45 protein-coding genes and 1 tRNA gene (1 of these 46 running past the window's edge) are annotated in these 57,671 nt (G+C 41.8%); 37 read left to right on the top strand and 9 right to left on the bottom strand.

Annotation, left to right across the window (positions count from 1 at the left end; genetic code table 11):
- The 3 genes in view from C4S38_RS07800 to C4S38_RS07790 are tightly spaced (at most 15 nt apart) and all read left to right on the top strand, a layout consistent with a single transcriptional unit that may run on beyond the window.
- Positions 1–764 carry the 3' portion of a murein hydrolase activator EnvC family protein gene (locus C4S38_RS07800; protein ID WP_103983255.1) on the top strand. 541 nt of this gene lie to the left of the window's left edge, so 764 of the gene's 1,305 nt are visible here — the last part of the coding sequence; the start codon falls outside the window, past its left edge; the stop codon is at positions 762–764.
- A 15-nt stretch (positions 765–779) separates the two neighbouring features.
- On the top strand, positions 780–2,063 hold the full coding sequence (locus tag C4S38_RS07795; RefSeq protein ID WP_103983254.1) for a lipopolysaccharide biosynthesis protein: 1,284 nt from the start codon (positions 780–782) through the stop codon (positions 2,061–2,063).
- On the top strand, positions 2,060–2,638 hold the full coding sequence (locus C4S38_RS07790; RefSeq protein WP_103983253.1) for an acyltransferase: 579 nt from the start codon (positions 2,060–2,062) through the stop codon (positions 2,636–2,638). Before C4S38_RS07795 ends, C4S38_RS07790 begins: the two co-directional genes overlap by 4 nt.
- A gap of 1 nt (position 2,639) precedes the next feature.
- Here the strand turns inward: C4S38_RS07790 and C4S38_RS07785 are convergent, their stop codons facing one another.
- Both C4S38_RS07785 and ribF read right to left on the bottom strand, forming a co-directional pair.
- Positions 2,640–3,689 (bottom strand): M20 family metallo-hydrolase, encoded by a 1,050-nt coding sequence (locus C4S38_RS07785; RefSeq protein WP_103983358.1) that lies wholly within the window; start codon positions 3,687–3,689, stop codon positions 2,640–2,642.
- A 4-nt stretch (positions 3,690–3,693) separates the two neighbouring features.
- The gene (ribF, locus tag C4S38_RS07780) at positions 3,694–4,629 is read right to left on the bottom strand and encodes a riboflavin biosynthesis protein RibF (protein WP_103983252.1); all 936 of its coding nucleotides are present in this window, start codon (positions 4,627–4,629) and stop codon (positions 3,694–3,696) included.
- Positions 4,630–4,764: 135 nt separating this feature from the next.
- Here ribF and C4S38_RS07775 point away from each other — a divergent pair, with 135 nt between their 5' ends.
- The 13 genes from C4S38_RS07775 (at position 4,765) to C4S38_RS07715 (ending at position 25,849) form a co-directional block, all read left to right on the top strand.
- Positions 4,765–5,034 (top strand): hypothetical protein, encoded by a 270-nt coding sequence (locus C4S38_RS07775; protein ID WP_103983251.1) that lies wholly within the window; start codon positions 4,765–4,767, stop codon positions 5,032–5,034.
- A gap of 342 nt (positions 5,035–5,376) precedes the next feature.
- Entirely contained in the window at positions 5,377–6,600 is a 1,224-nt protein-coding gene (gene aroA, locus C4S38_RS07770; protein WP_103983250.1) for a 3-phosphoshikimate 1-carboxyvinyltransferase, read from the top strand.
- Between the two features lie 13 nt (positions 6,601–6,613).
- Entirely contained in the window at positions 6,614–7,039 is a 426-nt protein-coding gene (locus C4S38_RS07765; RefSeq protein WP_103983249.1) for a phospholipase, read from the top strand.
- Between the two features lie 14 nt (positions 7,040–7,053).
- Positions 7,054–7,860: a metal ABC transporter permease gene (locus tag C4S38_RS07760; protein ID WP_103983248.1), complete on the top strand. Its 807-nt coding sequence runs from the start codon at positions 7,054–7,056 to the stop codon at positions 7,858–7,860.
- A 49-nt stretch (positions 7,861–7,909) separates the two neighbouring features.
- Positions 7,910–11,419 (top strand): type IX secretion system periplasmic lipoprotein PorW/SprE, encoded by a 3,510-nt coding sequence (gene porW, locus C4S38_RS07755; RefSeq protein ID WP_103983247.1) that lies wholly within the window; start codon positions 7,910–7,912, stop codon positions 11,417–11,419.
- A 79-nt stretch (positions 11,420–11,498) separates the two neighbouring features.
- Positions 11,499–12,104: an RNA polymerase sigma factor gene (locus C4S38_RS07750; protein ID WP_103983246.1), complete on the top strand. Its 606-nt coding sequence runs from the start codon at positions 11,499–11,501 to the stop codon at positions 12,102–12,104.
- Positions 12,105–12,174: 70 nt separating this feature from the next.
- The gene (locus C4S38_RS07745; RefSeq protein ID WP_103983245.1) at positions 12,175–13,143 is read left to right on the top strand and encodes a FecR family protein; all 969 of its coding nucleotides are present in this window, start codon (positions 12,175–12,177) and stop codon (positions 13,141–13,143) included.
- Between the two features lie 587 nt (positions 13,144–13,730).
- Complete coding sequence (locus C4S38_RS07740; RefSeq protein WP_234999321.1) at positions 13,731–17,210, top strand: TonB-dependent receptor; 3,480 nt, start codon at positions 13,731–13,733, stop codon at positions 17,208–17,210.
- A 43-nt stretch (positions 17,211–17,253) separates the two neighbouring features.
- A complete protein-coding gene (locus tag C4S38_RS07735) occupies positions 17,254–18,885 on the top strand; it encodes a RagB/SusD family nutrient uptake outer membrane protein (protein ID WP_103983244.1) in 1,632 nt (543 codons plus the stop codon).
- Positions 18,886–19,061: 176 nt separating this feature from the next.
- Positions 19,062–21,929 (top strand): GH92 family glycosyl hydrolase, encoded by a 2,868-nt coding sequence (locus tag C4S38_RS07730; protein WP_200817952.1) that lies wholly within the window; start codon positions 19,062–19,064, stop codon positions 21,927–21,929.
- A 116-nt stretch (positions 21,930–22,045) separates the two neighbouring features.
- On the top strand, positions 22,046–23,191 hold the full coding sequence (locus C4S38_RS07725; RefSeq protein WP_103983356.1) for an alkaline phosphatase: 1,146 nt from the start codon (positions 22,046–22,048) through the stop codon (positions 23,189–23,191).
- Between the two features lie 49 nt (positions 23,192–23,240).
- A complete protein-coding gene (locus tag C4S38_RS07720; RefSeq protein WP_103983242.1) occupies positions 23,241–24,869 on the top strand; it encodes an MGH1-like glycoside hydrolase domain-containing protein in 1,629 nt (542 codons plus the stop codon).
- Between the two features lie 2 nt (positions 24,870–24,871).
- Positions 24,872–25,849: a metallophosphoesterase gene (locus C4S38_RS07715; protein WP_160034668.1), complete on the top strand. Its 978-nt coding sequence runs from the start codon at positions 24,872–24,874 to the stop codon at positions 25,847–25,849.
- Between the two features lie 241 nt (positions 25,850–26,090).
- Here the strand turns inward: C4S38_RS07715 and dusB are convergent, their stop codons facing one another.
- Complete coding sequence (gene dusB / locus C4S38_RS07710) at positions 26,091–27,080, bottom strand: tRNA dihydrouridine synthase DusB (RefSeq protein WP_103983240.1); 990 nt, start codon at positions 27,078–27,080, stop codon at positions 26,091–26,093.
- A gap of 95 nt (positions 27,081–27,175) precedes the next feature.
- Here dusB and C4S38_RS07705 point away from each other — a divergent pair, with 95 nt between their 5' ends.
- From C4S38_RS07705 to C4S38_RS07685, 5 genes are all read left to right on the top strand, one after another.
- Positions 27,176–28,285: an SGNH/GDSL hydrolase family protein gene (locus C4S38_RS07705; RefSeq protein ID WP_103983239.1), complete on the top strand. Its 1,110-nt coding sequence runs from the start codon at positions 27,176–27,178 to the stop codon at positions 28,283–28,285.
- 57 nt (positions 28,286–28,342) lie between these two features.
- Positions 28,343–29,602 carry a peptidase U32 family protein gene (locus tag C4S38_RS07700; protein ID WP_103983238.1) on the top strand — a complete coding sequence of 420 codons (1,260 nt, stop codon included), beginning with the start codon at positions 28,343–28,345 and terminating at the stop codon, positions 29,600–29,602.
- Position 29,603: 1 nt separating this feature from the next.
- Positions 29,604–30,008, top strand: coding sequence for an acyl-CoA thioesterase (locus C4S38_RS07695; protein WP_103983237.1), 405 nt, complete (start codon positions 29,604–29,606; stop codon positions 30,006–30,008).
- A gap of 3 nt (positions 30,009–30,011) precedes the next feature.
- A complete protein-coding gene (gene dprA / locus C4S38_RS07690) occupies positions 30,012–31,127 on the top strand; it encodes a DNA-processing protein DprA (protein WP_103983236.1) in 1,116 nt (371 codons plus the stop codon).
- Positions 31,128–31,512: 385 nt separating this feature from the next.
- On the top strand, positions 31,513–31,887 hold the full coding sequence (locus C4S38_RS07685; protein WP_146059461.1) for a nucleotidyl transferase AbiEii/AbiGii toxin family protein: 375 nt from the start codon (positions 31,513–31,515) through the stop codon (positions 31,885–31,887).
- A gap of 342 nt (positions 31,888–32,229) precedes the next feature.
- Here the strand turns inward: C4S38_RS07685 and C4S38_RS07680 are convergent.
- The 5 genes from C4S38_RS07680 to C4S38_RS07660 form a co-directional block, all read right to left on the bottom strand.
- Positions 32,230–32,311: transfer RNA gene (locus C4S38_RS07680), tRNA-Leu, on the bottom strand.
- A 97-nt stretch (positions 32,312–32,408) separates the two neighbouring features.
- Complete coding sequence (locus C4S38_RS07675; protein ID WP_103983234.1) at positions 32,409–33,434, bottom strand: S41 family peptidase; 1,026 nt, start codon at positions 33,432–33,434, stop codon at positions 32,409–32,411.
- A gap of 1 nt (position 33,435) precedes the next feature.
- Complete coding sequence (locus C4S38_RS07670) at positions 33,436–34,308, bottom strand: DUF3316 domain-containing protein (protein WP_103983233.1); 873 nt, start codon at positions 34,306–34,308, stop codon at positions 33,436–33,438.
- Between the two features lie 3 nt (positions 34,309–34,311).
- Positions 34,312–37,044, bottom strand: coding sequence for a DNA gyrase/topoisomerase IV subunit A (locus tag C4S38_RS07665; RefSeq protein ID WP_103983232.1), 2,733 nt, complete (start codon positions 37,042–37,044; stop codon positions 34,312–34,314).
- A gap of 440 nt (positions 37,045–37,484) precedes the next feature.
- Positions 37,485–38,291, bottom strand: coding sequence for a KilA-N domain-containing protein (locus C4S38_RS07660; RefSeq protein WP_103983231.1), 807 nt, complete (start codon positions 38,289–38,291; stop codon positions 37,485–37,487).
- 269 nt (positions 38,292–38,560) lie between these two features.
- On the opposite strand from C4S38_RS07660, the gene C4S38_RS07650 reads away from it, so the two are divergent.
- The 3 genes from C4S38_RS07650 (at position 38,561) to C4S38_RS07640 (ending at position 40,690) form a co-directional block, all read left to right on the top strand.
- The gene (locus C4S38_RS07650; protein WP_103983230.1) at positions 38,561–39,658 is read left to right on the top strand and encodes a BF3164 family lipoprotein; all 1,098 of its coding nucleotides are present in this window, start codon (positions 38,561–38,563) and stop codon (positions 39,656–39,658) included.
- A 196-nt stretch (positions 39,659–39,854) separates the two neighbouring features.
- Positions 39,855–40,298 carry a cold-shock protein gene (locus C4S38_RS07645; protein ID WP_099463954.1) on the top strand — a complete coding sequence of 148 codons (444 nt, stop codon included), beginning with the start codon at positions 39,855–39,857 and terminating at the stop codon, positions 40,296–40,298.
- A 26-nt stretch (positions 40,299–40,324) separates the two neighbouring features.
- Positions 40,325–40,690 carry an RNA recognition motif domain-containing protein gene (locus tag C4S38_RS07640; protein WP_103983229.1) on the top strand — a complete coding sequence of 122 codons (366 nt, stop codon included), beginning with the start codon at positions 40,325–40,327 and terminating at the stop codon, positions 40,688–40,690.
- A gap of 56 nt (positions 40,691–40,746) precedes the next feature.
- On the opposite strand, the gene C4S38_RS07635 is transcribed toward C4S38_RS07640, so the two are convergent.
- On the bottom strand, positions 40,747–42,294 hold the full coding sequence (locus C4S38_RS07635; protein ID WP_200817950.1) for an ADP-ribosylglycohydrolase family protein: 1,548 nt from the start codon (positions 42,292–42,294) through the stop codon (positions 40,747–40,749).
- A gap of 206 nt (positions 42,295–42,500) precedes the next feature.
- On the opposite strand from C4S38_RS07635, the gene C4S38_RS07630 reads away from it, so the two are divergent.
- From C4S38_RS07630 to C4S38_RS07565, 13 genes are all read left to right on the top strand, one after another.
- Positions 42,501–43,601 (top strand): efflux RND transporter periplasmic adaptor subunit, encoded by a 1,101-nt coding sequence (locus tag C4S38_RS07630; protein WP_103983227.1) that lies wholly within the window; start codon positions 42,501–42,503, stop codon positions 43,599–43,601.
- 18 nt (positions 43,602–43,619) lie between these two features.
- Positions 43,620–46,682, top strand: coding sequence for an efflux RND transporter permease subunit (locus C4S38_RS07625; RefSeq protein ID WP_103983226.1), 3,063 nt, complete (start codon positions 43,620–43,622; stop codon positions 46,680–46,682).
- Positions 46,679–48,019, top strand: a complete 1,341-nt coding sequence (locus tag C4S38_RS07620; protein ID WP_099463959.1) for a TolC family protein — start codon at positions 46,679–46,681, stop codon at positions 48,017–48,019. Before C4S38_RS07625 ends, C4S38_RS07620 begins: the two co-directional genes overlap by 4 nt.
- Positions 48,020–48,137: 118 nt before the next feature.
- Positions 48,138–48,929, top strand: coding sequence for an O-methyltransferase (locus C4S38_RS07615; RefSeq protein ID WP_103983225.1), 792 nt, complete (start codon positions 48,138–48,140; stop codon positions 48,927–48,929).
- A gap of 11 nt (positions 48,930–48,940) precedes the next feature.
- Complete coding sequence (locus tag C4S38_RS07610; RefSeq protein ID WP_103983224.1) at positions 48,941–49,504, top strand: cob(I)yrinic acid a,c-diamide adenosyltransferase; 564 nt, start codon at positions 48,941–48,943, stop codon at positions 49,502–49,504.
- Between the two features lie 71 nt (positions 49,505–49,575).
- Positions 49,576–49,797, top strand: a complete 222-nt coding sequence (locus C4S38_RS07605; RefSeq protein ID WP_005633363.1) for a DUF2795 domain-containing protein — start codon at positions 49,576–49,578, stop codon at positions 49,795–49,797.
- 153 nt (positions 49,798–49,950) lie between these two features.
- Entirely contained in the window at positions 49,951–50,895 is a 945-nt protein-coding gene (locus C4S38_RS07600; RefSeq protein WP_103983223.1) for a PorP/SprF family type IX secretion system membrane protein, read from the top strand.
- Positions 50,896–50,898: 3 nt separating this feature from the next.
- The gene (porK, locus tag C4S38_RS07595) at positions 50,899–52,323 is read left to right on the top strand and encodes a T9SS ring complex lipoprotein PorK/GldK (protein ID WP_103983222.1); all 1,425 of its coding nucleotides are present in this window, start codon (positions 50,899–50,901) and stop codon (positions 52,321–52,323) included.
- A gap of 41 nt (positions 52,324–52,364) precedes the next feature.
- Positions 52,365–53,408 (top strand): type IX secretion system motor protein PorL/GldL, encoded by a 1,044-nt coding sequence (porL, locus tag C4S38_RS07590; RefSeq protein WP_234999320.1) that lies wholly within the window; start codon positions 52,365–52,367, stop codon positions 53,406–53,408.
- Positions 53,409–53,437: 29 nt separating this feature from the next.
- Positions 53,438–55,006, top strand: coding sequence for a type IX secretion system motor protein PorM/GldM (porM, locus tag C4S38_RS07585; RefSeq protein WP_103983221.1), 1,569 nt, complete (start codon positions 53,438–53,440; stop codon positions 55,004–55,006).
- 4 nt (positions 55,007–55,010) lie between these two features.
- Positions 55,011–56,099, top strand: a complete 1,089-nt coding sequence (porN, locus tag C4S38_RS07580; protein ID WP_103983220.1) for a type IX secretion system ring subunit PorN/GldN — start codon at positions 55,011–55,013, stop codon at positions 56,097–56,099.
- A gap of 616 nt (positions 56,100–56,715) precedes the next feature.
- Positions 56,716–57,327 (top strand): DUF6261 family protein, encoded by a 612-nt coding sequence (locus C4S38_RS07570; RefSeq protein WP_146059460.1) that lies wholly within the window; start codon positions 56,716–56,718, stop codon positions 57,325–57,327.
- Positions 57,328–57,348: 21 nt separating this feature from the next.
- The coding region (locus C4S38_RS07565; RefSeq protein ID WP_146059459.1) for a hypothetical protein at positions 57,349–57,671 on the top strand (323 nt) is incomplete at its 3' end.

Below are 57,671 nucleotides of genomic sequence, written 5' to 3'. Positions count from 1 at the left end.
CCCTTCTAGGCACCCGCGAAGATGAGAACAAGAAGCTGGTATCGGAAGAATCGAGTCAGAAAGAAGAAATACAGCAACTAAATAAAAAACAAAAGAAGCTACAGGCAGAATTACGTAAAAAACAACGTCAGGCACAAGCTTTAAACCGTCAGATAGAACGACAAATTGCCGCCGAGATTGCGCGTGCAGAAGCTGAAGCCAAAGCGGCCCGTGAAAAAGCCGAACGCGAACGTCGTGCCCGTGAGAAAGCCGCCCCTGGCTCAAAATCTTCTTCAGAACCAATTCGCGAAGAACGTGTTGCCGATACAAAAGGTGGCTATGCCATGACGAAAGCGGAAAAGCAACTATCCGATAATTTTGCCAATAATCGCGGCAGACTGCCTTATCCGGTAACTGGTTCACATACAATTGTTGCTTCATTCGGCGAACAACAACATCAGGAACTGAAATATGTCCGTACAAGCAATAGCGGAATAGATATCCAGACCTCTCCGGGATCAGATGCCCGTGCGGTCTTCAACGGTGAAGTAACCCGCGTATTTGTAGTACCGGGATATAACAATTCCATTATCATACGCCACGGTAACTACCTGACTGTCTACAGTAACCTTAGTGAAGTATATGTGAAAGCCGGAGACCGAGTCTCTACCCGCCAGGCCATCGGGCGTATTTTCACCGATACGGAAGATGGAAACACAACAATCCTTCATTTCCAGCTTTGGAAAGAAAAGACAAAACTCAATCCGGCTCCGTGGTTGGATTAACAAACAGCCCGGCTTATGAATCCGCTCCCGAAAAATATCCAACGATGGACAGAAAACCCCGTCTTCCGTAATATATTACTCTTGTTCTCCGGTACAGGTCTGGCTCAGCTCATTCCCGTTATCATCCAATTATTTTTAGCACGTATTTATTCCAAAACGGAATTCGGAGAACTATCCGTATTTATGTCTGTCATTGGTATAGGAGGAGTGATTGCCACACTCAACTACGATTATGTTGTTGTCATCTCGCGCAAACAGGGAGAAGCACGTACAATGCTCTTCCTCTCTCTGCTTTCATCCATACTGATAAGCATATTCAGTTGCCTGATATTATATGTATTCAAGCCCTATTTCTCAGAGATATTGAATGTCTCGGACTATAGCATTTTATGGATGGCACCGCCTGTAATCCTTATCATGGGATGGATAAACGGCTTCACGAGTTGGTACAACCGGCTGGGAGCTTATAAAAAGATGGTAACCGGACAACTCACCCAAGGACTATCCATACCGATACTAAAGCTTCTGTTTGGTTATGTAGGTATATCTGCAGGATTGATCTGGGGAACATTCACCGGGTATATCTTTGCCGTTGCCTATTTTATTTACCTTTATCTCGCAGACGAAAACAAGCAAGGTCTATTCCGCTCCCTTTCATGGATCAAGATGAAGCTATATGCCTGGGAATACCGGGACTTTGCCATTTATGCCAGCATCGGAAATTTATTCAATGCATTTGCTTTACTGGGACTTCCGTTATTAATTACATTTTTCTATCCGCTTGAAGTAGCCGGACTATACTTTTTTGCCAATTCTATCATACGGCTGCCAATAAACCTGCTATCCCTCGCCATTGGCAAAGTATACAAAAAAGAGGCCAGCGAAATGTACCAGAGGCGTCCGCACGAATTATACTCATTTACAATTCGTATTCAAAAGATGATATTATGTTTCGTACTTCCCCTGTTGGCATTCTTCTTCCTGTTCGGACCTCAACTGTTTTCATTCCTATTTGGAGCCAAGTGGATAGAATCCGGAGAGATGATCCGTTATTTTGCTATCTTTGTTCTGTTTAATGCGCTTTATTCACCCATAAGCTCAATAGCAGATATATTACGGCATCAAAAACTGCTTTTGTTCTTTAATGTTTCTCTTGTGATATGCCAGATAGCTATATTCGCAATAGGAGCAGGTCTGGAATTTAAGTATGTATTACTGGCAACTTCCGTCATCGGTGCATTGCATTATATCCTGATTGACATATACATGAAAAAGCAGATAAAAAAATACAGATTATGAAACAACTTCTCAAAAATATTTCCGAACCGGTTCTGCGTATTCTTATCCATTGGGCATATCCGCGTTTCGAACGCCAGGAAGGTTATACGTCTTATGCCCACATCTTCATACACTTCTTCCTGATGCAGAAAATAGTAGGTATCAACAGAAGTGTTCCCTGGCCTGTGCATTTCACCAGCCAGGTCATTGAATGGCAAAAAATAGAAAAAGGAATCTGCTGCGATCCGGGAGACTGCAAAGGTGTATATATTAATGCGCACGGTGGACTTAAGATCGGGAACAATGTAGAAATTGCACCTAACACGGTTATTTCTACCGTAAACCATCACAAGCGTGATTTCCGGAAGATCGGATATAAGAAAGGGATTACCATTGGCAACAACGTATGGATAGGTGCCAACTGCTCAATCCTGGCAGGTGTTACGATTGGCGACAATGTGGTTATAGGGGCCGGTTGTACAATAAGAGAAGATGTTCCATCTGACACCGTTGTTTCACAAACTGCGGAATCGCTGGTATATAAACCCCAGTCGGGCCCGCATGAATGGGATTATACAACAGCCAGACTTATGTAACCTATAAAGCCAGACCATCCAAAAGTCGGACGTAAGTATCTATTGCTTCCCGTATCTCCATCAATTCAATATACTCGTTTGCGGCATGCGAACGGGCAGAATTGCCCGGCCCTATCTTAACGGAAAGAAATGGCATCAACGCCTGGTCGCTCAGTGTGGGAGAGCCAAACGGTTCTTTTCCCATCATAACCGCCCGTTGTACAAACGGATGATCTAAAGGCGTACATGTAGAGTTCAAACGGAAACTACGGGCGTTTACCGTGCACGACACTTGCTCTTTTATTAACTCATAAGCTTTTTCATTCGGATAAAACTCGTTTGTCCGTACATCTACCGTAAACTCACAACGGTCGGGCACTACATTATGTTGCGTACCGGCATGAATGATAGTCACGCTCATCTTTACCGGACCCAGGAAATCGCTCTTTTCGGGAAACTGATATGTATTGAACCATCCAATATCTTTCATGGCAAGCGTAATGGCATTAACACCTTCATTACGTGCCGCATGTCCCGCCTTACCTGTACTAACACAGTCCAGTACCATCAACCCCTTTTCGGCTACCGCCGGTTGCATACCTGTAGGTTCGCCAACAATAGCAAAAGCTACGGGAGGAAGTTCTGCCAATACGCTTTCCAATCCGTTTTTCCCGGAAACTTCTTCTTCACAAGATGCAAGAAAGATCAGATTATACGGTTGCTCTTTACAGCACAACGTACGGAAAGCGGCATACAAAGACACCACACTTGCCCCGGCATCGTTGCTGCCTAAACCATACAGTTTATCTTCGTCGTCCACCTCGGGAACGAACGGATCTTTTGTCCAGCCCGAAGCCGGCTTTACCGTATCTATATGGGAATTCAACAATACAGTAGGGTTACCCGGATCGAAATTATTACCGATGATCCATAAATTATTACCCTTACGGCAGACTTTATCGCCATCTTTCGCCCATTTCTGTTGCAGAAAATCGGCAACCTCTGTTTCTTCCCGGCTGAAAGACGGACGGGAAATCATTCCTTTTAACGTATCTATTGCATCGTAAAACATGCCGCTACTCATTTTCATCCATTAATAACTGCTTTACCGTTACCCGGTCTACATCCAATTGCTCCTTTAAGGCTTCCAAAGATTCGAATTTCTCATCACCGCGTACAAACCGGATAAAAGAAACAATTATCTCATCGTTATATATATCGCCTGAGAAGTCGAAAATGTTTACTTCAAGAGTTATGTTCGTCCCATTATTCAAGGTAGGACGGCTACCGATATACAGCATACCTTCATAACGGAAACCTTTCAGATAAACATAAACAGCATATACGCCAATGCCAGGCAGTACCTTAAACGGTTCGTCCGACTCTATATTGGCTGTGGGAAACCCTAAAGTACGGCCTACCTTATAGCCACTCACAATATGCCCTTTTATCTGATAGGGATAAGTGAGCAAATAAGCTGCATCTTCTACATTGCCCTGTTCTATCAAATGCCGTATTTCCGACGAACTAACCGCCGTACGGCCGGCATCGTAAACCGTAGCCTGAATAACTTCTATACCGCATTCCTTACCATAAATAACATATTGTCCGAATCCATCCGTACGATCGTGTCCGAAACGATGATCGTAACCTATCAACAATGTATTGACATGCAATCGGCGGGCAAGTACTTTGTGAATAAATTCGGAAGCCGACAGGCGCGAAAGTTCAACTGTAAAGTCTAACACAATGCAATAATCAACTCCGGTAGTCTCCAACTGCTCCAGTTTTTCTTCGAAAGAATTCAGAAGCTTCGGCTGGTAATCTGAATGAAGCACAGCTCTCGGATGATCGGCAAAAGTAACTACGGCAGAAGGCAAGCCTTTCAACCGTGCCACTTGTTTCATTTCTTCTATCAGGAAACGATGTCCACGGTGAACCCCGTCAAAAAAACCGATTGTGGCAACCAAAGCCTGTCCCTTCAGTATTTCAAAATCTTTAACAACAACCATTCATCTATTACATTATCGTTACAACCAAGGGACAAACTTACATAAAATGTAAATATTAACAGGAAGCTTTAAAAGAAAAGTTTATCAAAACTCTTTGTTATGCCCGATGTTATATGATAAAAGGAGTAAATTACTATGAACGTTTGCAGAGTTGAAGATTATAAACAATTAATATTGTCGTACGATTCCTGTTTCAGTACATTTTATCCGGATCTGAACTTCTATTGTGATGATGAAATCTTCACCGTAAAAGGAATTATCAGGAAATATACAGACATTTCCGGCGTAGATTTAAACATGGACTATTTCATTATTGCTATGAAAAAAGAGTATCTCATCTGCTTACCCATATCGGAAACAGCAAAATATCAAATCAAAAACAACAACAGTCAGTTTAAAAACTAATTTACTGTATTCCTTACTATGGCATTGACTAAATTTCACCTCATGGCTTTTTATATCAAAGATACTATACTTTTATTCTTTTGACCCAGGTCAAAATTAATTTTGCCCAAGGTAAAAATCAATTATCAGCCAGGTAGAAATTAATTTTCAGCAATGACAAAAGAATAAATCCACCTGTACTTTTTACTAAATTATACCTTCTTTCATACCAGAGAAAGCTGAGCTCGCTGACAGACATCAGAAGTAGTTGTATAACAACGAATAAGCTAAATACTATACGGCCGGCAAATCATATATCAATTTAATTCCGTATTTTTGTATCTTGATTAATGAGGAAATAAAATGAATTACCAGATTAAAGCACCGGAGGTCAGACTTCAATCCTCCATACAGCTTCCCGCTTCTAAAAGCATCAGCAACAGAGCTTTGATTCTGAATGCTTTAAGCTATAGCCCATACGATATACAAAATCTTTCCGACTGCGATGATACGGAAGTGATGATAAAGGCGCTTAACTCCAATGAGAGCAACTTTGACATCAAAGCTGCCGGGACAGCTATGCGCTTCCTCACGGCTTTTCTCTCAAAGGTTGTTGGCGAGTGGACAATCACAGGGACGGAACGGATGAAAAACCGCCCCATTAAAATACTGGTGGACGCACTAAATTCTTTAGGGGCAAGGATAGAATATATGGAAAAAGAGGGATACCCACCCTTGCGGATATTCGGAAGTGCACTGCAAGGCGGCGAAATCTCATTAGCCGGCGGAGTAAGTTCGCAATATATATCGGCCTTGCTGATGATAGCACCTTTGATGGAAAACGGTTTGGTATTGCATCTGGAAGGTAATATCATTTCGCGTCCCTATATAAACCTTACCCTTAAATTAATGGAACAATTCGGTGTAAAAGCCGATTGGAACGGGCAGACAATAAAAGTACTTCCGCAAGAATACAAACCGGTACACTTTACTGTCGAATCCGATTGGAGCGCTGCTTCATACTGGTACGAGATCATGGCACTCTGTCCGAATGCGGAAATAGAACTGCTGGGATTATTCAAAAACAGCCTGCAAGGCGATTCAGCCGTAGCCAAACTGTTTGCACAACTGGGAGTAGGAACTACTTTTATGAACAAAGGCATTCTTTTACGCCACAACGGAAACGTTTGTAAGAAACTGGTACATGATTTCATAAATGAACCCGATCTGGCACAAACTTTTGTAGTAACCTGTGTGTTCCTTAATATACCTTTCCGTTTCACCGGATTGCAATCTCTGAAAATAAAAGAGACAGACCGGATAGAAGCCCTGAAGGTGGAATTAAAAAAACTAGGCTACGTACTTACGGACAGCAATAACAGTATACTTGAATGGAACGGAGAAAGATGCGAACCCGAAAGTAACCCGGTCATAGCAACATACGAAGATCACCGTATGGCGATGGCTTTTGCACCGGTAGCGCTGCTTCGACCTGTTTGTATAGCTAATCCGGAGGTAGTAAGCAAGAGTTATCCTTTGTACTGGAAAGATTTGGAACAGGCAGGATTTAGAATTACCGAAGATTAAGATTGAACGAAACATGTGGTACTTAATTATATTCATCAGCGTAGTATTTCTTGGAACCATAGCGGCCATTGCCAGCTATTTCAGGAATAAGAAACTACAAAGAATGCTCGAACGGGGTGAAATTACCGAAATACCGGAGCCCCAGGAAATACCGGAAGTATGTTGCGGGCAACATGAAACATGCGAACGCGACAGTCTGTTGGCGGCGGTAAGCAAAAAAATAGATTATTACGACGACGAAGAATTGGATCAATATATCGGAACAGAACCGGATGAATACAGTGATGAAGCAGTTAATGAATTCCGGGAAATACTATACACCCTGCAGGAGATTGAAGTGGCAGGCTGGCTACGGAGCTTGCAATTGAGAGGCGTCCAACTGCCGGATGCTTTGAAAGACGAAGCATTCTTAATTGTGGGAGAAAGAAGAACCCACTAACCGGAGGACTGACAATGGAATTATTTCAATACACCTTTTTTCAAAACGCTCTTACAGGCAGTTTACTGACAGCTATAGTTTGCGGCATTGTAGGCACTTATATCGTATCACGCCGTCTGGTATTTATAAGCGGAGGTATTACGCATGCCTCATTCGGAGGACTCGGACTAGGTTTTTACCTGGGTATGAATCCGATCCTTATGGCAATGGTATTTTCCATACTTTCAGCATTTGGTGTAGAATGGGTGAGCAAAACACAAAACGTACGCGAAGATTCGGCCATTGCCGGCATATGGTCTTTAGGAATGGCACTAGGGGTTATCTTCATTTTCCTTACACCGGGATATGCTCCCAACCTGTCGGCCTATCTTTTTGGAAACATACTAACGATTTCGATGACCGACATCATTTTAATAACTATCCTGGCAGTTATGCTGGTGATTGTGTTCCTGCTATTTTTCCATGAGATCATGTATGTGGCATTTGACAACGACTTTGCCATAACGCAGCGTCTGCCGGTAAAAACAATAGAATATACCATGATGTTTTTTATCGCCGTAACGATTGTCCTCTCCATCCGTCTGGTTGGAATCATGTTATTAATGAGCCTGCTTACTTTGCCTCAGATAACAGTAAATCTGATAACTTCGGATTTTAAAAAGATAATTTGGGGAAGTATTCTGGTAGGCTTTACGGGATGTGTGGCAGGCCTGATATTATCTTATTTCCTGAATGTTCCGTCGGGCGCATTCATTATCCTGGTATTGGTTGTATTGTTTTTAATTACAAAAGGCATTTTATTCTTCCTGCACAGACAATAAATAAAGAATAACAGAGTTTAATAATAGAATAAGAAGCGCAGGCTGATACGTGAAGAAAGGTTTCTACTATATAATAATACCGTTGCTTATATCCATACTCTGGTCTTGCAGTACAAAAAAGAATACCAGAGCAAACCGTTTTTACCATTCCCTCAACACACGATACAACATCTACTTTAACGGCAAAACCTCCTTCGACGAAGCCTTAAAAGCCCTGCAAGATGGTTACAAGGAGAATTATTCGGAGATGATTCTTATGTACCCTATCAGCGCCCAACCCAAAGATAAACAAACAACAGGAGGCCCTTTCGACCGGGCTATCGAAAAGAGTAACAAGGGCATAAAGCTTCATTCTATCAAAGCCAAACCGCCCAAGAAACCGGGATGGAGAAACAACCCTAAACAAAGGGCATGGCAAGAGCAAGAAGAATATAATCCGTTCCTCAAGAAATGTTGGCTGATGATGGGACAAGCCCAATTCTATAATGCAGACTTTTTGCAGGCGTCCGCCACTTTCTCATACATTGTCCGTCATTACGCTCAGGACGAAGAGGTTGTTGCCGAAGCACGCCTATGGCAGGCACGTTGCTATTCGGAAATGGGTTGGTTTTACGAATCGGAAGATATTTTGGGAAAACTGAATGCAAACGGTATTCCCAAGAAAGAACTAAACAGATACGCTGCTGTTTATGCAGACTATCTCATCAAGAATAATCAGTATGAAGATGCCATTCCTTACCTTAAAACAGCAATAAAAGCCGAAAAGAACCGCCGGCAAAAGACACGTATGAAATATCTGCTGGGACAATTATATGCCAACCAGTCCCTGGATGGCCTTGCCTACAATGCCTTCGGCAGTGTAATTAAGGCCAATCCTCCGTATGAATTGGAGTTTGCAGCACGTATCCGGCAGACAGAAGTTTTTACAGGCAACAATTACCTGAAGGTGATAAAGATGCTGCAACGCATGGCAAAAAGCCAGAAAAACAAAGACTATCTGGATCAGGTTTATTATGCACTTGGCAATGTATATCTAAGCCGTGAAGACACAACTAACGCTATCATCAATTATCAACAAGGTATTGACAAAAGTACCCTGAACGGTATTGACAAGGCTATTTGCCAGATAAAACTGGGAGATATCTACTTTAAACAACAAGATTACGTTAAAGCCCAGCCTTGTTTTAGCGGTGCCATGGCCGGTATACAGAAAGAATACAAAGATTATCCCCGTGTAGCCAAACTATCGGCAGTATTAGACGAACTGGTTGTACATATAGAAGCCGTACATTTACAGGACAGTCTGCAAGCACTAGCCAAAATGCCGGAGACAGAACGTTTCGCTGTTATCGATAAAATAATAGAAAAGGTCAAAAAAGAGGAAGAGGAGGCAAAAGCTCTTGCAGAAAAAGAAGCTTATCTGGCAGAACAACAATCAAAAGGCACAGGCATAGACCGGCCGGGAACAGAAACCGGAGGGATTGTTTTACCTACAACAGCAGGTGGTTCGGCATTTTATTTCTATAATCCTCAAACGGTTGCCCAGGGAAAGACCCAATTCCAGAGAAAATGGGGACGAAGAACATTGGAAGATGACTGGAGAAGACGAAAAAAGGCTCTTTCCACTTTCAATGAAAACATGAATGAAGAAAATACAACCAATCCAAACGATTCTACCCAATTGACAGGGCCTGACGGTACGCCGCTTAATCCGGAAGAAGCCGGGGAACCGGTTGTTGCATCGGATGACCCGAAAACGCGGGAATTTTATCTTCAACAGCTCCCGTTTACACAAGAAGACGTAGATGCTTCTAATCTGATTATTGCAGACGGCTTATACAATATGGCTATGATCTATAAAGATAAATTGGAAAATATACCTCTATCGGTAAAAGCCTTTGAAGAATTAGAACGCCGTTTCCCCCAAAACGACCATAGCCTGGAAAGTTATTATCAAATTTACCTGATGGCTCTCCGGGCAAACAACAGCACTTTAGCGGCAGAATATAAATCGAAATTGATTGCAAAGTTCCCGAAAAGCGACTATGCCATAGCTATTGCCGATCCTAACTACGAATACAACATTCGCATGATGGATACGGTACAAGATTCTATTTATCAGTACACATACAACAGGTATCTGGCCGAAGACACTATAACCGTGCGTAAAAATTATGAGAAAATGTCTCAGAAATATCCTTTGGCAAACCTGATGCCTAAATTCATGTTCTTAGACGCTTTATCATACGTACAGGCCGGTGATGCGGAAGGATTTAAACATGCGTTAAGGGCTTTAGTAGAAAAATACCCGGATGCAGACGTTACGGAGCTGGCAGGAGAAATGCTGAAAGGCGTATTGCGTGGCCGTACTATGGTTCAAGGCGGAATAAAAGGTATGACGTGGAACTTACGTTTCGGCGTTGGCGACGACGGAACATTATCTGCAACAGATTCCGCACGTACTTTCACTAACGAAACAATGACTCCATACCGGATGCTGTTAGTGTATCCTACAGGATCATTGGATAAGAATCAATTATTATTTGCCGTTGCAGCCTACAACTTTGCCAACTTCATGGTAAAAGAATTTGACTTGAATATAGAAGAAACTGGCCCTATCAGCATGTTAATGATTCGCGGCTTCATCAATTTCGATGAAATTCTTCAGTATTATAAAATGATATACGGCAAAGACGGTTATGGCAACGCCCTGAATAAGGAAGTAGCCATATTGCCTATCTCGGACGACAATTACGAAACATTAATGCGTGGTAAAACACTGGACGAATATGTCTCTTTCTTTGAAGAAAACTTTGGAGATAAAGCTCCGGAATTAGTAGCCCGCTGGAAAGCCCGCATCGAGGCTGCCGAAGAAGAACAAAGCAAGCCTGAGGAAGAAAAAGAAGAACCTATAACAAACGAACAACCTGTAGAAACAATACAGCCGGCCGATACAGCAAAGCAATACATACAAACAGAAAAACAACCGGTGTTGCAACAACCTGTAACGGAAGTAAAAGATACGGTTATGCCTGTGACAGAAGTTACTGTTTCGGATGACAAAGAGCAAAAAGACTCTGTTTCCATTATACAAGCACCTGCCGAAGATCATGGATTGACATTGAAAGATATAGAAGAAATACGTAAGCGCGAGGCTGCCGAAGAAGAACAGCGGAAAGAAGAAGCACGCAAAGCTTTTGAAGAAGAGCAAAAGGCTCAGAAAGAACTTCAGGCCCAAAAAGAAAAGGAACGTGAAGAACTTCTGAAAAAACAAAAGGCCGAAGAAGAAGCTTTACTGAAAGCAAAAGCCGAGCAAGAAAAACAGTTGGAACGTGACCGGAAAGAAAAGGCGAAACAAGCCGAAGCGGACAAAAAAGCGAAACTGAAAGCACGTGAAGAATTGCGCAAAGAAAAAGAACGCGCATACAAAGAGCGTCTGAAACAGAAAGAGAAAGAACGCAAAGAAAAAGAACGTGAATATAAGAAGAAATTAAAAGCGAAAGAAAAAGCACGTAAAGAAGCTTTAAAAGCAAAAGAAGCCGCAGCACGTAAACGTTAAGCCATTCATTAAATGCAAAATATTGGTTTGTCCGCCCCAAAATAATATATTTGCAAAATAATGAATCGTACGAACGAAGATGACGGATGTATTATCATTAGTTGAAAGAATCAAAAATAGCGACCAACAAGCTTTTAATGAACTATACAAGTTGCATTATGTTTCTCTACGTTCTTACGCAATTCTATTAGTAGGTGAAGACGAAGCCGAAGATTTAGTACAGGATGTGTTCATCAACATTTGGTTACATAAAGACGGACTTGATAATACATTGTCCATCCGTGGTTATTTACTACGTTCTGTCTACAATTCCGCATTAAATATATTAAAGAAGAAAAGCCGCTCCGGTAATTATTGCTCTATCCATGAAAAAGAAATCGAAATGATAGGATATAACTATTATGATCCGGACGCTAATGATGTGATACGGAAATTATATAATAAAGAACTACATTCAGATATCCATACTGCAATAGAAAGTTTACCTAGCAAATGTAAGGAAGTATTTTCTTTAAGTTATCTGCAAGATATGCCCAGTAAAGAAATCAGTCAGATGCTCGGCATTTCCTTAAGCACGGTTGAAAACCATATATATTCGGCACTCAAGCAGTTACGGGAAAAGCTTATACAATATAAAATAAGCCAAATCCTTCTACTGCTACTTTATATTGTATCAAAAAAATAAAAAAATAATTTTCTAATAGGTGTTTTTACTATGACAATTGTATTTATTATGAATTGGATTTAGAATCGGAATGGACGAAACAACTATATATAGGTATTTATCTGGTTTAGCTACGGATAACGAGCAAAAAGCAATCCTGGAATGGATAAAAACTTCACCAGAAAACCAAGCTGCATTTTTTGATATAAAAGCAGTTTGGAATTCAAAGCATGTATTAAACAAAACAGAATATAACACAGATTATTCTTTAAAGCTATTAAACCAACGTATTAATAAAATTGCATCCTCAACCAAAGAAAAAAAGCTTTTTACTATTTTAAAATACTCTACCGGGGTTGCCGCTGCAATTTTATTATTAGCAGTTTCACTTCCTTTTCTGATTAAAAACCCTTCAGCAAAAAGAACCAGTCTGGTTCGTGTCTACACGAACCATTCAAACGATAACTCCATAAAAACCTTTTTTCTGGCTGATGGAACCGTCGTTTGGTTAGGAAGCAATTCTACCTTAACATGTCCTACCACTTTTGAAGGATCAACCAGAGAAGTACATCTTACAGGTGAAGCGTTCTTTGAAGTAACAAAAGATCCGGATCATCCGTTTATCGTCAAAGCAGGAGAAAACGAAATAAAAGTTTTAGGAACATCGTTCAGCGTATTCTCCCGCGAAGAGGATAATACTTTTGAGACCATTCTAATGAATGGCTCCATCCAGTTAGACAACAGAGATGGAGAAAAGTTAGCAATACTTCGCCCGGGACAGCAGGCACTATACTCAAAAACGAACAAATCCGTAGAAATAAATGAAGTAGATGCGAATGCTTTAACTTCGTGGAGATTTGGCCTGATCTCATTAACAAATGTCAGTATTTCCGAGATTCTTCGTTGTATTGAAAAAACATATAATGTAAATATAAAAATGGATATACGTTTTCTGGAAAATCGCATATACAACTTTTCTTTTAAACGTTCCAAAGGAGCACAAGAAGCATTGGATCAACTATCATATATTACTAAAATAAAAGCGGAAATCCTTCCTTAACCGATCTGCCAAATATAAATATTATATAATTCCAAAAAAAAAGAGTTTTCACTAGGTAGTTTTTCCCTGCTAATTGTATATATAAGTATCAGATAGAAAAACCATGTGACCATAAAACACACAAGCATTCCGTCTGAAATAGTTTTGTAACATTTTATTCATGTTTAGTTAATCCTCTTTCATGCTGAAAGAATTAAAAAAATAACGAAATTTGCGGCGATATTAACAAATACATATAGATTCGCAAAAGTTCATAAAGAACTGTGCATTTCATTGATTAGTCTATCGCTAAAAGGAGTTTGATATTTAAAATTAAGGACCTTTCAGAATAAAGGAAGAGCCGGACATGAGGAATTATTGTCACCTATTAACAATTAAGAAAGTAGATGAAGAGTTCAAAGTGTTAAAAACAAAAGAAAAAAAACGGAGTTCTTTATGAACTAAGGTTTAAAAATTTCTATAAATGCAAGCTAAACTAATTAATATAATGATAGCCTATGTGATGTAAATCTATGCTTACTTAAATGCAACTATGAATATTTTGTAAGAAAGTATGTATGTTAATCTTAAAAAAAACAGCAAAAAGTATGAAGAAAAGATTTTATGATTTTATCTCTATGAAACGGTTATGCGTAGGGATTTCATTGTGCTGTGCTGTTGCAGGTGCCCAGGCAACTCCAACATCCAGTGCATTTGAGCAACGGTTCAACGTTGAGATTTCACTCAACAACGCCACTCTAAAGAACGTAGTAAACGCTTTAAAAAAACAAACAGACGTTGTCTTCTCTTATGACACATCTCTAGAGTCTTTACATGTTAACAATGTATCTTTAAAAGCAGAAAACGAAGCCATTGAAGCGATTCTGGACCAAGCATTCCGTGGAACAGGAGTCAAGTACAAAATTGAAGATCGTATTGTAACTCTCTATTCCGGATCAGAGAAATCCTCTGTAAAAACAAATTCTACACAGCAAAAAACAAAAAAAGTTTCCGGTATCATAAAAGATGCAACTGGCGAACCCATCATCGGCGCTAACATTGTTGTAAAAGGTACTACAACCGGAGTCATTACCGGGCTTGATGGAGATTTCACTTTGGAAGTTCCTGAAAACGCCATATTAGAGATTAGCTATATCGGTTATTTAACACAGAATATTCCGGTAAGCGGTAAAAATTCATTCAACATCATTTTAACAGAAGATACTCAAAAGCTGGATGAGGTTGTTGTATTGGGCTATGGAGCAGGACAACGCAAACAGGATTTGTCTGCTTCTGTAGGCGTTTTGAGCAATACGGAAGACCTGGTTATCCGCCCTGTTAGCTCTACGGAAGGCATGTTGCAAGGACAACTGGCGGGTGTTACTGTTCAGTCTAATGGTGGAGACCCAACAACAGCCCCTTCTATCGTAATACGTGGACAAGGTTCGCAAAACGGAGATAACGTACTTTGGGTTGTTGACGGCGTTCCCGGAGCCCCTATCGCTTCCATGAATGATATCGAATCCATTGTTGTATTAAAGGATGCTGCCTCTGCTGCAATTTATGGTGCCCAATCCGGTGCCGGCGGTGTAATTCTGGTAACTACCAAAAAAGCAAAAGAAGGTGCAACGTCTTTGACTTATGACGCCACATTCGGTATCCGTAAAGCAAGCAATGTAATTAAACCGTTAAATGCGGAGGAACAGTTGGAAATGCGTACATTATCTTTTAAGAATGCCGGACTTTCATTGCCTACAGGATGGGACCCTGTTAAAAACCCATGGATTGCAACGACTCGTACCAACTGGATGGACGAAATTTTCCGTACTGCATTTTACCAGCGCCACAACGTAGCCCTGAATGTTGGTTCCGAAAATGCTTCAAACCGTGTTTCATTTGCTTACGACAATGACGAAGGTGTATTGATCAATACGTTCAACAAAAATCTTTCGCTACGCTATAATGGTAAATTCAAACTAAACAAATGGGTAACCATCAGCGAAGATCTTGTTTGGAAAAACAATGAAAATCGTACGAAAGATACAGAAAGCGCTTATACCGGCGTTGTTTTGGCTGCCATGTATATGCCTGCAAGTGCTACAGTTTACAATCCATTAGATGGAACTTACGGTGGTACAACAACCGAAGATCCTGCTTATATAGAAAAATATGGCTCCAACTTTGCCGATATCCATGGTGACGCTGTCAATCCGGTTCGTTTATTGAAAGCAGAAAACAGATACAACAGAACCAGTGATATCTGGAGCACCACCAGCTTGGAAATAGCGAACATTGTTACAGGACTAAAATTCGTAAGCCGTTTCACTTACAATTTAAAAAATAATCTTTACAAAAATTTCAGTCCGATCCGTGACGAAGTAGGTAAACCTGCATTATCAAACAGCTTGGACGAAACGACTTATCGTATGGATGCTTGGAAAACGGAGAATACCTTAACTTACGACAACACATTCAACGACAAGCATACAGTCGGCGTTTTATTATCTACTACTGCCGACCATTATGGTAAACGCAGTATTGAAATTAATGGCAAAGATTTATCAGACGAATCTCCTTATTTGCAATATTTGTCATATGCCAACTCTATCTCAGCAGTAGATGCTTTGGAAGGACCGGATGCCAACGTATCTTTGATTGCCCGTCTAGCTTATTCGTTTGACGACCGCTACTTCGCAACAGCTTCTTTCCGTCGCGACTATGCAGGCCGTTTGCCTAAAGATAATAACCACGGCGATTTCCCTGCTATAACAGCCGGATGGAAAATATCCAATGAATCTTTCTTCCCGAAGAATGATATTCTTAATCTTTTGAAAGTCCGTGCATCTTGGGGACGTGTTGGTAACCTGGGTTCTATCGGTTATAACTACAAATCGGCACTTCTGGCTAAAACTTCATGGCTGGAACAAGCTCAATACGGTGTGGAATCTAATAAAACTTGGGGTAACTTTGTTTACAATTCCAAAGCATTGAATCCGAACCTGACTTGGGAAACTTCTGAGCAATGGGACTTAGGTCTGGATATTGATATGTTCGATAACCGTTTGAGTATGGCATTCGACTACTTCGATAAACGTACGTTCAACCTGATCCAATCCCAGACAATGAACTGGCCGTCAACTATTGGTATCAATGCCATGTTGGTAAATCAGGGAGAAGTTCGTAACCGAGGCTTCGAAGCCCAGCTTAACTGGAATCAGCAAGTAAATAAAAACTGGTCATACTTCGTATCCGGAAACTTTTCATACTTGAAAAACTGGGTTTCCGACATTGGTGTAAAGAACGAAGACGGAACTCCGGGTGTTTGGACCGGAATCACAAAAAATGGCAGCGACTTTGACGGTAGCTTCCGTAACTTACCCTATATGTATCAGACAGCCGAAGGCGAACCTCTGGGTTCTTTCTATCTAATCAAGACCGGCGGTATTTTCCAAAGTGATGCTGAAGCTGCCGCTTATGTAGACAAAGACGGAAAACGTATTCAACCGGATGCTAAAGCAGGAGATTTGAAATTTATCGATTTCAATGGAGATGGTGTAATCAACGACAAAGACCGTCAGTATTGCGGAAGCGCAACACCTAAAACAACCTTCTCTTTCTCCGGAGGATTCACTTATAAGAAACTTTCTGTCAGTGCAATGTTCCAAGGCGTAGGTGGCGCACAAACATTATACGTAGGTAAATATATGGCTTTAAGTGATGTGGAAGGTAATTTCAACCGTTCGCAGGAGATCATGAATGCATGGAGCCCCTCTAATACAGGATCAGACATTCCTCGTTTGTCAAAAAACGACCCGAACAGCAACTTTAGCACTCCGTCTGACTGGTATTTGGAAAATTCCTCTTATCTACGTCTGAAAAACTTCACTGTATCTTATAATCTGGACGATGTTATCCGCAAATGCTCTCATTTGAAAGATCGTAAGAGCCTAATGACAGTTTACTTTAGTGGGGAAAATCTGTTCACGATTACCAACTATTCAGGTATGGACCCTGAATGCGGAGGCTGGGATGCTCTAAAATATCCGGTTTCACGTGTATTCTCTGTAGGTGTAAAATTGACTTACTAATCTGCTATTTTAAATCATGTTTAAATTAACAAAGTATCATAAGATGAAAAAATATATTACTGTATTAGCTTTGTCTGCATTGGTTTGTAGTTCTTGTAGTGATTTCCTCGATGTTCAGTCGGAAGGAGATGCAACTACAGATTCCTATTTTCTGAATGACCAGCAGGCAATAGATGCCATTGACGGATTATATGAAAGATTCCATCAGGAAGGTTGTTACGGCCGTGAATTATTTTGGGAACAAGGTGCTGCCTGCGATATCGTATGGGGACGTACACGTGGTTACAACACTTTAGCAACTCTTGCCTATACAGGAGACGAATCTCCTCTACGAGATGTTTTCAACCGTATGTATTCTACAATATCCCGCGCGAACTGGGTAATTCAGGAATTGGTAAAAAAAGAAAAAGGCACAACTTTAACCGCTATTGAAAAACGCAGTTTGGGTGAAGCTTATTTTAATCGCGGTTGGGCACATTTTCTGATGGCTTATCGTTATGGCACAAATGAGCAAGGCGTACCCTTCATCCGTTATGAAGATTTTGCAGGTGGTTATGACAACTCCATTCCTACTCAGCAAGCCACAGTCATGGATAATTACAAAATGATTATCGAGGATATGGATAAAGCGATCTCTCACCTTCCCAAATTTGAAGAATATGATGTAGACAACAGAGGTCGTGCACATCAGGCAGCTGCCGTTGCTTTCAAAGCAAAGACATATGCTTACTGGGCTACCTGGGATGAAACACAATGGAAAAATGTAATTGAAATGGTCAACCTGTTAGAAACGAACTATAATCGTGACTTGGCAAAATCTTTTGCAGAACCATTTTCCTCAGACTTCTCAGATTATTGGAATGCCGAATATCTTTGGACTATCCCAAGTATTGGTGGTGCACAACCGGGTGGTTCCGAATTTCCCGGTGTAATTCTAGAAAATAAAGGCTGGGGTAAATACAACGGTTGGGGACAAATAAAACCGTCTTACGACATTTATGAAGAAATGCTAAAAGACGGGAAAGGCAATGATCGTTTAGTTCGTTCTATATTGGAATACAACCAGGAATTCCCATACTTTGGAGAACCGCGTAAATTCTGGTCTACTTCCGATCTTGAAGCTGGCTTCATGGTCAACAAATATATGGATCCGTTCAAATATGCTGATCCTGTGGGTGAAGGTGCAGTAAGTGCTAACGGCGACTGGCCGACAGTACGCGTAAACTTCCCGATTATCCGTTTCGCAGAAATGCTATTGTTCCGTGCCGAAGCTTATTTAATGACCGGTCAGGCTGACAAAGCAACTGCTGATATCAACCGTATACGTCTGCGTTCTAACCTGCAGCCGCTTTCCGGTACCGCAACAATGAAAGATCTGTATCACGAACGTCGTTGCGAATTAGCATTCGAGTTCACAGATCACTTGTTTGACCTGAAACGTTGGCATCGTTCTGCCAACTCAGAAATCAAAGCTTTGGCACAAAAAGAGTTGAATGCACATCCACGTATTCGTAAATATGAAGATCGTGCTAATCCGGAATCTCCATTTACAATCGCTCCGTACGAAGATTACTTAAGCAAGAATACATACCAGGATTATATGATTGTATTCCCTTATCCGAGCGAACAGATTACCAAATCTAATGGTAAGTTAGTACAAAACAAAGGTTATTAATCTACCTCACTATCTAAAATAAATGCGGGCTGTTTCAGTATAAATATGAAACAGCCCGTTTTTTCCTCTGAAAAGAGATAAAATAAATAGGTAGTTTGGCCTCATTTATTGTATATTATATATAACATTAAATCAAACAACACATCACCATGAAAAAAGTATTTCATATTATGGATATGAAACTAAAACAAACATTTCTACTTACTGCCATTGCCATATTTACGGCATGCAGCCAAGCGCCAAAAAATCCAATTGATTATGTCGATCCTTTTATCGGAACCGGTTTCCATGGACATACTTATCCCGGAGCAACCGCCCCGTTCGGAGGAGTACAATTAAGTCCAGACACGCGTGTCGGCAACTGGGATGCCTGTTCAGGTTATCACTACAGCGACTCAACTCTTATCGGTTTTTCACATACCCATTTGAGTGGAACAGGCTGTATCGACTTAGGTGATATCCTTTTCCGCCCCTCTGTAAACACACCAATACCATTCTCACACAAAAACGAGGAAGCCACGCCCGGCTACTATCGCGTAGAATTACCTGCAGCAGGTGTTACTGCCGAATTAACAGCCACCCCGCACGTCGGCATCCACCGCTATACATACAAAAAAGATCCTTCTAATGCCAAACTAGTAATAGACCTAACCCACATGCTGGATAATGAACGTCTATACGAATATGATCTGACAAAAACCGGAGATAATGAAATTACCGGCATGCGTTGCACCGGCGGCTGGGTAGACAAACAATATGTCTATTTCGTTGCTTCTTTCTCTCATCCTCTGAAAGCCGAAGAGATAAGTGAAGGCGGAAAAATAATGACACTTACATTCGACCTGTCAGACAATGCACCCTTAGTTTGCAAAGTAGGCGTCTCCATAGTAAATGCCGATAATGCACGTGCCAATCTGGAAACCGAAACAGGAAACAAAGGATTTGACTTCGATGCCATCTGCCAATCAACCCAAGCCGAATGGGAAAAAGAACTGGATGCCATCACAATCGAAGGTGGCACCGACGCCCAAAAAACAAATTTCTACACTGCCCTTTATCATAGCAAAATAATACCTAACATTGTGAACGATGTAAATGGAGAGTACAGACGCCATGATATGACAATAGGCAAAATTCCTGCCGGGCACCGCGAGTTCTCGACATTTTCTACCTGGGACACTTTCCGTGCATGGCATCCGATGATGACCCTGCTCGACACCGCTTTAGTGAACGACATGGTGGTTTCGCTTCTTAACATGTATGACGCCAGCGGAGAACTCCCGCTCTGGCCTCTTTCCGCCGGAGAAACAGGGACGATGATAGGTTACCATTCTGTCTCTATCATTGCAGATGCCTACATGAAAGGCATACGGGGTTATGATGTGGAGAAAGCTTTCGAGGCAATGAAAGTTTCCGCCGAAAAGAATAAAAAAGGAGCCGGTTATTATATTACCAACGGCTTTATCCCTTCCAATATCAAAAAAGAATCTGTTTCTTGCCTTTTAGAATTTGCTTATGACGATTGGTGCATTGCCCAAATGGCAAAAGATTTAGGAAAGACAGACGATTACAACACGTTTATCAACCGTTCGCAAAACTTCATCAATGTATTTGACGGAAGCACTAAGTTCTTCCGCGGCAAACGTGCCGACGGAAACTGGGAAGCACCCTTCAATCCCTTTGCTATCGGACGCTCGTACACCGAAGCCACCGCATGGCAATACCGTTTCTTCGCCCCTCACGATGTAAACGGAATAGTGCAGTTATTTGGCGGACGCGAAAACTTTATTGCAAATCTGGATAGTCTGTTTACCGTTTCATCAGAAGTTGAAGGAGAATTATCAGACGTTACCGGATTGATCGGACAATATGCACACGGCAACGAGCCTAGTCATCACATGGCTTACCTGTACTGTTATGTAGGCGAACCTTGGAAAACACAGGAATGGACACGCCGTTTACTGAACGAAATGTATCAACCCACTCCTGAAGGTATTATTGGGAACGAAGACTGTGGCCAGATGTCGGCCTGGTATATTCTGAGCAGCCTCGGATTTTATTCCGTATGTCCGGGATCTAACCAGTATGTGCTGACTTCTCCATTATTTGAGAAAGCAACCATAAAGCTGGGCAATGGCAAAACCCTGGTGGTTACCGCCAACGAGCCGAAGCGCAATAAATACATCACAAAGGTAATGCTGAACGGTGAAGAGATAAAAACATGCTTTATTACCTACGATCAATTAATGCAGGGCGGCCTGTTAGATTTCACATTAACGGCTACTCCCGACAAACATTGGGGAACACAGCCGGAAGATGCCCCCTACTCGTTCACTACTAAGCCAACCGTTTCCATTCCTTATATCTCGGAAGATCTGGATTTGTTTGAAGGGGAAATTAAAGCCCAATTAAAGTCCGCCACAACAGATGCGGTTATTCATTTTACATTGGATGGTACGGAACCAACCGAGCAGTCACCCATTTACTCCGCACCCATACAATTAAAAGAGTCTACGACCATCAAGGCAAAAGCCTATAAAGAAGGGTTCGAACCCAGCCGAACTTACACTATCACCGCCACAAAGTCGGTTCTTCGCCCGGCTTCTCCGGTAAATCCTTCACAACATGGCGTTTCTTACAAATATTATGAGGGAGAATATCAACTGGTTGCCGATCTGTTACGTTCCAAAGTGGTAGAAGCAGGCACGATGCCCGAGCCATCCATCAGAAATGCAAAACAAGAAGACCATTTCGGATATATTTTCGAAGGCTATTTATATATACCCGAAGACGGGATCTATGAATTTGCCACTCGTTCGGACGATGGCAGTGTGCTCCTGATCGACAAAGAAGAAGTAGTAAACAATGACACTTCGCATGCAGCCATTCAGGCCACAGGCCGTATTCCGTTGGCAAAAGGTTATCACCCCTTCACCCTTCTTTATTTTGAAGATTATGAAGGCGAACACCTGAGCTGGGGATGGAAAACACCCGGAGCGATGAAACTGGAAGCAATCCCGGCCAGTAATCTGTATGTCAGATAAAGCCGGAAAAGAGAAAAAAAGGATTGCCGGCCAACAAAACCTCCCCGCACACGTGCATGAGCATTTTGTCGGTTAAATTTGAAATAAAAGACACAAACGACATAAATAATTCAAGTATGAAAAGAAATGTATTCATTGCGATAATCGCATCTATCGTTGCCTTTGCGGTCATCATCCCGAACTGTAGGGCACAAAGCCGCCGCGACAAAGAACAGACTTACGTGTTGAAAACACCCTATGCTGTTGAAAAAATAACTCCGCCCCAGGGCAAAAAGATAAAGAACGTCATCCTGATGATTGGCGATGGAATGAGTTTGATGCACGTATACTCGGCATGGACAGCCAACCGCGGCCATCTATGGCTGGACAACTGTCAGACCGTAGGCTTGTCTAAGACCTATTGTGCCAATAAACTAATAACCGATTCGGGAGCCGGTGGAACAGCTCTGGCCACAGGACATAAGACAAACTATCATATGGTAGGTGTAGACCCCGAAGGACGTCCGCTGGAATCACTATGCAAATTAGCAAACAAAAAAGGACTATCCAGCGGCGTGGCCGTTACCTGCCGCTTGTGGGATGCAACCCCGGCCGACTTCTGTTGTCATAACACCGACCGTGACGCCGAAGCTGCCATCGTTACAGATTATGTAAACTGCGACGTAGATTATGTATTTGGTGGCGGATCAAAACTATTTGAAAATCGTGAAGACGGTCGCGACCTTTTCAAAGAATTACGCGACAAAGGATATCAAACCCCACGCAGTTGGGAAGAACTGGCAGGCATTCAAAAAGGCAAAGTATTCTGCGTAACCGACACAGTAGATACTCCGCTTCCTGCCGAACGCGGCGATTTGCTGGCACGTGCATCCATGAAGGCGATCGAATTATTGAATCAGAACCCTCAGGGCTTCTTTCTTATGATAGAAGGCTCTCAACTGGATGACTATGGACACTTCAACGATCTGGATCTGCTGATGCAGGAGACACACGACTTCGACCGCACCGTAGGCCGCGTAATGCAATGGGCTGCACAAGACGGCGAAACACTGGTAGTAGTAACAGCCGACCACGAAACAGGAGGCCTTACCCTGGTTGACGGCGATCTGGACGAAGGCCGTATCGTATGCAAGTTCTCTACCGGAGGACATAGCGGTGTAATGGTTCCTGTCTATAGTTTCGGCCCCGGATGCGAAAACTTCACAGGAATTTTCGAAAACACAGATGTTATGAAGAAGATCAAAACCCTGATGGGACTCTAATATTATTCAGATTTGATTATATTTGTTCAAATTCTAAATACCGAAAAATATGACTACAAGACGAAATTTCCTGAAACAATCTCTTCTCGCCGCCAGTGCAACAGCTATTCCGGCAAGCAGCCTGCTGGCACAAAGCAAGACGGAAGAAGATATTCCCAAGTATCGCCTTCCTTACAAAAATACATATCTGAAAGAACCCCTGGTTACAGAGAACGAATATCGCATAGCCTCTCCCGAAACAACTGTACCGGGCTCGTTTGCAGAAGCAAAAAAAATACTACCAGAACCCATCTGGGACGGACATGCCAAAGAATTGGAAATGTACTGGAAAGCATGGGAAATAGGAGTGCGCAACATCAAAGCCCCCGAAGCCGGCTCCGGATTCGTTTCCAGCTACATTGACACAGCCTACAACGGTAATATCTTTATGTGGGATTCCGCCTTCATCACGATGTTTGCCCGTTACGGCACACGTTTTTTCCCATTCCAGCGCACATTGGATAACTTCTACGCAAAACAGCATCCCGACGGATTTATCTGCCGCGAAATCAAATCGGACGGGGCCGATTGCTTCGAACGTTATGACCCTACCAGCACAGGCCCCAACATTCTGCCCTGGAGCGAAATGATTTATTACAAGCAATTCGGAGACACCGAACGCTTGCATAAGATATTCCCCGTACTCTGCGCCTACTACAAATGGCTCAAGCTGAACCATACCTGGCGTAACGGAACCTACTGGAGCAGCGGCTGGGGAACGGGAATGGATAACATGCCCCGCGTACAACCGGAATATAATATGATTTACAGCCACGGCCACATGATATGGCTGGATGCAACCTTGCAGCAATACTTCATAGCAGGTTTATTACTTGAAATGGGATTTTACTTGGAACGCTGGCAAGAAATTGAAGATTTTGAAGATGAACAGAAGATGCTGAAAGCCTATATCAACGAAAACTTATGGGATGATAAAGAAAAATGCCTGTTCGACCAATACCGCGACGGCTCCCTCTCATCCACAAAAGGTATCTATGCTTACTGGGCACTGCTTACCGATGTGCTTCCCAAAGAACGCCTGGACGCATTTGTTGCCGAACTGGATAACAAAGAAACCTTTAACCGCCCTCACCGTATACCTTCATTGGCAGCCAATAATGCAAAATACAAAACCAACGGACGCTACTGGCAAGGCGGTGTATGGCCCGGAGCCACTTATATGGTGCTAACAGGACTGGCAGACAAAGGCTACCGTAAGATGGCTTACGACATCGCAACGAATCATTATAATAACGTATTCGGCGTTTATAAAAATACCGGAACATTCTGGGAATATTATGCACCCGAGACTATGGAACCGGGATTTATGGCACGCCCCGACTTTATTGGCTGGACAGGGCTACCCCCTATTGCCGTCTTGATCGAACATATCTTCGGCATCCGTTCCAATGTATATGATAAAAAGATGACCATTGATGTAAACTTAACAGAGAGCTACGGCATTAAACGCTATCCGTTCGGCACCGAAGGTCTGGTTGACGTTAAAGTGAAACCACGTACTTCTGCTACCCAGGAACCGCAAATCGAAATCAGCAGTAACACACCTTTCGAACTGACTGTTCTATGGGGAGATAAACAAAAAGTTATAAACATCAAAGAAGGAACACAAACTGTATGAACATGAAATATCTATTGATGACAGTCTTATCGGCCTTATGTATATCTTATTTGAATGCACAAGAACAAAAACCCGAACGAGACGTTACAGTCGTGATAGCCGGAGATTTGCATTTTGACTTTCCGCCGGAAACAGACCAATACTACCATGTAGTAACTATGAATCGTATCGAGAACAATTTTACTTTCCCCCAAAATGCAGCACCGGGTATTGCAGGAGAGAAGGTAAAAAAGCTGGACGGCGTTATTCTTGCCGGTGATATGTTCGACAAAGCCCGTCCCGAAATCCTGTCTCTTTACCGCCAACGTTACGAAACGGGTGATGGCGAAAAAACCATTCATTACACAGTCTATCCCGGTTTGGGCAACCATGACATCGATCCGGGTGTATCGGATAAAGTATTTGATAATCTAAAAGGACGTGCTTTCACGTTGCATTATATCGACTCTATCCTGAATGATAAACTGGCAAAAAAGGAAATCCTGAACCTGCATCCATCCAGCCGTAGTTATTCATGGAATATTGGTGATGTTCATTTTGTACAGGCACAACGCTTCTCCGGAGATACCGCCTATTGCGAAAGTAATCTGGACTGGCTTGCCAACGATCTCAAAACGTACGCTTCTAACGGAAATCCGGTCGTATACATCCAACATTACGGTGTAGACAAATGGGCAATCAAATGGTGGCCTCAACAGGAGCGCGATCATTTGTTCGATATTTTGAATCAATACAATATAGCTGCATTTTTAGTAGGACATACCCATACGGCTTCCCTGCAACATTATCGCGGCTACCCAATCTATCAGGTAAACAATGCCTGGCCGGACAAAGACGGTAATGGCTCTTTTGCCGTACTACGCATCAAAGGAAATGCAGTTTCCATTGCTTCCTGCCGCTGGACAGATGATAAAGGAAATTTTAAAGTTGTAGCCCCGTATCAGAATGAAGTGTTACCATTAAACATTAAAAAGAAATAGTTACAGACTAACCCGTTATAAAAAAGCCGTACTGCAAAATTACAGTACGACTTTTTTATGCTTCCCAAAGAAACAGTCATCCCGACTCCCTCCTGCAAAGACTTGTTAACCTTAGATCTAAAATACTATGAAAAAAACTCGGTGCAAATATAAAATGATTTACATAAAAAACAATAGAAAATATATCATTTTATTGTAAAATCACTATATTTATATTTCATTTTGATATATATCAACAATTCTATTTGATGATTCCGAACTTCTCAGGTATAATATCCATAATTCCGAATAATTCTTCCACTGTTTCGGCACGCAACATAGCAACACGAGTTTGTTTAAAATCAGTAATTCCTTTGAATAAAGGAGTAGCAGCCAGATGACGGCGTATATGCAATATACCGCGGCGTTCGTCCAGACGCTCTACACTTTGCAACACTTGTTGTTTTAAAATATTTAAGTACCAACTGAAAGGTTCCTCCGGCAATAACTCTCCTGTATGAAGGAAATGTTTTACCTCTCTGAATATCCATGGACGACCAATACTTCCCCTGCCTATCATAACACCATCCACTCCATAAGTATCAAAACATTGTTTGCACCCTTCGGCAGAAGTAACATCTCCATTCCCAATAATAGGGATATTCATACGCGGGTTATTTTTCACTTCACCGATCAATGTCCAGTCCGCCTCTCCCGTATACATTTGCGCCCTCGTTCTCCCATGAATAGAAAGGGCGGCAATACCGCAATCCTGCAATTGTTCGGCAAGATCTACTATAATCTTATTGTCTGCATCCCACCCTAAACGTGTTTTGACAGTAACCGGAATATTGACCGCGTTTACTACTTCACGCGTAATTTGCAACATCAAAGGTATATTGCGTAACATACCCGCGCCGGCCCCCTTTCCTGCAACCTTTTTAACGGGACAACCAAAATTAATATCTAAAATATCCGGACGGGCAGCTTCACAAATACGGGCAGCTTCAACCATCGACTCCACATCTTTTCCATATATCTGAATAGCGACCGGCCGTTCATCTTCAGCAACCTGTAATTTCTGCTGCGTCTTATTTACGCTACGGATCAAGGCATCACTAGATACAAATTCCGTATAAACCATATCTGCTCCGAAACGTTTACACATTAACCGAAAAGATATATCCGTCACGTCTTCCATCGGGGCAAGAAATACCGGGCGTTCACCTAAATCAATAGTACCTATTTTCATATCTATATATAACTCTTCTTTTTACAATTGCAAAAATACAGCTTTTCCGGCAAGAATACGGTATATTTGCACGTCTAACATATTAAATCATACGTATGAAAAGAATTGATATTTTATTATTACTCCTATTAGGAAGTATTTTTTGTACAACTGAAGTTTATGCACAGCAAAGCACTTTTATTCCGGCCGACAACTCAAATATTCTATATACCGGTCGTGTCAGTTTCCAAAATCCCAAATCTCCGGCATTCACTTATCCTGGGGTACAAATCATAATAAACTTCGAAGGCACTTCCCTCTCTATGAGAGTAAAACCGCACAGCGGATATTTCACGGTAGAACTTGATGGTGGTAAACCTTTTAGAGTTACATCTATGGAAAACGACAGTATTCTTCCGATAGCCAGCCATCTTTCCAAGGGCAAACACAAAGCTGTAATCATGTTGGCCTACGAAGGAAGAGATTTCCGTCCTGAATTTCGCGGATTTTATCTGGATAAAGGGATGAAATTATTACCACCGCCAGCCCTGCCGGAAAAGAAAATCGAATTTATCGGAAACTCCATTACCTGCGGATACGGTATAGAAGCGGAAGCTGAGAGTCCTTTTGATTACAAGGATGAAAATTTTTATTATACCTACGGAGCAACAACAGCCCGGGCGTTTAACGCACAACATCTGGTTGTAGCAAAATCCGGTATCGGTGTATATCGCAATTATGGTGATTCGATAGAAGGCTCAGCCGGCACTTGTCTTCCTGATTTGTATTACCAAACACAATTCATGGACAGTACTGAAACATGGGACTTTTCCCGATATATACCAGATGTAATTTGCATCAATCTCGGAACAAACGACGTATCAAATAACACGTATGATACCGGCAAACTAAAAAATGCCTATGTTAATTTTATCCATGATCTCCGTAGTTATTATCCCAAAGCAAAGATCGTTCTTTTGAGCGGTGTTATGTTGAATGGCAAACCATTGAAAGACGTAAGAAATGCCATGGATCAAGCGCTTGCTAAACTTAAAACCGAAGGATACACCAATGTCTATCGTTTTGACATGACCCCGCAAGACGGTTCACTTGGCTATGGTTCCGGTTGGCATCCTTCAATGAAACAACATAAAAAAATGGCTAAAGAGCTTGTAGGCTTTCTCCAGACAATTACCGGCTGGGAAGTGGTACAGCCTGTCATGTAGGCAATTCCAAAAATAACGCGTATCTTTGTGAGGTAAATATTTAATTCAGAGAGAACATTGAACGAGAAAAATTTTGAAATAATGGCGCCGGTAGGTTCTTACGAATCTTTAATGGCGGCCATACAGGGAGGTGCCGATTCTATTTATTTCGGGATTGAGGGACTGAACATGCGTTCCCGCTCCTCCAACAATTTCACAACAGACGATTTACGCCGTATCGTCTCCATTTGTCGTGAACACGGAATCAAAAGTTACCTAACTGTAAACACTGTTATTTACGGAGAAGACATCCCTTTGATGCGCGAAATTATCGATGCAGCAAAGGCTGCCGGAATTTCCGCTATAATTGCGGCAGACGTAGCTGCAATGGATTATGCCAACAGTATCGGGCAGGAAGTACATTTATCCACTCAATTGAACATTTCCAACGTAGAAGCATTAAAATTTTATGCCCGTTTTGCAGATGTGGTAGTACTGGCACGTGAATTGAACTTGAAACAAGTAAGCGAAATATACAAACAGATCGTAGAACAACAGATCAAAGGTCCCAAAGGAGAATTGATCCGCATCGAAATGTTTGCTCACGGAGCCTTATGCATGGCCGTATCAGGTAAATGCTATTTAAGCCTGCACGAAATGAATGCTTCGGCCAACAGGGGAGCTTGTATGCAGATATGTCGTCGTGCTTATACAGTGAAAGATAAAGACAGCAATGTTGAGCTGGATATAGAGAATCAATACATCATGTCTCCAAAAGACTTAAAAACGATCCATTTTATGAATAAAATGATGGATGCCGGCGTACGAGTCTTTAAGATAGAAGGACGTGCCCGCGGACCGGAGTATGTGCGTATTGTTACCGAATGCTACAAAGAAGCCGTACAAGCCTATTGCAACGGTACTTTTAATGAAGAAAAGGTAGAAGAGTGGGATCAACGGCTAAAAAGTGTCTTTAACCGCGGTTTCTGGGACGGTTACTATTTAGGACAACGCTTGGGTGAATGGAGTAGTAAATATGGTTCGGGAGCCACTAAAAAGAAAGTATACTTAGCCAAAGGTATTAAATATTTCAGTGGATTGGGAGTTGCCGAATTTGAAATGGAATCAGGCAAATTGAATGTAGGAGACGAAATTCTGATTACCGGACCCACAACCGGGGCTGTCATGCAGACAATAAACGAAATCCGCGTCGACCTGAAACCGGTACCTGAAACCGTAAAAGGTGAACGTTTTTCATTCAAAGTCAATGAGAAAATACGTCCTTCCGACCGACTTTATAAAATGGAACCGAATATCATTACAAATGAACTGAAATAACATGAAAGAATATATTTTTAAACTGACAGATAAAGTGCGCGACTACGAATGTGACCTGCAGGGGGTTGTAAATAATTCCAATTACCAACATTATATGGAACATACACGTCATGAATTTCTGGAATCGCTGGGAGAAAACTTCGGTGCCATGCATGACAAAGGCATAGATGGTTTCGTATCGCGGGTAGAGATACAATACAAAACATCACTTAAAAGCGATGACAGTTATATCTCCGGCCTGAATGTATACAAAAAAGGGGTAAAACTCGTATTCGAACAGGATATTTACCGGGCGTCAGACGGTGCCCTCGCAACTAAGGGCATTGTAGAATCTGTCATTGTACAAGATGGCAAATTAACCAGGGGAGAGTATTTCGACGAAATGCTGAAACGATTGAACAAGTAATACATGACAAACAAACTGATTTACCAAATAAGCCTGACTATGATAAACGGGGTGGGAGATATCCTGGCCCGTCATCTTTTAGAAACATTCGGAGATCCCGAGGCTATCTTTTCAGAGAAAAAACAAACATTGGAAAAAGTACCGGGCATAGGAACACTGTTAGCAGCAGAGATCAAACGTCCGGAGGTATTCCTAAAAGCCGAACAGGAACTGGCCTTTATAGAAAAGAATAATATCACCCCCTACTTCCTGACAGACAACGAATATCCGGAACGTTTGAAGCAATGCCCGGACGCTCCGGTTTTATTTTATTTTAAAGGAAATGCCAACTTAAACCAGAAGCATATCATCAGTATCGTGGGGACACGCCATTCAACTGACTACGGACGCGAATTAACAGCCGGATTAATCGATAAAATGGCAAGTCTTTTACCAGATACGCTAATTGTTAGCGGACTGGCCTACGGTATAGATATCTGTGCTCACAGAAATGCATTAAAGAATCAATTGGCAACGGTAGCTGTCCTCGCGCACGGACTAGATCGCATTTATCCCTCTATACATCGCAATACGGCAGTAGAGATGCTACCACAGGGTGGTCTTCTCACCGACTTTCCCAGCAAAACAGAACCAGACAAACCTAATTTTGTAAAGCGCAACCGGATTGTCGCTGGACTGGCGGATGCAACTATCGTTATCGAATCTGCCGACAAAGGAGGGTCTTTAATCACTGCCGATATTGCTTTTTCGTATGGCAGAGATGTTTTCACATTTCCCGGAAGAGTTACAGATACACATTCCAAAGGATGCCATTTGCTAGTCAAACAAAACAAAGCAGGTCTTATCACCTCTGCCGAAGACCTGATATCAGCCATGCGCTGGGATATACCTCAACAAAAACAATCCGGCGCTATACAAACCGAACTGTCCTTTCCCGAAAGGGAAGATTTCACCCAGATACAATCATTACTTAATGAAAAGAAAGAACTTCACATTAACCAGCTGGCACTTCATCTGGACATAGCAGTCCATCAATTATCCGGAATTTTATTTGAAATGGAAATGAATGGAATAATTAAAACACTGCCGGGCAATATCTATGCACTGGTTAAAAACTAAATAATCCGCCTTACAGGATATTTATTTGCAATCTCTGTAAGGCGATTATACCTATATAAAAAAATTAAAGGTTGTCTCCCGACAACCCCTAACCAACTTTGTTAACCTTAAATCTAATACTATTATGAAAAAACCACATTGCAAATGTACATTCCAAAAACCTTTTTGTCAAGCATTTTCCGAATAATATATGTTAAGCCCCAAGGCCCCTATAGCCAAAAAGTGTTAGTCTGTATAAAACTACATACAATAGAACTAAAAACGTTTAAATTTAACATTTAAAATCAGCATTTCAAAGTAAAAAATGTACGTAAATTTATATCCGCAGTTTTAATATACTTCCCAAGATAAAAAGGTATGAAAGGTTACACAAAAAGAAGAATTCATCTTATTAGATGTGTTATTTGAAGATATACATTATAAAAATATCATAGAAACTCCTATCAATAGTGCATTGTTATTAATAGAAGGCTCCCCGAGATTGGTCAGAACACCAAATTTAGACAATATCCTTGGAGATAAATTAACAGCATTTGCACCAAAAACAACAGGAATTCCTTATATTAAGAATAATAATGAAATGGGAATGGAGATCATAAAACAAATGTATGACGTTGCATGTATATTTGATCATATTGAAAACATTAATACTGTCAGAAAAGTTTTTGATAATTTCTGTACTATCGAGCTTAAATATAGAAAAAACATACATACCAAATCTGACGTTTTAGATGATATTTTTTTCATTCACTATCTATAGGTCGCAAAGAACAAGTTATGGATTGTCAATGGGCAATCTTAGAAAGAGGGCTAAGATCTATTAAAAACTTCATTTTTTCTGGAAGCCTCAATGACATAATTGCACAACAGTGCGCTGCCAAAGCTGCATATTTGTCAATGCTATTAAAACATGAGACTCATAATCCCCAAAAATATGATCACAAAGTTGATATGACCAGTTGGAAAATCAATCAATTTCCAAATCCCTATAGATTTGATAATCCGCATCATTCTGCTTTTTCGTATGTTTCAGGAAATAAAAAATCCCTGAAAATCAATAGATTTTCAGGGATTTGCAAGTTTTTTTTTCTTTTTCAAGAAGTGCGGCTGAAGGGACTCGAACCCCCACGCCGTGAAGCACCAGATCCTAAGTCTGGCGTGGCTACCAATTACACCACAGCCGCTTTTGATTGCGGTGCAAAGGTAATTCTTTTTTAATAATACACAAATATTTCAGACAAGTTTTTATGACAAAAGTAAAGTTTTACCATTTACACCTTTTTATTTGCCATTTGTCTGTTCTTTAAGGAAAGATATTGCAGACTCTATCAGAGTATCTTTGCCCCGCTGGATATCGCCCGAAGTCATCTGGACATTAATATCCGGATTAATGCCAAATTCTGTATTCTGCTTACTTGCATCAAGCATCGGAGAAGCAGAAAATCGGACACTCCACCCATTCGGAAGTTCAGAAGTAAATGGCAAGCCACTTCCACCTCCGGTTCTGTCTCCAATTACCGTAACATAAGGCATCAGCATCATTTTCTGCACAAAGTCATTTGCAGAACTAAAACAATGACGGTTTGTTAACACCACAGTAGGGCGTAACCAACGTACGTGATCCATCGTTGGAGATAAATAGATAGGATAAGGATCGGAAAAATCGGCATGGCCTTTCCCCGTTTTGTGCTGTATATATCCTGTCAGCATCCTTTCTTCCATAAAACGGGCAGCAATACGATCGGCATAAGTCAACGAACCTCCTCCATTATCCCGTACATCAAAAATGAGCCCCTTACAATCTTTAAAATACAAGAACATTTCATCCAGGTTAGCTTCACCTACCCCACTGGAAAAACTGCCATAATAAACATACCCGAATTCGTCATCTGCCAACCGGGTATATTTCAATCCGCCTGCAATTTTATAATTAGTGCCTAAATAACGGCTTTGTACATCTTTATAAAAATTCGGAGCATAATCTTCATACCAAGCCCAGTAACGGGACATATCAAAAGATGATATAAGGTTTGTATGTCCATCTTTCAGTTCGTTCAGCATACTTGCCAAAACATCAAACATGGTATACCGGCTCATTGTATCCGAAATCTGTACACGGTAACGTTCATGCACTTCATCCCAATCAATATCCTTATATTCAAAAAAACAATAGTTTTCATCCACTATCTTCCATAAAGCCTCAAAATTAGCTGTTGGAGATGAAACGTATTCATCTGCTTTTTCACATCCTGAAAACAGAATAACGGGCAAAAGCAAACCGTACAATATATAGTATCGTATTTTCATTCTAATAATAAGTACTCTTGTATGTGTGTTTATTGTTCATTGCGCGTTTACCTCCGAAAGCCACAAATTCCTTTACGAAACCGAGCATAAAAGTATGCGTTATAATATGACTGCTTATTTGATTTACTTCTGTCTGGTATCGACTATTCAAATACCCCATCCGAATTGTCAGACAGCCTACCGGAAAATCGGCAGTAATATAATGTTTCATAGCAAACTTATTATGGAAAGAATTGAAATGAACCATCCCCGAATTATTTCCTAACCCGAACATCTCATAATATGATTGGTTATAATGTGGTGCAAAAGAAATCCCTGCAAACGGCACCATCAGCTGGTAACGGAATGTGACAGGATAATTTCTGACCCGAAAATTATAAATTGCCATTCCGGACAGGTTCAAATCGATATCGGCTTTTGCCGATACCGGATTATTTGTGTTTCGTGTATTATAAATACATCCGGCCAATAAATTTCCGGCTCCTCCGGCCAATAAATTTAATCCGGGCACAAAAACGGGGAAATTATAATAATACCCTAAAGTATAATCCAAGAACAAAGCATAATCTATCGCACTTCCCGCCGGGTTAAGTGTCTTTCCACCATCCAGACTCACAATTTGTTGACGGGTTACCTTATAATTTGCCAGTTTGACTCTTTTCATGCGTTCATCCATGACACGCAAAGTCCAGCCAGTATAATTAACCTCGTTTCCCGGTGTCAGATACGTATCCATTAAATGCATTCGTCCCGCCCCGATCATCGTTCCTTCATTTACCGTCCAATAGTCCCCTTTTTCTTCCGACTGTGCCACCACAGGCAAAATCGCCACAAAAAGAAAATATCCCGTCAGCAAACCAATTATTCGTCTCATAGGCTATTTTTCAAATAAATTCATCTGTCCTGTAATTTCGTCCAGAATATCTGAATCGCTTTTTCCATCGGCTTCTTCATCCTGTCCATTTCCATTATTTTTCTCTTCATGATCTCCTTGTTCCTTAGACGAAATAAAACGTACCGGCTCCAGTTCATTAATAGTTTCCACTCCAAATGTTGTGATACGCTTTCCTTTCGCTTTAAATCCCTTCACCGCAATGAACTCTTCTGCATCCAGCACCAAAGGTTCACGGAAAGAATCCAAGCCGCCAAATATCACTTCAAAACGGGGATAAGCTTCATCTGTCAGAATAAACAAACGGTTTTTCGGATTTTCACCCAGGAAATTCTGTTTCCGGCTACCGGCTTCCAATTGAAACCGTTTCAGATAAGGATAATTCTGATCGGCATCATAAAGTGCTGCAGTCCAGACTTTATTAGAATCAAATTTTTCAATTATGAGGATATTGGTATCGTAATGATTACTCAGATCAAAATTTGTCGTATAGAAATCTCCATTTTGCAAAATTACTAAAATCTGGTCATCGCTCTGGAATTCGCCCAGTTCCTCTCCGCGCCCATCATAATTCAGACGTAAAACATCCCGGTCAAACCAGACCTGGCGGCCTCCCAAAGTAGAAGAACCTTTCTGTTTCAAAGAAATCTTATGTATATCTGCTTTTGTCAGGATATTACCCATCGAAGCACGTCCTTTAATGGCAATATCACTAAAATCCTTTTCAAACACAAGCAACTTCTGGCGAGGCTTAGGTTTCAGTATCACTTTAATTGTCTCTGCTTCTCCATTCGGATTAGCACTGAAATAAAGTACGCGCGAGCCTTCCGTACCTTTTGTTACATCATATTCTTTATCACGCGTAACACCTGTTACGGCAAAGCGTTTGATAAAATTACAACCAGCTTTGCCGTCACGATACACAACATTGTAAATCGTACGGTTATCATTACGTTTAAATACATTTACATATAAAATATCTTTGCCGACAAACATTTTATCGCTAACCTTCACCACTTTATAAGTGCCATTCCGGTAGAAAATTATAATATCGTCTATATCAGAACAGTTACAAATATATTCATCTTTCTTCAGCCCCATGCCTATAAATCCTTCGGCACGATTAATATATAATTTTTCGTTAGCTTCAACAACTTTGGTCGCTTCAATCGTATCGAAACTGCGCACCTCTGTCATACGCGGATAATTCTTGCCATATTTCTCTTTCAGCATAGCAAACCAATCGATAGTATACGCTACAATATTATTCAAATGATTAGTAATACGCGTTATCTCTTCCTTAATTTGGGCTATCAGGCTATCACATTTATCCGAGTTAAATTTCAGGATGCGTCCCATCTTGATTTCCATTAATTTCAGGATATCGTCACGGGTTACTTCCCTTATGAAATTTGGTTTAAACGGCTCCAGACGTAAGTCTATATGAGCTATTGCCGCATCCATATCTTTTGCCTCTTCAAATGCTTTATCTTTATAAATACGTTCTTCTATAAAAATTCGTTCCAAAGAAGCGAAAAATAATGCCTCTTCCTGCTCCACTTTCTGGATTTCCAGTTCGGTACGTAACAACACCAACGTGTTATCCGTTGAATGACGGAGCACATCGCTCACTGTCAAAAAATGAGGTTTTTCGTCCTTAATAATACAACAATTCGGCGAGATGCTAATTTCACAATCCGTAAATGCATAAAGTGCATCAATTGTCTTATCAGATGATACACCGGCTGCCAAATGTACCAGTATTTCCACATTCTTCGCCGTATTATCATCGACTTTCCGGATTTTAATTTTACCCTTATCGTTCGCCTTCAGGATCGATTCTATCAAAGTAGAGGTAGTACGCCCGTATGGTATTTCAGTAATGACAAGAGTCTTATTATCCAGTTTATTGATTTTGGCACGAACCTTTACAGATCCCCCCCTCTCTCCATCATTATATTTGGAAACATCGATATACCCTCCCGTCTGAAAATCAGGATAAAGAGCAAACCCTTCTCCTTTCAGGTAAGCAATCGAAGCATCTAAAAGTTCATTAAAATTATGTGGTAATATCTTAGAAGACAAACCTACCGCAATACCTTCCACTCCTTGTGCTAAAAGCAGGGGGTATTTAATCGGAAGCGTTACCGGTTCTTTATTACGTCCATCATACGAAAGTTGCCAGGTTGTAGTTTTCGGATTAAAAACTGTCTCCAAAGCAAATTTAGAAAGACGAGCTTCTATATAACGGGGAGCTGCAGCGCCGTCTCCCGTTAAAATATTCCCCCAGTTACCCTGGCAATCTATCAGCAGATCTTTCTGCCCTAATTGTACCAACGCATCACCAATTGAAGCATCGCCATGCGGGTGAAATTGCATCGTATGTCCCACGATATTAGCCACTTTATTATATCGCCCGTCATCCAGGCGTTTCATGGAGTGAAGAATACGGCGTTGTACAGGCTTCAACCCATCATTGATATGCGGAACAGCACGTTCCAAAATAACATACGATGCATAATCCAGGAACCAATCCTGATACATACCCGATAAATGGTAGGTCACACGTCCCTCCGTCTTTGTAGGCACTCTATATTCCGAATGAGTTTCCTGGTTGGTTTCTTCTGCTGTATCCTGATTTCCGTCAGTTACCGGCTGGCTGTCCGTCTCTTCTAGCTCCTGTCTGTCTTCTTGTTCCGTAATATCTTCTGGTTTCATACAATCCTTTATAATAGGGTGTAAATATATAAAATATTACGGAAATAATAAAAACCGGAAGTTCCCCCATACAACATTTCCTTTTCAACGGTTTTACGATCCCTGCTTAATTGTATATTTTAAACCATCGGGATGTTTTTGGAAAATCATCCCGATGGTTTTATAAAATGATCCTGATGATTTAAAATAAACACATAGCGGAAATATAAATTTGAGCAAAGCGTAGCGAATTGGTTGAAACAGCGTTCGTTACGCTTTATTTTTCTATTGAGCAGAGCCAACGAAAAACAAACATGAGGCCAAACTACGCAAGAGTTCAGTTACCACCTCATTACCCCCCGTAACGGGTGCGGATTTCTTACTAAATGGTTATGTTTCTGTGATTTGCGTAATTTTGCATAGCTGTCGGTAACTCGCTGTAATATAGTTTTGTAACTTCTTTATTTCAACAGCTTACGATTTTGATTATCATTACTTTCCAATATGCTCATTTGATGGATAGCTATTTGGTTTAGTTTAACAAGACGTTCCCTTTGTGTCATATCATGTTCGATAAACACAGCATTTAGATTTTCCATATTCGACAAACAAATAAGTTCATTGATAGTAGCATAATCACGGATGTTTCCTTTCAGTTCGGGATTCGCTTCTCTCCATTGTTTTGCTGTCATACCAAACATCGCCACGTTCAGCACGTCAGCTTCATTGGCATAAATAATGCTTGCCTGTATCGGTGTGACTTCCATCGGAATAAGGTTTTGCTTTATGGCATCAGTATGTATGCGGTAGTTGATTTTCGACAATTCACGTTTCGCTGACCAACCGAGTAGCCTTTGTTCTTCTGTCTTTAGCCGCTGATACTCCTTAACAAGAAGTAATTGGAATTTAGGAGAAATCCACATACCAAAATGATATGCTATATCCCGATGTGCATATGTGCCACCGTAACGACCAGCCTTAGAACGAATGCCAATTGCACTGGTCCGTTCTATCCACGTTTTCACCGAAAGCACAAAATTGTTGCTTCCTGCCGCATTTTTAATTGTACCGAATTCGGTACAATTAAAATCGGGATTATACAACATTTCCCATTCGCCAAGATACTCGATAGTGCTTTTAAGGCTAAGCCAACGGAAAATAATATGCTCTTGCTGTTGGCTCCTTGCCATGTCTGTAAGGCTGATATAGTCTTCTTCATTGTACTTGACAACGCTAATATCTGTATTTTGAACGGTAATTTTTACCATTGTAATTGATGCATTGAGTTTCAATCACAAAGGTAGCTGTAATTTGTGAGGTTGCATTCTTTTTAATGGACTATCTACAAAGATAGGATGCAGTTTTTTGATAGTAGGCATTATTTTCCGAATAATTTTTGTAACTTTGTAAATACAAAGAGTATTTGACAGCATAGCACTGAAAATCGCTGAAATTCGCACGGTTGCTAATTCGTTACCTCTATTTCTCAAATAGTTGTATCAAACCTTTGAAAATCTAAAATAGTACAGCCCATCATATGAAAAAAACAAAAATAAAACACATTTCTGGTATTTCCCTTCTTTTTATTTCTGTATTTATATCAGGATGTACCCATGTACCCAATGAAACGATAAAGAACAATTCCTTTTCGGGAGAAATTATCAATATGGAAAATAAACCTGTTATTCAAACTCCTGTTTTAAAAGGATATCACATCCGTTTTAGGGAAGGTTACATAAAACCTGCAGGCCGCATATTTGTCAAAGGAGATACGTGCATTGTAGAAAATGCAGTAACTCAAAATGAACCTTACTTTTTAGCTTATTCATTGTCAGAGAAAAAGAGAATAGGCAAGTTCGGAATAATAGGAAACGGACCGAATGAAATGTTATATCCCGATTTTTCCGGTTTCAGAAACTGTCCCGGTTTTATTGGCGAAGTTTATGATAGTGGCATTTACAGGCATTTTTTGATCGACAATGATTTTAATATACACCTAGACTCTATCTGGACAAATATCGGAGAAACAATGAAACTTGTTTCTTCAGGCAATATGTCCTACATGGCTAAAAATGAGACAAGCGGAAATAGTTTATACTGTTACCATGCAGGGGATACGACAAAAACACGAATATATAATCTTGCGTTAGACCCTCAAGTACATGTATGGAGTGCCTATATAGGCAGTTTAGAAATTAATCCCGTGAGAAAGATATTAGTTTATGCTTACCAATATTTCCGGCAAATACATATCTTCAATTTAGAAACAAATACATGTACTATTATAAAGTATCCCGATCAGCATAAAAAACATAATGATATAAAAGACTGGCTGGATATAACCTCTGTATCATATTACTTAGATGTATCATTAGGAGAGCAATATATATATTGTCTATACAGTGGCAAAACTCCCAAAGATGTTATTGAAGATGATAAAAAAGACAATAAATTTTGTTTTTCAATAGAACAATATGACTATGATGGAAACTATATCCGGACTATACAAATCAATAAACGGACTCGCTATCTCTCGGTTGATGAATCCCGAAATAAACTATACGTTTTAAGTGTTTTCGATGATGAACCTCTATATGTATATGATTTACCACCTGTTAATACTCATAGAAAATGAATAATAATATAATCAAACAAAAATAAATCAAGAGTATTTAAGTGAATAACAAAATAATATCCATACCTTTGTAACATTGACAACCGGGTTTATTCTGAATCTTCTTTGTAAGTGTTTAATTCCGTTTTACTGTAACAGCGGATTTTCCATTATCAAAATTGACATCATTTGTATACCCCTTTAAACAAATTAATTAATGGCTAAAAGAATAACATCCGGGAAACGGGAAAGAGAAAAACTAAAACAAACCAAAAGAGAAGAAAAGCTAAAGAAAAAAGAAGAACGCCTCAATAAGGGCAGTCGTTCTTTTGAAGAAATGCTTGCTTACGTGGATGAAAACGGACTTATCCACTCTACCCCCCAGGATATTATGCCTAAAGAAGAAATTGACGCTTCCGAAATCCTTGTATCGGTTCCAAAGCAAACAGAGATAGAACAACCTACCGAATTTAATGGATTGGTAGAACATTTTAACAGCTCAAAAGGTTATGGTTTTATAATAGATACGGAAAGTAAAGAAAAATACTTCTTCCATATCTCTGCAGCTCCGGAAGAGATTGCAGAAGGCGACAAAGTGATATTTGAAATAGAACGTGGTACGCGAGGAATGAACGCCGTGCGAATCTCGATCATTAAATAAACAACAATTTTAATTTACAAAAGCAGATGAACATTTATGTTTCAAATTTAAGCTATGGCACAAGTAGTGACAGCTTACAGGATTTATTTTCACAGTACGGCGAAGTAACTTCAGCTAATATTATTACCGATAGAGAAACAGGGCGTTCACGCGGTTTCGGTTTCGTAGAAATGCCAGACGATAATGAAGGGCAAAAAGCTATTGAAGAGCTGAACGATACAAATTTTGAAGGCAAAACAATTTCAGTAAGCGTAGCACGTCCGAGAACAGAAAGACCTGCGGGCAGCGGATTCGGCGGCGGCCGCGGTGGTAATCGCGGTGGTTACGGAAATAACCGCGGTGGTGGTTATGGAAATAACAATCGCGATGATTATAGCCGTAGAAGATATTAATTCTTATTCATAACACAAAACGCCGTTCCGGAAAATCCGGAACGGCGTTTTCATTTCTATTGATAACGAACCGGTTCTTTCGGTTTATCCGAATACAGTACCAGATCATATACATTTATAGTTGCACCAGGCTGAGGGTTTAACCACTTAAAAGAAACCTCATGCACACCCTTAGGGAGTTGATACTTATAAAAAAGATCTTCCCGGCGACGAATCATATCAGCCGGAAGCGGAGCCGTCTCTACCAATTCGCCATCAATATAAGTCTCTACCCGAGCTACATACTTAGGATCATTACTTGATACAGCGCCCGTAACCGCAAAACCGATTCCATCAAACTCAAATTCTTTCCAATCCTGCAGATTTTTATTAACTGATTCTTTTTTCACTGGATAATGACCAGCAAAACATTCCTCAAAAGCCACAGGTTCGGGTGTCTGACAATGTATAACTATTTCACCATCTTCTATTTTTCCACCATTCCGCTCTATCACTTGCAAAGCTTGATTATAACTTAGCTGATAAACTTTATTAAGAGAAATATCTGTATAAGCAAACGGCAAATCTTCTACTTCATATAAATTTTTCTTCCAATATTCTGGAATTTTACTATAACCTAACATCGTACCTAAAATTCCACCTGCCGAAGCCGGGTTACAGTCGGAATCAAAACCGCACCGGGTCGAAATTTCCAAAGTACGGGCATAATCTCCCTCACCATACAATAAACCGATCACAATATAAGCACTGTTTATGACAGCATCAATATTATAATAGTTAAACACACCATGAGGCGATCCTTTGTCATTATCCCACTTAATTTTACATTGAGCCCAAGCTTGTTTCCAATCGTCAGGATATTGTTTATGCCAACGGATTACATCCGTAATACATTGATAGAATGTACTTTCTTTCGGAATAATGTTGATTGCTTCATTTACCACCTGTTCAATATCATCATAAACGAATGCCAACGAATACATCGCCCCAACAAAAACACCTCCATACCAACCGTTCCCATAATTCATGATATGCCCTATCCGGTCACATATTCCGGCTGCAGTATTAGGCATCCCCGGCGACATTAAGCCTGAAAAATCTGCTTCAATCTGAAAATCGATATCATCAGCATGCGGATTGCACAACCAATGACCGGAAGCAGGAGGCATCGTTCCATTCAAAATATTATACCGTGCTGTTTGATTCGCAGCCCATAACATATAATCAGCATTTGCAAAAGCCATAGCAAAAGAATCGACCGGGGCATCCAACCCCAAACGATCAAATACCTGTACAAATGTCAGATCCATATATACGTCATCATAAAGCCCGGGAAAAGTATCGAAATAGCCTTTTATAGCACCATCAGGCCATAAGATATCCACATAATCGGGAATAAAGACGCCATTAAATTTAAACTCGGTTGGCCCGCCGAAAGTACAACCGATTGTTTGTCCGGCCCATCCTCCCTTTATCTTATCCAAAAGAGTCTCTTTACTCATTTTTTTCTCAATCCGGACAGGTTCCTTATTGCTTTTAACACACCCGATAAACAAAAGCAAGCCAATGCATGCGCAAAAGATGTTTAGTTGTTTTTTTTTCATAACAGTATTCATTTATTTGTAACAGCATAACAATGAGCTACAAAAATAAAACAAAAAAGTGTATTTTCACATACAGAAAACATAAACAAACAGGCAAAAAACAATATTAAGATTAAACCTTTTTACTTACAGCTCGTCTAAACTTCCAATCTGTTGCGTATCTTCGCAAAAACAATTGAGATTTACAGAAAAAGTAAGAAAAGATCATGACAAAAAGAGTTAAATGGAGTGTAACCAGTGCAATTATTTTGTTAATAATCGGGATGATTGTGTATCCTCAATTCAAAAGTAAATATATCGCATCTAAAGCCCAGAAAGATGTTACAATTTCCACACCGGGTGCAACTGCTCAAAAACGGATTCTGAATATTAATGCAGAAATCCTCAGATACCAAACGCTTACCGACAAGATATTAAGTACCGGCAGCACCTTGCCCGATGAAGAAGTAGATTTGGCTTTCGAGTCGTCCGGCAAAGTGGTAGCCATTTATTTTACTGAAGGAACCCATGTCAAAGCAGGTGACCTGCTGGCAAAAATAAACGACAAACCTCTGCAGGCTCAACTAAAAAAGCTCGAGGCTCAGGTTCCTTTGGCAAAAGACCGCGTATATCGCCAGCATACTTTACTTGAAAAAGATGCAGTAAGCCAAGAGGCGTATGAACAGGTTGCCACCGAATATGAAAAACTAATGGCCGATATAGAACTGGTAAAAGCCAATATCGCTCAAACCGAATTGCGCGCGCCGTTCGACGGTATTATCGGACTTCGTTCAGTCAGCGAAGGAGCCTACGTTACATCCTCCTCCTCCGTTATTGCCAAACTGACCAAAATATCTCCTTTAAAAATAGAATTTTCCATACCCGAAAGCTATGCCTCCGAAGTAAAAGACGGCTCCCAAATCGTGTTCCGTATGGAAAAAGATGGCCTGTTACACGATTACAAGGCTACTGTATATGCAGTAGAAAGTAAAGTAGACACAGACACCCGTACTTTACGGGTCAGGGCAACCTATCCTAATACCGGCGAATCGATATTGCCAGGACGTTATACCTCAGTAGAAATTACCCGGCGCGAAATTAAAAATGCCCTTGCTATTCCCAGTGAAGCTCTGATCCCGGAAATGGGAAAAGATATCGTTTATCTTTATAAAAACGGAGTTGCCGAGCCTGCAGAAGTAAAAATAGGATTACGTACGGAAGACCGTGTACAGATATTGAGCGGATTAACATCCGGAGATACATTAATCGTATCCGGAGTAATGCAGTTGCGTACAGGAATGAAGGTATCTATTGATAATCTAGATTAACAAAAGAATAGTAGTTTTATGGCCAATATATCTGAAACCAGTATTAACCGCCCGGTACTCTCCACAGTAATGATGCTTGTCATCTTACTGTTTGGTTTTATCGGCTACCGTTTTCTGGGTGTGCGTGAGTTCCCTAGCGTAGACCAACCCATTATTTCCGTAAATGTTTCCTATCCGGGAGCAAATGCCGATGTTATCATGAACCAGATAACCGAACCTTTGGAACAGAACATCAACGGTATTCCAGGTATCCGTTCGCTAAGTAGTGTCAGCAGTCAGGGTAGTTCCCGCATCACTGTAGAATTCGAACTTTCAGTAGACATGGAAACTGCTGCCAATGACGTCCGCGACAAAGTATCACGTGCACAACGTTACCTGCCCCGCGATTGTGACCCTCCCACTGTGTCCAAAGCAGATGCGGATGCATCTCCCATTATGCAGATTGCCATACGAAGTAGCAAACGCTCTTTGATGGAGTTAAGCGAAATAGCAGAACTTACAGTAAAAGAGAGGTTGCAAACAATCGAAAATGTGAGTGCCGTAGACATCTGGGGACAAAAACGTTATTCGATGCGTCTTTGGCTGGATCCGATCAAAATGGCAGGATACGGCGTTACGCCGCTGGATATCAAAAATGCAGTAGACCAGGAAAACGTGGAACTTCCGTCCGGCAGTATTGAAGGGAATACAATGGAACTATCTATCCGTACCCTGGGATTAATGCATTCGGCCGAAGAATTCAATAATCTCATCATAAAAGAGAATGAAAATAGTATCGTACGTTTCAAAGACGTAGGCCGGGCAGAACTGGCTCCGGAGGATTTGCGCAGCTTGCTGAAAAAGAACGGTGAGCCGATGGTAATCGATGTTATTATCCCACAACCAGGAGCGAACCACATCGAAATTGCCGACGAAGCCTACAAACGTATTGAACAATTGAAAAAAGATCTGCCTGAAGACGTTACGGTAGAGATGATGTACGACAACACGCGTTTTATCCGTGCCTCCATCAATGAAGTTCAACAAACTATTTACGAAGCCTTCATCCTGGTAGTGTTAATCATCTTCCTATTTTTGCGTGACTGGCGTGTTACATTGGTTCCTGTAGTGGTTATCCCCGTATCACTGATTGGCGCTTTCTTTGTTATGTACATAGCGGGATTCTCCATAAACGTACTAACCATGTTGGCCGTCGTACTTTCGGTAGGGTTGGTAGTAGACGATGCTATCGTTGTTGCCGAAAACATCTATGTCCGTATAGAAAAAGGTATGTCACCCAAAGAAGCGGGTATAGAAGGCTCCAAAGAGATATTTTTTGCCGTTATTTCCACCACAATCACACTGATATCGGTATTCCTCCCCATCGTATTCATGGAAGGGATGACCGGGCGACTATTTAAGGAATTTAGCATTGTTATTGCCGGCTCTGTGGCTATATCTTCTTTTGTAGCCCTCACATTTACACCGATGCTAGCAACCAAGCTATTAAAAAAGCGTGAGAAAAAAAATTGGCTGTACAATAAGACCGAACCGTTTTTCGATGGCATGAACCGCATCTATTCGAAGTCTTTGAACGGATTCTTGAACCATAAGTTGTGGGCTATACCGATTGTTATTATTCTATCCGGCTCTATTGGTTATTTCTGGAAAAATATTCGTTCGGAGCTTTCTCCTTTGGAAGACCGCTCCATGATTTCCGTCAGCATGCGTGGCCCGGAAGGGGCTACATTCGAATTCATCCGCGATTATGCCGACCGTATCGAACAAATTGCCGACTCTGTCGCCCCCGAACGCCAGGCTGTTATGACCCGTTCATGGAATGGGGGAGGCTCTTTAAATCTCATCTTGCCGGATATAAAAGACCGTACTCGTTCGCAAATGGAGATTGCCGATGTACTGTCCGGAGAAGTCGGAAAAGAAACAAAAGCGCGTGCATTCGTACGGCAGCAATCTACTTTCGGCGGGCGTCGCGCCGGTATGCCCGTGCAATATGTACTACAAGCGCCTACCTTAGAAAAGTTGCAAGAACATCTACCAGCATTCATGCAAAAGGTGAATGAAAGTCCGGTTTTCCAGATGGCCGATGTAGACTTACGTTTCACTAAACCGGAAACGCGTATTATTATCGACCGCGATAAAGCTTCTTTGCTGGGAGTAAGTACGCGTAATATTGCGCAGACATTACAATATGCCCTGAGCGGCCAGCGAATGGGGTATTATTATATGAACGGAAAACAATATCAGATACTAGGCGAAATAAACCGTCAGCAACGAAATACACCTTTAGACCTGAAATCCATTTATGTACGTAGCAATAGCGGAGCTATGATTCAGCTTGACAACGTGGTTCGTTTGGAAGAAAACGTGGCGCCTCCGCAATTGTACCGGTATAACCGCTTTGTATCAGCCACTGTCTCCAGCGGATTGAACAAAGGATATACGATTGGTGACGGGTTGGATGAAATGGATCGGATCGCAGGCGAAACATTAGACGGAAGTTTCCGTACGGCTCTTTCGGGAGAATCCAAAGAATTCCGCGAAAGTTCTTCCAGCTTGATGTTTGCTTTAATTCTGGCTTTATTAATGATTTATCTGGTACTGGCAGCTCAGTTCGAGAGTTTCAAAGATCCGTTGGTCGTTATGTTCACAGTGCCTTTAGCCATTTCTGGAGCCCTGATATTTATGAGTTATTCTGGTATAACCATGAACATATTCAGCCAGATAGGTATTATTATGTTGATTGGTCTGGTGGCTAAAAACGGTATTCTTATCGTAGAATTTGCCAACCAACGGCAGGAAGCCGGGGCTAGTCTGCCCGAAGCTATCCGGGTAGCAGCAACGCAACGCTTACGCCCTATCCTTATGACCAGTGTCTCAACTATTCTTGGACTAGTTCCCCTGGTATATGCTACAGGCGAAGGAGCACAAGGACGTATAGCTATGGGGGTTGCAGTAGTAGGAGGTATGCTGGTTTCTACCTTACTTACTTTATTCATCGTGCCGGCCATGTATAGTTTTATTTCCACCGACCGGGAGAAAAACAACAAAGAACAGTTACCTGTTAACAATACTACAGTATGAAACGATTCTTTATAATATTATCATTTGTTTGTGCCATACCTACTATGTACGCACAACAGACATTCAGCCTGAAACAATGTATTGAAACCGGATTGGAACGAAATTATTCCATCCATATTATCCGTAACGAACAACAGATAAATAACAACAATGCAACTTTAGGAAATGCAGGTTACCTCCCTACGATAGATATGGACGGAGGATTCAGCGGATCGCTCAATAACAACAACAATAAACTTTCGGACGGCAGCACCGAAAAAAATAATGGTGTACATAACGAAACGGCCAATATTGGGCTAAACCTCAACTGGACTATTTTCGATGGGTTCGGCATCCAGGCAAATTACTCAAAATTGCAAGAACTGCAACGCATGGGAGAACTGAATACCCGAATGACTATTGAAGATTTTGTTGCCAATCTCTCAAGCGAATATTACAACCTGATACGGCAAAAGATTCGTTTAAACAATCTTCGCTCTACATTAGACCTATCACGTGAACGTTTGCGTATTGTGGAAGAACGCTATTTTATCGGCTCTATGTCACGGTTAGACTTACAACAGGCTAAAGTCGATTTCAACGCCGACAGTTCCAACGTCTTGAATCAACTGGAGGTAGTTCATACTTCACGTATCCGTCTGAATGAATTAATGGCCTTGCAAGATGTCGAGGAAGAAATACAGATAAAAGACTCATTAATTTATCCGAATCCTTTTTTAGATGAAGTGGAATTATGGAAAAACACTTTAGCTACCAATGCCTCCCTACTGATCGCACAAAAGAATAAAACATTATCCGAACTAGATTATAAGAAGATCAAAAGCCGTAATTATCCATACGTAAAAATGAATGCAGGATATGGTTATACGGCCAATTGGTATGAAGTAGGAACTACTGATTTACAAAAGCGTCTCGGACTGAATTACGGCCTAACGGTTGGCATTAATATTTTTGACGGTTTAAACCGCCGCAGGGAACAACGTAATGCCCGTATCCAGATAAAGAATCAGGAACTACGTACCCAGGAGCTGGAATTATCTTTACGGGCTAACCTGAGTAATTTCTGGATGGCTTACCAGAATAACCTTCAATTATGGAAACTGGAAAAAGAAAATCTGGTAGCAGCCCAGGAAAACTACCGGATTGCCATAGACCGCTATAAATTAGGCGAACTATCAGGAATAGAGCTTCGCGAAGCCCAAAACAGTTTATTGGAAGCGGAAGAGCGTCAGTCTATCGCCGAATATTCCACTAAGATATGTGAGATATCCTTACTACAACTTAGCGGACAGATTCTGAACTACATAGCACCCGATCCCGAAAAAGCCAGCGAATAAGAGAGTAACGATCCTGACCATTTTATAAAAAAAGCTCTGGTGTTTTTATAAATCATCCCGATGACTAGGAAATGATCGGGAAGTTCGTACTTTTGCACTCAATCGACGAATTATTACAATGCAAATCATACCCAAAGCTAATACATGGAGAAAAGGACTGCTTCTGTATCGTGGCCTACGCTACAGGAAAGGTTTCGGGGTACACTCTCCTTTTGTGTTCAATCTGATAACCAAAGTTATCGAAGAGAAATGCCCATATTATAGCTTCTACGATATAGAACTCATCCGAAAACAGCTCTTATTTAAGGAAGAAATTGTTACTTACCCTGACAAACGGCAACAAGAAAAAATAAAAAGCCGCACCATCGCCCAGGTCGTGGAGCGCGAGGCCATAAAACCTAAACACGGAGCTCTGCTTTTCAGATTAACCAACCATTTTAAATCAGTAAATATATTACAGTTAGGCCCTGCCATGGGTTTATCTACATTATATCTTACCTCCTACGCCAACGGATTGAAATGCATTGCACTGGAAAACATTCCAGCATTTGCTTCCATTGCCCAATGGGTATTCGGCAAGGCTTCTCATAACACAATAGATCTTCGTACCGGTTCCTATAAAGAATTGCTTCCTCAGGCATTGAAAGATCTTGATAAATTAGATTTTGTATTTTTCAACACTTTGTATGAACAACAAAATAATATCTGGTTGTTTAATGAATGTATAAAACATATTCATAACGACACCGTTTTCGTATTTGAAGGTATTAAATCGAGCCGTAAAATGCGGAGCTTCTGGAATGAAATATGTGCACATCCCGAAGTAACGGTTACTATCGATCTGTATTCTTTAGGTATCGTTATCTTCAATAAGAAATTACACAAACGAAATTATATAGTATATTTTTAAATATATAGCATATGGAAAAGAGCATTATTTATACAGGTACAGGCGACAAAGGAACCACTTCACTGGTAGGAGGGCAACGCGTCTCAAAAGCGCATCAACGCATTGAAAGTTATGGAACGGTAGACGAATTAAACTCTTTTATCGGCCTGCTTATGTCTTCATTGGAAGACCAGAAAGACCTGGATTTCCTGTCATTCATCCAGCATAAACTGTTTACTATCGGCTCTTATTTGGCAACAGACCAGACCACCACCGAGCTAAAGATAGAAAGCCAGGTAACCCCGGAAAGCATCAAACGTATAGAAGATGAAATAGACCGGATAGATGGCGACCTGCCGAAGTTACGTAAATTTATCCTGCCGGGAGGATGCCGCTCTGCCGCATTAGCCCATGTATGCAGAACCGTTTGCCGTCGGGCAGAACGGCAAATTTACCGTTTGACAGAAACGGCTGAAGTAGAAGAACCTGTATTAATTTTTATAAACAGACTATCTGATTACCTGTATGTTCTGGCACGAAAGGAATGTATCAGAAATAATGGTAAAGAAATTATATGGGATTATACTTGCAAGTAAGAAATAATGTTTTATTTTTGCGCAAAATTTGAAAACCGGACTGCTACGGCAGTTATTAATACTTGACAGCTATGTATTGGACTTTAGAATTAGCTTCAAAACTGGAGGACGCACCCTGGCCAGCTACCAAGGATGAACTTATTGACTATGCACAACGTTCAGGTGCACCCCTGGAAGTAATCGAAAACTTGCAGGAAATGGAAGATGAAGGTGAAATTTACGAGTGTATGGAAGATATCTGGCCCGATTATCCAAGTAAAGAAGATTTCTTCTTCAACGAAGAAGAATATTAAGTCTGTTGATAGTTGACTATCGACAACTATTCAATAAAGATAAAACACGAGGTAGAGGCTTTCAGTCCCTGCCTCGTTCGTTTTTTCACGGGGAAATACAATTTATTGCATTTTTTGCAGTTACTATATACGTGTAGCCCCCTAAGAATGATTATGAAGAGAATTTTTCTGCTTATCATACTACTTTGTACCTGTACTAATATTGTACGGGCACAATATGACGCGCAGTTCAGCCAGTACTTCCGGGCCATGGGATATTACAATCCCGCCTATGCCGGTACGACTGAAGATCTTAATCTTTTCTCAATATATCGCCAGCAATGGTTGGGCATACACGGTGCTCCAGGCTCTTTTTTCGTATATGGGGATATGCCTCTTACCTTAGGGAAAACCAACCATGGAGTAGGCCTTTTAATATTTACCGAAAGTGTAGGTTTATTCCAAAACACCCACGTTTCAGGTCAGTATGCCTATAAGCGAAAACTATTCGGCGGAACTATCAGTGCCGGTATTCAGTTCGGTATCGTCAACCAGTCGTTCGACGGTACGAATGTATATATCCCAGAAAGCAATTTCCACCAACAAATAGACGGAGCTATTCCTACCACAAAAAGCCAGGCTATGGCTTTGGACATGAACTTCGGTCTGTACTACACCCATAAACACTTTTATGTAGGACTTGGAGCCTCGCACTTAACCGAGCCGGAGTTGCAGCTTGAAGAAAATTCCTATGTTTTTATCGGCAGAACGTTTAATTTGACCGGTGGATACAATATTCAGTTAAAGAATCCGTTGTATGAATTACAGCCGTCAGTATTCCTGTTGACTAACTTCCAAAGTTACCACACAGATATTACCGCCCGGTTGGTATATAATAAAATGTTTAATGGAGGTTTTTCCTGGCGTATAAACGAATCGGTGGCACTCCTTTTAGGAGCAACGATCGGACGCTTCGATGTAGGATACGCCTACGATTTCCCAACTACCATATTGGGAAAGGCTACCAGCGGAAGCCACGAAGTGATGGTGAAATACAGGTTGAAGTTGAATAAAACGAAAACAGGAAAAAACAAACACAAAAGTGTACGTATATTATAGTATATGAAGAAAGTATTATTAGTACTTATGGCAGTAGCCTTACTCTCCTCATGCGGAAAATCGCTAAGAGGCGGAGGCGGTGAAGTAACAGGTGTAAGAACGGTTGCCTTCAACGAACCGTCACCTTATGGAATGGTATTGATTAAAAGAGGTTCTTTTGAAATGGGACCGTCCGATAAAGATTCGTTATGGGGAACCACGCCTGAAACCAAAGGGGTTTCTTTCGACGCATTCTGGATGGATCAGACCGAAATAACCAACTCCAAATACCGTCAGTTCGTCTACTGGGTACGCGACTCCATTATTCGCGAACGTCTGGCCGACCCTGCTTACGGAGGCAACGATCTGTTCAAGATTACCGAAGACCGGTATGGCGAACCTGTAACTCCCCATCTGGACTGGAACCGTCCTATTCCTTGGAAGCGTCCTAACGAAGATGAGCTACGTGCCATTGAAAGCGTATACTACGTTAACCCCATTACCGGCGAAAAGAAACTGGATGAAAAGCTGATGAACTTCAAATATGAATGGTATGACTATACAGCAGCAGCCCTTCGTAAGAACCAGCTTGACCCGAATGCCCGCGTACGTAACACTGATATTAAGGTAGATCCGAACGAAGTGGTTATGATCTCAAAAGATACAGCCTACATCGATGACGAAGGAAACATTATCAACGAAACGATCACCCGTCCGTTGAGTGGCCCGTGGGACTTCCTACACACTCGAATAGTGAACATCTATCCTGATGAGACATGTTGGGTAAATGACTTCAACAATGCTTATAACGAGCCATACATGCGTATGTATTTCAACCACCCTGGATATGACGACTATCCTGTAGTAGGCGTTTCTTGGGAAATGGCAACCGCATTCTGTGTATGGCGCACCAACCTGTATAAAGAATCATTAAATTTACCGTCAGGACAAGCTATCGAGCCATTCCGCCTGCCAACCGAAGGCGAATGGGAATATGCAGCCCGTGTAGGTAAAAACGACCGCAAATTCCCCTGGATTGGCGATGGTTTACAAAGCAGCAAAGGATGTTTCTTAGGAAACTTCAAACCCGGCAAAGGTAATTATACAGAGGACGGACACCTGATTACTTCGCGTGTAGGTTCCTTCTCTCCGAACGAGTTTGGTTTGTACGATATGGCCGGCAACATAGCCGAATGGACTTCAACCTCTTATTCGGAATCAGGCCCGAGCCAAATGAGCGACTTGAATCCGGACTTGCGCTATAACGCAGCTAAGGAAGACCCTTATGCTATGAAGAAAAAAGTGGTACGCGGCGGTTCATGGAAAGATGTGTCACAATTTGTCCGCTCCGATATGCGCACATTCGAATACCAGAACGAAACCCGTTCGTACATCGGATTCCGTTGTGCACGCACACAGATCGGTTTCTCACGCTCCAAAGGCAAATAAATAAAATAAGGTTTATGAATCAATTAAGACAATAAAATACGATGGGAAAGTATAAAAGATACAAGAACAGATTGGAAATGTTCCTCTCCAGTGATAAAGGAAAACGCGTATTGAACTTCCTCTACAGTTGGGGGGCTTCTATCGTTATCCTGGGTGCCTTGTTTAAACTGTTGCACTTGCCGTATGCCAACCAGATATTGTTTGTGGCAATGATAACCGAATCTATTGTATTCTTTATCTCAGCCTTCGAGCATCCGTCAAAAGAATACCATTGGGAAGACGTATTCCCTGTACTGAAATCAAAAAACCCGATGGATCGCCCGGACTTTTCGAACACTACCATCGCAACCATGATAAATTCTACCGACAATATGGAAGACGACGACGACAGTGCTCCTTCCAAAATCAATATCTCGGCTACGGCTTCAAAAAGCGTATCCGGTCTGGGTGCATTGGACGTATCTGAAGAAGACACAAAGAATTTGTCCGAAAGCATCAAAAAGCTAAGCGGAGCCGCCGAGCAGATTTCCAAGATGGCAGAGCTTACCGAAGCTACCCAAAAATACCTGGAACAACTTTCGGGCATGTCCGACAACATGGAACGCTTCAGTCAGGTGACCAACTCGCTTACAAACGTTTCCGACACGCTGCTTAACTCATACAAAACAATCACAGACAATTCGGACGGTATCAACCAGAATTCACGCGGCTATGTGCAACAGATGGAACTGCTCAACCGTAACATCTCCGGCTTGAATACCATCTACGAAATACAGTTAAAGAGCATCAGTTCGCAAATCGAATCGATCGAACATATCAACGGCGGTTTGAACCGTATCCGCGACATGTATGACGGGTCAGTAGTAGACAGTTCCGTATTCCGCAACGAAACGGAAAAGATGACCCGCCAGTTGGCCGAACTAAACAATGTATACAGCCGCTTGTTGCAAGCAATGACCGTAAACATGGGAATGGGTGCCGCACAACCGGCTTATCCTCAACAAGGCTATCAACAGCCATACGGTTACCAGCCGCAGCAGCAACCCCCTTATACAAACAATCCCGGACAACAGTCCGCCAGATAACAACTCTTTTAATATAGAATAAGAATACAATGGCAGGAATATCAAATAATCCCAACTCGCCCCGTCAGCGCATGATCAACCTGATGTATCTGGTGTTCATCGCTATGATGGCACTCAACGTGTCGTCCGAGGTGCTCGACGGCTTCGAGCTGGTGGAAGGTAGCTTGCGAACCTCTATAGACAACACCTCACACCGCAACAAAATAGTGGCCGGTGAGATGGATACCTATTACCAGTCGAACCCTGAAAAGGTGCAAGTCTGGTACGAAAAGAGCAAACAGGTGCAACAAGCATCCGACAGCCTCTTTAACTACATACAAGACCTGAAAGTACGTATCGTGAAAGCAGCCGACGGCGAGAATGGCGATGTAAACAACATCAACTATAAAGACGATCTGGAAGCCCCTTCACGCATCATGCTGTCTCCTATAAACGGAGAAGGCAAGAAGCTGAGAACCTCAATAGACAATTACCGGGTTATGATGGGCAACATGATAGACGATACGGTAAAAACACGCATACTGGAAGCAAACCTCAGCACCACGCCGCCTCACAAAGCAGGTATCAACACCCGCACCTGGGAAGAAGCCCTTTTTGAGAATATGCCGGTAGCCGCCGCCGTTACACTGCTTACTAAAATACAAAGTGACGTACGCTATGCCGAAGGCGAAGTATTGTCCAATCTGCTGAGCAGTGTAGACGTAAAAGACTATCGCGTAAACCAGATCACCGCACAGGTTATCCCGCAAAGCCAGATCGTGATGCGCGGAAGCCAGTATAAAGCCAACATCGTACTATCGGCCGTAGACTCGACAAAGCGTCCTACCATATACGTAAACGGCAATGTGTTGCCGGAAGCAAATGAGGGCGTGTTCACCGTCAACACCGGCGCCACCGGAACATTCCCTATCAAGGGATATATTGAAATGCCCGGAGGAGACGGCAGTGTGATGCGTCGCGAGTTCGAAAGCGAATACTTCGTTACCGACCCGATGGCCAGTGTTGCTCCAATGCTGATGAACGTATTATATGCCGGAATAGCCAATCCCATCCGTATCGCCGTGCCCGGCGTACCGAGCGGTAATGTTACGGCCACCATGACCAACGGCACACTGACACGCAAGGGAGACCAGTGGGAAGCCCGCCCTTCGAAAGTAGGAACAGAAGCAATCATATCGGTAAACGCCCGCATGGCCGACGGCCGCAATGTAGAAATGGCAAAGACCTCTTTCCGTGTACGTGCCCTGCCCGATCCGCTGCCTTTCATCGAATACAAAGACCAGAACGGCAACATGCGCAAGTTCCGTGGCGGTATGATAGCCAAACGTAGCCTGGTAGAAGCCGACGGCATACAAGCAGCTATAGACGATGATCTGTTAAATGTAAAATATACGGTATTACGTTTCGAACTTACCTTCTTCGATTCGATGGGCAACGCCATCCCCGAAGTATCGCAAGGCACGAACTTCTCCGAACGGCAAAAAGATTATATCCGCCGTTTGAGCAAGGGCAAACGTTTCTACATTACCCGTGTAGTAGCCAAAGGCCCGGACGGTATCGAACGTACCATACCTACCATTGAAGTAATTGTAAACTAAAGATATGAAACGTTTTTATTACATACTCGCCCTTGTTGGCGCCCTGTTTATAAGCGGCACCCTGCAAGCCCAGGAAGAACAAGGCGGCGCTAATACGCAGCAAAGAAGAAGCCCCCGTGCCACCCGTGGTGAACGCGAGGTAAAAAAAGATAGCAACCTGCCCGAACTAACCGTCCGTGCCCAGGAAATGAATGAACGCATGACACAGGAGATAGGCAATGCCCCCTGGATGCGTGTTATCTACCGCCAGATAGACCTGACAAAAGAGCAAAATGCCCCGCTCTACTATCCGGTACGTCCTATGAACGGACAAATGAATCTTTTCTCCGTTATCTTCCAGCTATTGAGCGAGAATAAGATTAAGGCATACGAGTATCTCGATGGCTACGAACAATTTGACGAAGCCCATCAGGTAAACTTCAAAGAATTGTTAGACCGTTTCTATATCCTGTATGAAGAAGTACCGGCTAAAAACGGAGGCGAACCGATGTTTGTTATCAACGAAAGCGACGTACCCTCCGAAGATGTCAGATCCTATTACATAAAGGAAGCCTGGTATTTCGACCAGAACAACTCTGTATTCGATGTAAAGACACTGGCTATCTGCCCGATCCTTACTTCCAACGGAGACATGGGAGAAACTACCATGCCGATGTTCTGGCTACCCTACGAAAACATCCGCCCGTATATCAATACGGCTTACATCATGACATCTAACATAAACAATGCCATGACGTTTACGATGGACGACTATTTCCGCCGCCGCATGTTTGACGGCGAAATCATCAAGACTCAAAACCTGATGAACCGTCCTTTGCAAGCCTACTGCCCTACCCCCGACTCTTTGAAACGCGAACAAGACCGTATCGAGGGCCAGTTGGTAGCATTCGAGAAATCCCTTTGGTTGCAACCCGACACCGCACAAGTAGTAGATGCCAAGGCCGACAAGAAGGCACGCAAAGCATCCGTTCGCGGCAACTCAGGTGCTTCAGCCGAAAAAGCCCCGAAAGCAAGCAAGGAAAAAACAGTAAAGACAAAAGCTCCGAAAGCCGAACGTTCCGCTCCCGTAAAAAGCGTACGCCGCAGACGATAATAATTTATAAATCCCTATCTTTGCCCCCGCAACATCTCATAAACAAGATGAAATACATTCCTTGTATAAGACATATATCTGCGGAACATACATGTTCCGCAGTCCTTCTTCATGAAGAAGGATATTTTGCAAAAAAAACGTAACCTTTCCTCCACCCGCCTTTTTCACGTAAAAAACAATCAAAACATAGCAGGCTGCAAGGGCAGCCTGCCCAAAACGTGTGTCCGTACCACACGGAAAACCTCCGTACACCTACAAAAGTATCACCAACGCACCGGCGGAGCCTCCGTACACCTACAAAACCATTACCGGAGTAGCTGCGGCCATTTTGTAGGCCTGCAAAACCATTACAGACGAGCCGGCAGCCATTTTGTACCCCTACAAAACCCTTGCCGGAGCTCCGGTGATACCTCCGTACACCTACAGAGCCTCTACAGAACAGATTTCTCAATTTTCAACCTAATATTAACTCTTTAAATTCAAAGTTATGGAACAAACAAAAGCGATCGGAACCGTTTCACGCTCACGACTGAGCAACGCGGCACACCTGGGTATGAACGAGGAAATAAACCAACGCCTTACACCTCTAAGCGTGGCAGACACCAAGATCAGCGAAATGCGAAAAACCTACGCCGATGCCATTGCACGGGAACAAGACTGTGTGAACCGCATCACAAAAAGCGCAAGCACAGAACAACTGGAAAAACTGGACGCAGACAGAGACCTCACCTTCCGGTTCATGGTAAACATAGTGGAAGCCTACTGCATCTGCCCCACCGAACAACTGCAACTGGCAGCCAAACGGCTGGATGCCATCTTAGGAGCCTATCACGCACTCAACGAAAAAGCCTTCAGCGAAGAAACAGCCGGGATAGACGGACTGCTGAACGACCTGGGAGGAGATGCTGCGAAAGCGGACATCGAACTGCTGAAACTGGAAAACTTCGTAAGCCTGCTGAGCCAACAAAACCAAGACTACAAAGACCTGGACCGGACACGCACGGACGAATACACGGCACGTGTAAAAGTAGAAACCTCCGAAGCACGCAAAGCAACAGATGAAGCGCTGGATGCGATAGTACGCCGCGTAAACGCCATGCAAGAAATGGAACCGACACCAGAAACCGTAGCCTTTATAGACGCCGTAAACCAGATCTACAAAAAGTACTCGGACCTGATTGCGGCAAAAGCCGACAAAAACAAGAAGCCAGACACGCCGATTGTATAACCCCCTTTACACACATTTTATATGAAAAAGAACAACAACCCTCGGAACCCGGCCCTCGCGGCCGGTTTCCTGATAATGCTGGCAATGCTGCCTGCATTGACCGCATGCAACGACGACGATGACGGACTGGAAAAAGACCCCACCACAGGACACACCCTGACACTTACGCTCAAAACCGGTGTAGAAGCCATACCGGAGACGAGAGCGCTGATCCGAGAAGCAGACCCGGAAAGCGAAGCCGCGCAAGCTGGCTTCTGCTACGAACTGGTATCGAGTGATACTGACAGTTGTTCTGCGGATATGCCTTCCACCAAAGCGCCAACAACGCTGAAGAACGTCTACGC

Origin of the sequence: Parabacteroides chinchillae (genome assembly GCF_900108035.1) — a bacterium.
In the GTDB taxonomy this organism is placed as follows: Bacteria; Bacteroidota; Bacteroidia; order Bacteroidales; family Tannerellaceae; genus Parabacteroides; species Parabacteroides chinchillae.
Note: the sequence above shows the minus strand (reverse complement) of the source record. Positions and strands in the feature narration are given on the sequence as shown.

Bases quoted from the DNA above. Each gene is read 5' to 3' on its own strand.
- C4S38_RS07795 (WP_103983254.1), top strand. From the start codon at position 780: ATGAATCCGCTCCCGAAAAATATCCAACGATGGACAGAAAACCCCGTC.
- C4S38_RS07790 (WP_103983253.1), top strand. From the start codon at position 2,060: ATGAAACAACTTCTCAAAAATATTTCCGAACCGGTTCTGCGTATTCTT.
- C4S38_RS07785 (WP_103983358.1), bottom strand. From the start codon at position 3,689: ATGTTTTACGATGCAATAGATACGTTAAAAGGAATGATTTCCCGTCCG.
- ribF (WP_103983252.1), bottom strand. From the start codon at position 4,629: ATGGTTGTTGTTAAAGATTTTGAAATACTGAAGGGACAGGCTTTGGTT.
- C4S38_RS07775 (WP_103983251.1), top strand. From the start codon at position 4,765: ATGAACGTTTGCAGAGTTGAAGATTATAAACAATTAATATTGTCGTAC.
- aroA (WP_103983250.1), top strand. From the start codon at position 5,377: ATGAATTACCAGATTAAAGCACCGGAGGTCAGACTTCAATCCTCCATA.
- C4S38_RS07765 (WP_103983249.1), top strand. From the start codon at position 6,614: ATGTGGTACTTAATTATATTCATCAGCGTAGTATTTCTTGGAACCATA.
- C4S38_RS07760 (WP_103983248.1), top strand. From the start codon at position 7,054: ATGGAATTATTTCAATACACCTTTTTTCAAAACGCTCTTACAGGCAGT.
- C4S38_RS07750 (WP_103983246.1), top strand. From the start codon at position 11,499: ATGACGGATGTATTATCATTAGTTGAAAGAATCAAAAATAGCGACCAA.
- C4S38_RS07745 (WP_103983245.1), top strand. From the start codon at position 12,175: ATGGACGAAACAACTATATATAGGTATTTATCTGGTTTAGCTACGGAT.
- C4S38_RS07740 (WP_234999321.1), top strand. From the start codon at position 13,731: ATGAAGAAAAGATTTTATGATTTTATCTCTATGAAACGGTTATGCGTA.
- C4S38_RS07735 (WP_103983244.1), top strand. From the start codon at position 17,254: ATGAAAAAATATATTACTGTATTAGCTTTGTCTGCATTGGTTTGTAGT.
- C4S38_RS07730 (WP_200817952.1), top strand. From the start codon at position 19,062: ATGAAACTAAAACAAACATTTCTACTTACTGCCATTGCCATATTTACG.
- C4S38_RS07725 (WP_103983356.1), top strand. From the start codon at position 22,046: ATGAAAAGAAATGTATTCATTGCGATAATCGCATCTATCGTTGCCTTT.
- C4S38_RS07720 (WP_103983242.1), top strand. From the start codon at position 23,241: ATGACTACAAGACGAAATTTCCTGAAACAATCTCTTCTCGCCGCCAGT.
- C4S38_RS07715 (WP_160034668.1), top strand. From the start codon at position 24,872: ATGAAATATCTATTGATGACAGTCTTATCGGCCTTATGTATATCTTAT.
- dusB (WP_103983240.1), bottom strand. From the start codon at position 27,080: ATGAAAATAGGTACTATTGATTTAGGTGAACGCCCGGTATTTCTTGCC.
- C4S38_RS07705 (WP_103983239.1), top strand. From the start codon at position 27,176: ATGAAAAGAATTGATATTTTATTATTACTCCTATTAGGAAGTATTTTT.
- C4S38_RS07695 (WP_103983237.1), top strand. From the start codon at position 29,604: ATGAAAGAATATATTTTTAAACTGACAGATAAAGTGCGCGACTACGAA.
- dprA (WP_103983236.1), top strand. From the start codon at position 30,012: ATGACAAACAAACTGATTTACCAAATAAGCCTGACTATGATAAACGGG.
- C4S38_RS07675 (WP_103983234.1), bottom strand. From the start codon at position 33,434: ATGAAAATACGATACTATATATTGTACGGTTTGCTTTTGCCCGTTATT.
- C4S38_RS07670 (WP_103983233.1), bottom strand. From the start codon at position 34,308: ATGAGACGAATAATTGGTTTGCTGACGGGATATTTTCTTTTTGTGGCG.
- C4S38_RS07665 (WP_103983232.1), bottom strand. From the start codon at position 37,044: ATGAAACCAGAAGATATTACGGAACAAGAAGACAGACAGGAGCTAGAA.
- C4S38_RS07660 (WP_103983231.1), bottom strand. From the start codon at position 38,291: ATGGTAAAAATTACCGTTCAAAATACAGATATTAGCGTTGTCAAGTAC.
- C4S38_RS07650 (WP_103983230.1), top strand. From the start codon at position 38,561: ATGAAAAAAACAAAAATAAAACACATTTCTGGTATTTCCCTTCTTTTT.
- C4S38_RS07645 (WP_099463954.1), top strand. From the start codon at position 39,855: ATGGCTAAAAGAATAACATCCGGGAAACGGGAAAGAGAAAAACTAAAA.
- C4S38_RS07640 (WP_103983229.1), top strand. From the start codon at position 40,325: ATGAACATTTATGTTTCAAATTTAAGCTATGGCACAAGTAGTGACAGC.
- C4S38_RS07635 (WP_200817950.1), bottom strand. From the start codon at position 42,294: ATGAAAAAAAAACAACTAAACATCTTTTGCGCATGCATTGGCTTGCTT.
- C4S38_RS07630 (WP_103983227.1), top strand. From the start codon at position 42,501: ATGACAAAAAGAGTTAAATGGAGTGTAACCAGTGCAATTATTTTGTTA.
- C4S38_RS07625 (WP_103983226.1), top strand. From the start codon at position 43,620: ATGGCCAATATATCTGAAACCAGTATTAACCGCCCGGTACTCTCCACA.
- C4S38_RS07620 (WP_099463959.1), top strand. From the start codon at position 46,679: ATGAAACGATTCTTTATAATATTATCATTTGTTTGTGCCATACCTACT.
- C4S38_RS07615 (WP_103983225.1), top strand. From the start codon at position 48,138: ATGCAAATCATACCCAAAGCTAATACATGGAGAAAAGGACTGCTTCTG.
- C4S38_RS07610 (WP_103983224.1), top strand. From the start codon at position 48,941: ATGGAAAAGAGCATTATTTATACAGGTACAGGCGACAAAGGAACCACT.
- C4S38_RS07605 (WP_005633363.1), top strand. From the start codon at position 49,576: ATGTATTGGACTTTAGAATTAGCTTCAAAACTGGAGGACGCACCCTGG.
- C4S38_RS07600 (WP_103983223.1), top strand. From the start codon at position 49,951: ATGAAGAGAATTTTTCTGCTTATCATACTACTTTGTACCTGTACTAAT.
- porK (WP_103983222.1), top strand. From the start codon at position 50,899: ATGAAGAAAGTATTATTAGTACTTATGGCAGTAGCCTTACTCTCCTCA.
- porL (WP_234999320.1), top strand. From the start codon at position 52,365: ATGGGAAAGTATAAAAGATACAAGAACAGATTGGAAATGTTCCTCTCC.
- porM (WP_103983221.1), top strand. From the start codon at position 53,438: ATGGCAGGAATATCAAATAATCCCAACTCGCCCCGTCAGCGCATGATC.
- porN (WP_103983220.1), top strand. From the start codon at position 55,011: ATGAAACGTTTTTATTACATACTCGCCCTTGTTGGCGCCCTGTTTATA.
- C4S38_RS07570 (WP_146059460.1), top strand. From the start codon at position 56,716: ATGCGAAAAACCTACGCCGATGCCATTGCACGGGAACAAGACTGTGTG.